Raw genomic sequence first — 57671 nt, 5'->3', positions numbered from 1 at the left:
GCGATATTGCTGGAGTAGCGCAGCAGTTGCGCCAGTTTTCTCAGCTCTTCTTCTTGTGGAGTCACCATCGGGAGCGGCGCATGATACCAGTGCGTGGTGGCGCTTTCAGGCGCAGGTTTTAGCGCCACGTCACCGGGTAAAACCACCACGGAGACGCCACGGTTGAGCACCGCCTTACGCATGGCAATTGCCAGCACCTGTGGGATCTGTTCTGGGCTGGAAACCAGCTCGCAATAGTGGCTACATTCGCGGAACAACTCTTGCGGGTGGGTCTCCTGAAAATAACCGCTGCCTATTTCACTGGAGGGAATATGCGCGGCGATTGCCAGCACCGGGACGTGGTTACGGTGACAATCAAACAGCCCGTTGATCAGGTGCAGGTTGCCTGGCCCGCACGAGCCTGCGCAGACGGCCAGTTCGCCCGTCAACTGCGCTTCAGCGCCCGCAGCGAAGGCTGCAACCTCTTCATGACGGGTTGGCATCCAGTCAATTGTTCCCATACGATTCAGACTGTCACTCAGACCATTTAGCGAGTCACCCGTTACACCCCAAATGCGTTTTACGCCAGCCTGTTCGAGTGTTTTAGCAATAAAAGCGGCAACCGTTTGTTTCATGGTTTTCCTTCTCCTCTAATGTGATACCGGTTACAAGTTTAGATGAAGATAATAGTTATGCTTCTCATTTCCCCCTTATTTCCGGCAGGTTTCATTTAACCTGTATTAAGCGTAGTTTGTTTTGGACATGGTGAAACAAGGAATAAATTCAAATGGTTATAAAACTATTAAATTCAGTTAACCGAGTGCTGACTCACGAAGATTTTGGCAAGTTATTGTTACGCTTTGCCGTCGGTGGGCTGATGCTGTTTCATGGGCTGCATAAACTCTTTGCAGGTATTGATGGCATCAGCGGTATGTTGATCGCGAAAGGTTTCCCTGGCTTTATTGCGTATGGCGTTTTGTTGGGAGAGGTCGTGGCACCGTGCCTGATTATTCTTGGCATCCTGACGCGTCCGGCGGCGTTGGGGCTGGCGTTTACGATGGTTGTGGCATGGCTGATGGTCGGGATGGGCGAAACCTGGACACTGGATAAAACCGGTGCATGGGCGATTGAAAGTCTGGTTTATTTCTTCATCGGCGCGCTGGCCGTGGCGTTTTTGGGGGCGGGGCGTTACTCCGTTGCCGGGAATTCTGCCTGGCGATAGTTACCATCTGAGAGACTATACCGAGGCGGGAAAGCGTAGCATTGCTCCGCCTCGTCGTTCAATCTGTCGCTAATCTATGTCGTCACTGTTCCATAGTTTGTGCCGACGTCTCAGCGCTCGCTGCGTCAATGCCCTTGCCATCGCGGTGCCTATTTCAGCGCTGACCACTAATCCCTGAATAAACGGACGATCGTGCATCAACCACGGCAGCCCGCCAAAAGCGATGCGATTGCGGGCGTTTTCCGGCGCTTGCAGCGTGTAATCTTCGCCGACATCCGGGATCTCATCGCCACAGGCCAGCAGTTGATCGCGTAGCGTTGGGAACGGGATATCTTTGCTCTGCAATGCCCGTTGTCCTCGGGCGTCAATAAACACATCAAATTCGCTGCGCTGACCGTGGTGGGAAATTACCGTCATTTCCTGTTCATTCATACGCTCATAATCTGTGCCAAGCGCGAGGATCTCAATCAGCCCGGCTTCGTGCAGCGCCAGTATTCGGCGAACTGACTCTGACGGGATTGCCGCATAGTTATCAATAAATACCCGCGCCAGTCCGCACCTGAAACGTTTTTCGTCGCGGGTATCAAGATGAGGGACTATCTCCTCGATAACCTCGTGCAGGCGCAGCAAGGTATAGCGCCAGGCGACGGTATGTTGTTTTTGCTTGTTGCGCTCAACTTCTACCAGGTTACGTCTCGCCCAGTCAAAAGGGTCATGTCTGAGCCTGTCGGCGAAATAGACTTCGGGGAACGTGTCGGCGTTAAGCGTCGCAAGCGCCACCTGTTGGCACCAGCCTGGCGCTGCGTCTTGCAGTTGTTGCGCCATAAGCTGAAAGATGCGGTCCAGTAATCCGTTTTGGCCATGGGCAATGGCATCTTCAATCGCTTCTGGCGTCGCGATATTCAGCGATTCATACGGAAGGGGGCAGTAAAAATCCGCTTCAGGCAGTACCCCGCTGCGCGACATCAGGGTCAGTTTCAGGTTTTGACTGTCGGATTTAGGTGTGAATTGCAGTGAATGGTCGGTATTGGTAGTGAAGGTGCCATGCTGACTGGCCACAGCCATCGCGGCGTCGATAGCACTTAACGAGGTGCCCAGAATCCCTACCCGGCAAGCACCAATCTGCGCGTCCATCAGACCGGTCCACGGACTGGGGAAAAATTTGCGTGCCTGAGCATCCGTTTCAGGCCACAGATGACCAGTGGCGATAGCGGCGAAATCCACCTCAACGGGCTGTGAAGCGTGGTTGATCCACAAAGAAACCCCATTCGGGGTCGCTTGCAGGTCGGTGACTTTGCTTGCTTCATGTACGCGAATCGTGAAGCCGGCTTGTTGCGCTTTATCGACAATGGCTAAGAAACGATCGCGATAATAGCCGCCGAGGATCACGCGGGGTAAAAATTTCCGCTCATGCAAAGAGGTGCGTTCAATCTGAAACTGGGCCAGATAGTCATCACTTTGATTTTGTAGCCACGTCAGATAGTTGATATAAATCGGTGGGATCTCAATGCTGGCTATATTTGCCAGCATGTGGTCTGCGTTGTTGTCGCTATTGTAAGGCATGCCAACGCCCGCCTCTTCAGCTTGCTCGTAAAGCTCTATTTCCAGCGGTTCACCGCGCTCAACCAGGGCATGAAACGTATAAATCCCGGTGGGACCGACGCCGACAATAGCCACTTTTTTCATGGGGATCCTTGTAGAAAGTTCGACGTGCTAGTCGGGGATTATGTTTAATCTGCGCAGGGTAAGTGTGGTCGATAATTTGCGGGGAGAGTGAAAACATCAGAATTTTGCAACGCCTGACAGCATAAAAAAGGCCACCCGGTACAGCCAGGCAGCCTTTTGCACATCAGATACCGGCCAATTACGCCAGCACTAAATCACCCTGCGGATGACAGGAACAAGCCAGCACATAACCTTCAGCGATTTCTGCGTCGGTCAGCGTCATGGTGCTGCTGACCGTGTAGTTACCGTCAACCACTTTGGTTTTGCAGCAGCCGCAAACGCCTGCACGGCATGCGGCGACAACCGGAACCTTGTTGCTTTCCAGCGCATCCAGCAGCGTACTGCCCACCGGCGCGTAGAACTCTTTCGCCGGCTGTAGCTTGGTAAACTTCAGACCGCTGGTGGCGGCTTCGGCAACAGGTGTGAAGAACTGCTCTTTAAAGAAGCGCGTCACGCCCAGCGCTTTGACTTCTTTCTCGACCAGATCCATATACGGTGCCGGGCCACAGGTCATCACGGTACGTGAGGTCAGATCCGGTACGCTTTTCAGCAGTTCAGTCGTCAGTCGGCCGGAAACAAAACCTTCTGTGGCATTGTTTTCAGCAACTAATGTCACCGGATATTCGCGCCACTCGTCGGCAAAAATGACATCTTGCGGCGAGCGAACGTTAAAGATTACCTGTACATCCGCTTGTGGGCGGTACTTTGCCAACCAGCGACGCATTGACATGATTGGCGTGACACCACAGCCGGCGGCCAGCATCAGGAACTTGTCTTCCGCTTTATCTTCACAGGTGAACTCACCCATTGCATCCGACAGCCAGATATAGTCGCCGCGCTTCACGTCGCGGGTTAGCCACTGTGAACCTGCGCCATCGTCAATCCGGCGGATGGTCAACGTGATGTACTCGCTAACGCCCGGCGTTGAAGAAATGGTGTAAGCACGCAGCGTATCCGCTGAATTACGTACGCTGACCAGTGCATACTGCCCGGCGCGGTAAGGATAATAATCGTGGCACAGCAACGAAATTGTCCATACATCCGGCGTTTCCTGATGGATGTGGTGAACCTGCATCCGCCATGGGCACTGATGAGTTGGCATTGTCATTCTTTACTCCTTACGCGCTCAGCAGTTGCTTCATGTCTTCTTCAACGGTGGTCACGGAACGCAGACCAAATTTCTCGTTTAGAACTGCCAGCAGATCCGGTGTGAAGAAACCAGGCGCAGTCGGGCCAGTGACGATGTTTTTCACGCCCAGAGACAGCAGGGTCAGCAGAATAACAATCGCTTTCTGTTCGAACCAGGAGAGCACCAGAGACAGCGGCAGATCGTTCACGCCACAGCCCAGTTTCTCAGCCAGGGTTACTGCCAGGATGATGGCAGAGTAAGCATCGTTACACTGACCAGCATCCACCAGACGCGGCAGACCTTCGATATCGCCGAACTCCAGTTTGTTGAAGCGGTATTTACCGCAAGCAAGGGTCAGGATCAGGCAGTCATCCGGCACGCTGGTGGCGAAGTCGGTGAAGTAGTTACGTTCACCACGTGCACCGTCACAACCGCCAACCAGGAAGATGTGACGCAGTTTTTCGCGGCTCACCAGGTCGATCAGGGTATCAGCAGCGCCCAGCAGGGTCTGACGACCGAAACCTACGGTGATCAGGTGCGGGATTTCGCTGTACGGGAAGCCAGCCATCTGCTGTGCCTGAGCGATAACCGGACCGAAGTTGTCGCCTTCGAGGTGGCTGACACCCGGCCAACCGACGATGCTACGGGTCCAGATACGGTCGTCGTACGCGCCAACGGTCGGGTCGATGATGCAGTTAGAGGTCATGACGATCGGACCTGGGAAGCGGGCAAACTCTACCTGCTGGTTCTGCCAACCGCTGCCGTAGTTACCGATCAGGTGCTTGAACTTACGCAGTTCCGGGTAGCCGTGTGCCGGCAGCATTTCACCGTGGGTATAAACGTTAACACCAGTACCTTCGGTCTGCTCCAGCAGGTTGTACAGATCTTTCAGGTCGTGACCGGAGATCAGGATGCACTTACCTTCGGTCGCTTTTACGTTGACCTGAGTCGGGGTTGGGTGACCGTATTTGGTGGTTTCACCGGCGTCCAGAATGCTCATCACTTTGAAGTTCATCTGGCCGATTTCCATTGAACACTCCAGCAGAGCGTTCATATCGGCAGGCCAGGTACCCAGCCATGCCATGATTTTGTGGTACTGAGCGTAGATTTCGTTGTCGTACTGACCGAGAACGTGTGCGTGCTCCATGTAAGCTGCCGCACCTTTCAGGCCGTACAGACACAGCAGACGCAGGCCGAGAATGTTCTCGCCGATGGCTGCTTTGTCTTTGTTCGGGGTAAATTCAGCGGCCTGACGTTGCAGGTCACCCAGATCGTCGCTGACCAGTTGCAGATCGGCCATCGGGTTGGTGACCGCTGCGTTCGCGTCGATGTTCAGGCATTGCGCTTTCAGGGCGTCGCGCATGGCGATAGCTTCACGGGCATAGCCAACAATACGCGGGGAATCGAAGTTAACGTTAGTCAGCGTGGAGAAGAACGCACGCGGCGCAAAGTTATCAACCTCATGGTCGATGATGCCGTATTCACGTGCTTTAACAGCCCATGCAGACAGACCTTGTAGGGAAGCAATCAGCAGATCCTGCAAATCGGAGGTTTCAGCCGTTTTACCGCACATACCCTGCGCGTAAGAGCAGCCGTTTCCTGCCGGAGTACGGATGGTTTGTTCACATTGCACACAAAACATGGTCACACCTTTTAAAGTTATATTTAATATACATGTTTAAGGTTATGCCTGAGCGCGAAGGGATAAAAGGGATTTCTGCTACTACTTGCAGGGAGATTGATTTAGCGCAATTTTGGCGGTAGCTGACTACCGCCAGAGAGGTATTTGTCCCGGCGTCAGGCGGAGAAAAACGCCATCAGCAGAGGCACTAACAGACTCAGAATAAAGCCGTGGACGATGGCTGCCGGGACCATTTCCAGACCGCCGCTGCGTTGTAAAACGGGCAGGGTGAAATCCATTGATGTTGCGCCGCATAATCCCAGCGCGGTAGAGCGGCTGCGGCCCACCATTCCTGGAATCAACATAATGGCGATTAGCTCACGGGCCAGGTCGTTAAAGAAGGCGGCACTACCAATTACGGGCCCGAATGATTCGGTTAACAGAATACCGGATAGGGAATACCAGCCAAAACCTGATGCCATCGCCAGCGCGGTTTTCAGCGGTAGACCGAGGATCAAGGCATTGATAACCCCCGCCAGCATCGAACTGGCGACGACGACGACGGCCACGATCATCCCCCGACGGTTCAGCACAATTTGCTTTAAGGTCATGCCGCTGTTGCGTAGTTGAATCCCCACCAGGAACAGTAAAAAGATTAACGTATATTCGCTGGCTTCGGTGGCATGCTGCAGAATGGGAAGCCCAGTGAGGCCGAGCAGGAAACCGATGACGACGACGCCGCAAAGCTGAAGCGACTCAAGCGCCATTGCAATTCGCGAAGGGAGCTTTTCTTGCTTGTGGTTGTGTCTCCAGGGCAGCGAACGTTCCAGCCAGAACAGCGCCGCAATATTACACAGTATAATGACTGTCACGCTGACCGCAGAATAATGAAGAATGGCTAACAGGTTGCTGGCGAGATTATCCAGAAACGCCAGGCTAATACCCATAAAAAAGAGAATAAGGTAGACGATCCAGCTTAACAGGCGATTGATAAGTTGTAATGCAGTCCTGTGCCGGAGCGGAATAAGGTAGCCCACAATAAGGGGAACCAGAATGATTAACAGCCCTGAAAACATGAAAATCAGATCCTTGCTGAGAAGTAAGACGAAATGCGTCACTATAACCTAAATAATTCAAGTTGCAGGAAGGCGGCAAGGGAGTGAATCCCCGGGAGCGTACATAAGTACGTGACTGGGGGGAGCGAGCGCAGTCAACACATCTGCAACTTGAAGTATAACGGGTATACACACTACTCAATGCAAAGAGGGGAGTAAAGTTGCAAATAAAAGGAAATATAGCGTGGAGAAAAAAGACCTGACAATAGTCAGGTCTTTTTGTTAGCGATTAATCGCGTTTTTCCAGCAGAGTGCGGTAAATAAGACCGCCGAGTACCCCACCGATGATCGGCATAACCCAGAAGAACCACAATTGTTGCAGTGCCCAACCGCCCTGGAAGATGGCGACTGCGGTACTACGTGCCGGGTTTACAGAAGTGTTGGTGACCGGAATACTGATCAAGTGAATCAGTGTTAACGCCAGACCAATTGCGATAGGTGCAAAACCTGCCGGAGCATGTTTATCGGTCGCGCCGTGGATCACTAATAAGAAACCTGCGGTCAGAATAATTTCAATGACGACGGCAGAAAGCATGGAATAACCGCCTGGTGAATGTTCACCAAAGCCGTTCGAAGCAAAACCACTGGCCGTTGCATCAAAACCTGCTTTACCGCTGGCAATAAGATACAGTGCCGCAGCTGCAACAATACCGCCCACAACCTGAGCAATAACGTAACCAATAACGTCTTTTGCCGGGAAGCGACCGCCAGCCCATAAACCGAAGGTTACCGCTGGGTTAAAGTGTCCACCGGAAATATGTCCTACGGCGAAAGCCATGGTCAGTACCGTCAGACCAAACGCCAGGGCCACACCGGCAAATCCAATACCCAACTCCGGGAATGCTGCGGCCAGTATTGCGCTACCGCACCCGCCAAAGACGAGCCAAAACGTACCGAAGAATTCAGCTGCTAATTTCCTGAACATAACCACCTCAATTAAAAGTTCCGGGTTCGAGTTCCTTGCCCGGTAATTCATCGCTAAAAAGGGACGATGATGAAAGAGCGGGTATTTTAGAAAAAAACATCATCCCTTCGCCAGTTAAATTGATGAAAAAATTTGATTTAAGGCAATATGTTGTTATTCCTTTATGAATATTGGATGAATGAAGCATAGTTCAATTAGGAAAAGGTGATGATTGAGTTCTGAAATAATATTCCGAGGAAAACATAAGAAGAATATTCTTATATTTTTCAATTTCTGCTACTAACCTCCTGATCATACCGGGTGTCCTGAGCGCCCGCTTGCCGTTATACTCCTGATAACTTGAAGGAAAAAGTTAGCATTTCCGGAGGCTATATGATTCTCGAACGCGTTGAGATTGTTGGATTTCGTGGTATTAACCGTCTGTCGTTGATGCTGGAGCAGAGCAACGTGCTGATTGGGGAGAACGCGTGGGGTAAATCCAGTCTGCTGGATGCCTTGACTCTGCTGCTGTCGCCGGAGTCAGACCTGTATCATTTTGTCCGCGAGGATTTCTGGTTCCCGCCGGGTGATATACAGGGCCGGGAACACCACCTGCACATTATCCTGACGTTTCGTGAATCCCAACCAGGTCGTCACCGGGTGCGTCGCTATCGTCCTCTGGAAGCTAGCTGGACGCCGTGCCAGGATGGCTATCACCGCATTTTTTATCGCCTGGAAGGCGAGTGTGCGGATGACGGTAGCGTTCTGACCTTGCGCAGTTTTCTTGACGGCGACGGACATCCATTACCTCTCGATGACATTAACGATCAGGCGCGACACCTCGTGCGCCTGATGCCGGTACTGCGTCTGCGTGACGCGCGATTTATGCGACGGATCCGCAACGGTACGGTGCCAGATTCGGCGGATGTCGAAGTCACCGCCCGCCAACTGGATTTTCTGGCGCGTGAGCTGGCTACCCGGCCGCAAAACCTGACCGACGGGCAGATCCGCCAGGGATTATCGGCCATGGTTCAGTTGTTGGAGCACTATTTTTCCGAGCAGGGGGCTGGCCAGTCCCGCTACCGTCTGATGCGCCGTCGCTCCAATAACGAACAACGGAGCTGGCGCTATCTGGACATTATTAACCGCATGATTGATAAACCCGGCGGACGTACGCACCGGGTTATTCTGTTGGGCCTGTTTTCGACCTTGTTGCAGGCCAAAGGCACGCTAAGGCTGGATAAAGACGCCCGACCTTTATTGCTGGTGGAAGATCCAGAAACGCGTTTACATCCCATCATGCTGTCGGTGGCCTGGCACTTGTTGAATTTACTGCCTCTGCAGCGAGTGGCGACCACCAACTCCGGTGAGCTGCTGTCCCTTACGCCTGTTGAACATGTTGTTCGTCTGGTACGTGAATCATCCCGCGTCGCTGCCTGGCGGCTGGGGCCGGGTGGGATCAGTGCAGAAGATGGTCGGCGAATCGCATTTCATATTCGTTTTAATCGTGCGTCATCGTTGTTTGCCCGCTGCTGGTTGCTGGTAGAAGGTGAAACGGAAACCTGGGTGATTAACGAACTGGCCCGCCAGTGCGGACACCACTTTGATGCGGAAGGGATTAAAGTCATTGAATTTGCCCAGTCCGGTCTTAAGCCGCTGGTTAAATTCGCCCGCCGGATGGGAATAGAGTGGCATGTGCTGGTCGATGGAGATGAAGCCGGGAAAAAGTACGCGGCCACGGTACGTAGCTTATTGAATGACGACAGAGAGGAAGAGCGCGAGCATTTGACCATGCTCCCCGCGCTGGATATGGAACACTTTATGTATCGCCAGGGGTTTGCTGACGTCTTTCACCGGGTGGCGCAAATTCCGGAGAACGTGCCTATGAATATGCGCAAAATAATCTCCAAGGCGATTCACCGGTCGTCAAAACCGGATCTGGCGATCGAGGTGGCGATGGAAGCCGGGCGGCGGGGCGTTGATGCGGTGCCAACGCTGCTGCGAAAAATGTTTTCCCGCGTGCTGTGGCTGGCACGCGGCAGAGCGGATTAGTGGCGAAACATCGACGACAGCTGCGAATGGATGCTGTCCAGTAGCTGATAGCGGCGGCGGTATTCTGCGCGTTTTTTGCTCGCAATATCCGCCTCGCTTTTTCGCGCCAGCGTGCGCGGAATATGATAGTACCCGTTGCTGTCGCACTCACCGCCAACCGACTCCCAAAAAGTGTTGTAGTCGGAAAGGATTACCTTGTTTTTATCGTCGTAGCGCGGGCTGCGAAAAATATGCTGTTCATTGCTTACAGCCAGAATTTGTTCGATATTTAATTGTTCCGCAAAACAGCAAATGGCTTCCATCACAATACGTTTTGGGAAAATCCCATGGCATGATTTGGTCGCTTTTTGAATTTCTTCATGTGGCAGTAATCGGCTGCCTCCCTGTAACCCGCCAATAAACAGTGTACTGCTCCCTTCATAATTGCACAGCGTAAACGTCATTTCCGCTAAAGTCTCGCCAGTGCAATTGCGTACCAGAATGGTGCTTTCACCTTCTTTATCCAGTATGATGAATGAAGTCATTATTACGCTAAATACTTCGCTATTTTTTCCCTCAATTTGTGCTAGTTGTAATCCATCTTCACTTAAATAATTCTTAAATTCAGTGGCTGAAAAAAAGCTACGGATAGCATTGTAATGATAACGCACGGCATCCAGTTTCGTTTTGTGGTCAAGATTTTTCGCGAGATAGGCGCGATGCAAACGAACCGGCAATCGTGGCTGGCGTGCAAGTATGCTATCAAGGTCAGGCCATTGCGCCAACTCGGTCATCCATTCACGCGTTAATCGCGGCATAAGCGCTGAGCGCAACAAAAACTTACGACGAAAGCTACGCTGATGCCAAAATTGTCCGGGGCGCCAATGTCCGGTCATCAGGCTACAAAAGAGGCTAAAACTTGTAACTGGTTTTGAAGAATGAAAAGTGCTTTCAGTTAGCTGGCTCATAATATAAATCCGATTGATACCCTTGTACTAATTTCAGCACAGCGGATCTTAACCATTCATCAATAACTCTGTTATTCTTGCGCTTTTCAACGGCGATTTATTTAACGTTGATGTTTAGCACTCCACTCTGGTGGACGTATTGGGGGAATTGGGACATTTATGAAGCTCAAGGGAAAAATCAAAAAACGCTATTTTCTGTTCGCCATCATCCTTATTGTGGCGGTAATTGCACTTTGGCGAACGCTTAATGCGCCTTTACCTCAGTATCAAACATTAATTGTTCGTCCTGGCGATCTGCAGCAAAGCGTGTTGGCTACCGGTAAGCTGGATGCGCTGCGTAAAGTTGACGTCGGGGCGCAGGTCAGCGGGCAGTTAAAAACGCTGTCGGTTGCGATTGGCGATAAAGTAAAAAAGGATCAGTTGCTCGGCGTTATCGATCCTGAACAGGCGCAAAACCAAATCAAAGAGGTTGAAGCAACGCTGATGGAATTGCGCGCCCAGCGTTTACAAGCCGAAGCTGAGTGGAAGCTGGCGCGGGTTACTCTTTCCCGCCAACAACAGCTGGCGAAAACCCAGGCTGTTTCACAGCAGGATCTCGACACGGCGGCCACCGAAATGGCGGTCAAACAGGCGCAAATTGGCACAATTGACGCGCAAATTAAACGTAATCAGGCCTCACTCGATACGGCAAAAACCAACCTTGATTACACCCGCATCGTTGCGCCAATGGCTGGCGAAGTAACGCAAATTACTACGCTGCAAGGGCAAACCGTTATTGCCGCCCAGCAGGCCCCTAATATTCTGACGCTGGCGGATATGAGCACCATGCTGGTAAAAGCGCAGGTTTCTGAGGCTGATGTAATTCACCTGCATCCAGGGCAAAAGGCCTGGTTTACCGTGCTGGGCGATCCGCAAACACGCTATGAAGGTAAACTCAAAGATGTTCTTCCGACGCCAGAGAAAGTGAATGATGCGATTTTCTTCTATGCCCGCTTCGAAGTTCCAAACCCGAAAGGGATCCTGCGTCTGGATATGACCGCGCAGGTCCATATCCAGCTCACGGATGTCAAAAATGTCCTGACCATCCCGCTGTCGGCGCTGGGCGATCCTATTGGCAATAATCGTTATAACGTCAGGCTGCTGCGTAACGGCGAAACCCGCGAACGTGAAGTGGTTATCGGCGCGCGTAATGACACCGATGTGGAGATCGTGAAAGGGCTGGAAGAGGGGGATGAAGTCATTACCGGTGAGGGCAACGCTGGAGCTGCAAAATGACAGCATTGCTTGAGCTGAGCCATATCCGCCGCAGCTATCCGTCAGGTGAAGACCAGGTTGAGGTGTTGAAGGACGTATCCTTGAGCATTCAGGCCGGGGAAATGGTGGCGATTGTCGGGGCGTCGGGTTCGGGTAAATCGACGCTGATGAACATTCTCGGCTGTCTGGATAAGCCAACCAGCGGTACGTATCGCGTTGCCGGACGCGATGTCTCTACGCTGGATAGCGATGCGCTAGCGCAACTCCGTCGTGAGCATTTTGGTTTTATCTTCCAGCGCTATCACCTGCTGTCGCATTTAACCGCCGCACAAAACGTTGAGGTACCCGCGGTCTACGCTGGCACTGAACGTAAGCAGCGCCTGGCGCGTGCGCAGGAATTACTCCAGCGGCTGGGGTTGGGTGACCGGGTTGACTATCAACCTTCCCAGCTTTCCGGTGGTCAGCAGCAGCGGGTCAGTATCGCGCGTGCGCTGATGAACGGGGGGCAGGTTATTCTTGCCGACGAACCCACCGGTGCACTGGATAGCCATTCCGGCGAAGAGGTGATGGCGATTTTGCATCAGCTGCGCGATCGCGGGCATACGGTAATTATCGTTACTCACGACAGCCAGGTCGCCGCGCAGGCCGAACGGGTCATTGAAATTCGTGACGGCGAGATTGTGCGCAATCCACCGCCACAGAAACCCTCTGGCGGACGCGATATCGCGGAGCCAACGGTGAAAACGGCATCCGGCTGGAGCCAATTTGTCAGCGGTTTTCGTGAAGCGCTTACCATGGCCTGGCTGGCAATGGCCGCGAATAAAATGCGAACGCTACTGACCATGCTTGGGATCATCATCGGTATTGCTTCGGTGGTGTCGATTGTGGTGGTAGGCGATGCGGCTAAACAGCTGGTACTGGCAGATATTCGCGCTATTGGTACTAACACCATTGATATCTATCCAGGCAAAGATTTCGGCGACGACGATCCGCAATATCAACAGGCGTTGAAGTATGACGATTTGACGGCGCTAAAGAAGCAGCCCTGGGTCAGTTCAGTAACGCCTGCAGTGTCGAAGAACCTGCGGTTACGCTATGGCAACATCGATGTTGCTGCCAGTGCTAATGGCGTTAGCAGCGACTATTTCAACGTCTACGGCATGACATTTAGCGAAGGGACCACCTTTAACGCCGAGCAACTGGCGGGGCGTGCTCAGGTGGTGGTGCTCGACAGCAATACCCGTCGTCAGTTGTTCCCCAACAAAGCGAAAGTTGTTGGCGAGGTCGTGCTGGTGGGGAATATGCCTGCCACGGTGATTGGTGTTGCAGAAGAGAAACAGTCGATGTTTGGCAGTAGCAAGATCCTGCGTGTCTGGCTGCCTTACAGCACTATGTCCGGGCGCATAATGGGACAGTCGTGGCTGAACTCGATCACCGTGCGGGTGAAGGATGGTTTTGACAGTGCCCAGGCCGAACAGCAACTGACCCGACTGTTGACGTTGCGCCACGGTAAGAAGGATTTCTTCACCTGGAATATGGACGGTATCTTGAAAACCGCCGAAAAGACCACACGTACATTACAACTCTTCCTGACGCTGGTGGCGGTGATTTCGCTGGTGGTCGGTGGGATTGGCGTGATGAATATTATGCTGGTTTCGGTAACCGAACGAACGCGTGAGATTGGCATTCGTATGGCGGTTGGCGCTCGCGCCAGTGACGTGCTGCAACAGTTCTTAATTGAAGCAGTGTTGGTGTGTCTGGTTGGCGGCGCGTTGGGCATTAGCCTGTCGATGCTGATCGCCTTTACGCTACAGCTATTTCTGCCGGGCTGGGAAATTGGATTTTCACCCGTCGCGCTGTTGACGGCTTTCCTGTGTTCGACTGCAACCGGGGTGTTGTTTGGCTGGCTACCGGCGCGGAATGCGGCACGTCTGGATCCGGTAGATGCTCTGGCGCGGGAATAATGCCACAGAGATAAAAATGCCAGCCGCAAGGGCTGGCATTTTGACTGCGGGATGTACACAATGAGACAGAAGAGCTATGCGACAGCTTCTGCTTCAATGACAGGCACGATGACACTGGCATGATTGCCTTTTGGCCCCTGGTGGACATCAAACTGGACAGACTGTCCGGCTTTTAGCGTTCTGTAACCATCCATCTGAATGGTGGAGTAATGGGCGAAAATATCTTCGCCGCCGCCTTCGGGGCAAATGAAACCAAACCCTTTGGCGTTGTTGAACCACTTAACAGTACCCGTTTCCATACTTCGACATCCTTCGTAAATCTTATATAAGTAAGATGGAATGAACCGGTGGCGGAGTGGGGGCTGTTCAAAACCTCGCCAACTCTCGAAACTACAATTTAGAGAAATCAGGCGGGGCGTCAAGCGCCATACAGACGGAATAGGGTAAAAATGCATCAAAATTTGAAGCAGTTAACGCTATTGTCGGTTATGTGACAGATGTCGCGGATGGCACTAATAGATGATAGTTATCTAATACTTGAGGTAGATTGATTGTGCGCATAGGCTGCTTGTCAGCGGCAAGATTTTCTGCCGGAAACCGTAACTGAAGATGACGACTGACAATGGGTAAGACGAACGACTGGCTGGATTTCGATCTGCTGGCGGAAGACAAATTGCGCGACGCGCTAAAACCGCCATCTATGTATAAAGTGATATTAGTCAATGATGATTACACTCCGATGGAGTTTGTTATTGACGTGTTACAAAAATTCTTTTCTTATGATGTAGAACGTGCAACGCAACTGATGCTTGCAGTTCACTATCAAGGTAAAGCTATCTGCGGTGTGTTCACTGCCGAAGTGGCTGAAACCAAAGTAGCGATGGTGAACAAATATGCGAGGGAGAACGAGCATCCGTTGCTGTGTACGCTGGAAAAAGCCTGAATGCAGGCATAAACATTGGGGGAGGTGCCTATGCTCAATCAAGAACTGGAACTCAGTTTAAACATGGCTTTCGCCAGAGCGCGCGAGCACCGACATGAGTTTATGACCGTCGAGCACTTGTTACTGGCGTTGCTCAGTAACCCATCGGCCCGCGAAGCGCTGGAAGCGTGTTCTGTGGATCTGGTGGCGCTCCGTCAGGAACTCGAAGCCTTCATTGAACAGACCACACCTGTATTGCCTGCCAGTGAGGAAGAGCGCGACACGCAGCCAACGTTGAGTTTTCAGCGTGTACTGCAACGCGCGGTCTTTCATGTTCAGTCCTCCGGGCGCAATGAAGTTACCGGCGCAAATGTGCTGGTCGCTATCTTCAGCGAGCAGGAATCTCAGGCGGCTTATCTGCTGCGTAAGCATGAAGTAAGTCGTCTTGATGTGGTGAATTTTATTTCTCATGGCACGCGCAAAGACGAACCCAGCCAGTCTTCTGACTCTGGGAATCAGCCAAATAACGAAGAGCAAGCTGGCGGGGAGGACCGTATGGAAAACTTCACGACTAACCTTAACCAGCTTGCCCGAGTGGGCGGAATTGATCCGCTCATTGGCCGGGACAAAGAGCTGGAGCGCGCCATTCAGGTACTGTGCCGTCGCAGAAAAAACAACCCGCTGCTGGTGGGAGAGTCTGGTGTCGGTAAAACCGCCATTGCCGAAGGTCTCGCCTGGCGTATCGTCCAGGGTGATGTGCCTGAAATTATGGCTGATTGTACTCTTTACTCCCTGGATATCGGCTCGCTGCTGGCAGGCACCAAATATCGCGGTGATTTTGAAAAACGCTTTAAGGCGCTGTTGAAACAGCTGGAACAGGATACTAACAGCATTCTGTTTATCGATGAGATCCACACCATTATTGGTGCGGGTGCGGCATCGGGCGGCCAGGTGGATGCGGCTAACCTTATCAAGCCGTTGCTCTCCAGCGGGAAGATTCGTGTGATAGGGTCCACAACCTATCAGGAATTCAGCAATATCTTTGAAAAAGATCGTGCGTTAGCGCGTCGTTTCCAGAAAATCGATGTCACTGAGCCATCGGTAGAAGAGACCGTGCAGATAATCAACGGTCTGAAGCCGAAATACGAAGCGCACCATGACGTCCGCTATACCGCCAAAGCGGTGCGTGCAGCGGTCGAGCTGGCGGTGAAATACATTAACGATCGTCATCTGCCGGATAAAGCGATTGACGTGATTGATGAGGCGGGCGCGCGTGCGCGTCTGATGCCGGTCAGCAAGCGCAAGAAAACCGTCAACGTGGCGGATATCGAGTCCGTTGTGGCCCGCATTGCGCGGATCCCGGAGAAGAGCGTTTCGCAGAGCGATCGCGACACGCTGAAAAACCTGGGCAACCGTCTGAAAATGCTGGTATTCGGACAAGATAAAGCCATTGAGGCGCTGACTGAAGCGATCAAAATGAGCCGTGCCGGTCTGGGACACGAGCATAAACCGGTCGGTTCGTTCCTGTTTGCCGGACCAACTGGCGTCGGTAAGACCGAAGTCACGGTGCAGTTGTCCAAAGCACTCGGCATTGAACTGCTGCGTTTTGATATGTCCGAATATATGGAACGCCACACCGTCAGCCGCCTGATTGGTGCGCCTCCGGGGTATGTCGGTTTCGACCAGGGCGGTTTGCTGACCGATGCTGTTATTAAGCATCCGCATGCGGTACTGCTGCTGGATGAAATCGAAAAAGCACACCCGGATGTCTTTAACCTGCTGTTGCAGGTGATGGATAACGGCACGCTGACCGACAATAACGGGCGTAAAGCGGATTTCCGCAATGTGGTGCTGGTCATGACCACCAACGCCGGTGTGCGTGAAACTGAGCGTAAATCGATTGGGTTGATTCATCAGGACAATAGTACTGATGCAATGGGCGAAATCAAAAAAGTGTTTACGCCGGAATTCCGTAACCGCCTCGACAACATTATCTGGTTTGATCATCTCTCTACCGAGGTGATTCATCAGGTTGTTGATAAGTTTATCGTCGAGCTTCAGGTTCAGCTGGATCAGAAAGGTGTCTCTCTGGAAGTGAGCCAGGAAGCACGTGACTGGCTGGCAGAGAAAGGCTACGACCGCGCAATGGGCGCACGTCCAATGACGCGTGTTGTCCAGGATAACCTGAAAAAACCATTGGCTAACGAACTGCTGTTCGGTTCGCTGGTGGATGGTGGCCAGGTGACCGTTGCGCTGGATAAAGAGAAAAATGAGCTGACTTATGGTTTCCAGAGTGCGCAAAAGCACAAGCCAGAAGCTGCACATTAATCTTTAATCACCTAATCAGCCGGGTGTAATGCCCGGTTTTTTTTCGCCTGATAAAAGTGATTTGAATTGGGGTATTCAGGGAGTTTAAACGACAGGCAAAAAATAAGCCTGCGTAAGGGAGATTACGCAGGCTAAGGAGGTGGTTCCTGGTACAGCTAGCATTTATGGGTTATGTTTTTCAGCGGAGGGGATAATACCCTTAATGAACGAAACGGTATGTGATCGATTTCTAAGAATCTTCCGAACGCTGAAAAATAACCGTAATTAACTACTTAGCATGCGGGTCGCGCGTGGACTCACCGGTAAAATTACGCATCAACAATGCATAATTCAGATCGATATCCTCCGGTACAGGCATCCACACGGTGTAACCATCGCCCGGCGCAACCGGCATCGATTCGCCTTTCGCGTTTTCCATCTGTTCGAGAGTAAAGTTGATGTTGCCATGTGGGGTCATCAGCTCCAGGCTGTCGCCGACGGTGAATTTGTTTTTCACCAGTACGGCTGCCAGTTCACCTTTACGTTCGCCGGTGAATTCGCCGACAAACTGCTGACGCTCGGAAACAGAGAAACCGTATTCGTAGTTCTGATAGTCGTCATGTGTATGGCGGCGCAGGAACCCTTCGGTGTAACCACGATGTGCCAGACCTTCCAGCGTTTCCAGCAGTTGCGGGTCGAACGGTTTACCGGCTGCGGCATCATCAATGGCTTTACGATAGACCTGCGCGGTACGTGCACAGTAATAGTATGACTTGGTGCGGCCTTCGATCTTCAGGGAATGCACACCCATCTGCGTCAGACGTTCAACGTGGGCAATGGCACGCAAATCCTTCGAATTCATGATGTAAGTGCCATGTTCGTCTTCGAACGCGGTCATATACTCACCCGGACGCTGGGCTTCTTCAATCATAAAGACTTTGTCTGTCGGTGCGCCGATACCCAGCGTAGGCTCAACGTTTTGTACCGGGATAGGCTCGTATTTATGTACGATATTGCCCACCACGTCTTCTTTGCCTTCCTGCACGTTGTATTCCCAGCGGCAGGCATTGGTGCAGGTACCCTGGTTAGGGTCACGTTTGTTGATATAGCCAGAAAGCAGGCAACGGCCGGAGTAGGCCATACACAGCGCACCGTGAACGAAGATCTCAAGCTCCATATCCGGCACCTGGGTGCGGATCTCTTCGATTTCTTCCAGCGACAGCTCGCGGGAGAGGATCACGCGGGTCAGCCCCATCTGCTTCCAGAATTTCACCGTCGCCCAGTTTACGGCGTTAGCCTGTACTGAAAGGTGAATGTCCATGTCAGGGAAGTTTTCGCGCACCAGCATAATCAGACCAGGGTCTGACATGATCAGTGCATCCGGCCCCATTTCCACCACCGGTTTCAGATCACGAATGAAGGTCTTCAGCTTGGCATTGTGTGGGGCAATGTTAACCACCACATAGAATTTTTTACCCAGTTCATGAGCTTCATTAATGCCGAGCTGCAGGTTTTCGTGGTTGAATTCGTTGTTGCGTACGCGCAGTGAGTAACGCGGTTGGCCCGCATACACAGCGTCTGCGCCATAGGCGAAAGCGTAACGCATGTTTTTCAGCGTTCCCGCCGGGGAAAGGAGTTCCGGTTTAAACATAATTTTCTCGTTCTGATGACAGGTCAGACTCGCCTCACTCAATGAGGCGGTTAGGGGAGTGCCCCCATATTAAGGGCGGGCATTGTAGCGCTGCGAGGAAGTCAGGTAAAGAAAAACGCCGGGCGACAGCGTTGCGTTACCCGGCTGAGCGAGTAATTATCAGGTCTTATCTTTTATCGTCTGACTGGCACCATTGGTCTTAACTGAAGCAATACCGGTCTCGCGTGACTGTTCATTCGCATACAGTTGACTGCTACCAATAATCTGGTGGTTTGCAGCTTTCAGGTTGAAATGTAATTTGCCATTAGCCGCTGTTTTTTTCTCATAACGCTCATCCAGAGGGCTGTTAGCCTGGACAGATGCGATCCCTTTTTCTGCAGCGCCTTTTGTAGTGTAAAGCTCACTGGTAAGGATTATTTCCCCGTTCCCAGCTTTAAGAACAAAGCGGTACTGATCATCGCTACTCTTACTTAATTCAAACCAACCAGCCATATGAACTCCTTGATTAAAAGTTTTATATCAAACAGTTATTGACGACAGTATTGTCAGAAACAGTATGAGCGATATTTGGAGAGTTGCTAGTTACCAGGGCTCACGGAGCCCTGAAGGGCAGGAGAGTTTAAGCAATTCGGCAGGCGTCGGCTTCCCAGCGATACCCCACGCCATAGACCGCGCGGATAAACGACTGCTCGGCATCCAGCGACTCCAGCTTGCGTCGCAGGTTCTTAATATGGCTGTCGATGGTGCGGTCGGTAACGACGCGGTAATCGTCATAGAGATGATTGAGCAACTGTTCACGGGAGAACACTTTTCCCGGCTCATGTGACAACGTTTTAAGTAAGCGGAATTCGGCGGGCGTTAAATCGAGCATCTTCCCACGCCAGGAGGCCTGAAAACGGCCTTCATCGACGATAAGCGGGCTTTCTGCATCCATTTGTTGCAGTTCGCGCTGCGGTTTGCATCGGCGCAGGATCGTTTTTACGCGCGCGACAACTTCGCGCGGGCTGTAAGGTTTACAAATATAATCATCAGCACCGATCTCCAGCCCCAGCAGGCGATCAATCTCTTCGATTTTAGCGGTTACCATCATGATGGGGACTTCTGAGAAGCGGCGGATTTCCCGACACAGGGTCAGACCGTCGGTACCGGGCAGCATCAGATCCAACAAGATCAGATCGGGCGGCGTTTGACGCACGTAAGGCAGAACAAGGTCGCCGTGGTTGATCAGCGTAGGGGCATAGCTCGCTGCCCGCAGGTAGTCGATCAGCAGTTGCCCCAGCTTAGGCTCATCTTCCACGATCAGAATACGCGGTGTGTTTTCATCAATGGGTAACTCAGTCATACATCTCTCTGTAAATCGCGTTCCAGCGGTAACTCTACTGTAATGCTAACCCCACCAAAAGGCGAATGGGCGGCACGAATCAGACCATTATGCGCCAGTACGATATTGACGCAAATCGCCAGCCCCAATCCGGAACCTCCGCTGGCGCGGTTGCGCGAGCCTTCGGTGCGATAAAATCGTTCAAACAGCTTCTGTAACTGCTCGTCACTTACGCCAGGAGCGGAATCTGCGAAGGTTAATAACACCATGCGTTCGCGTTGTTCGGCGCTGATATGCAACCCGCCACCGCTATCGGTGTAGCGCAGACTGTTTTCCAGCAGGTTGTTGAACAGCTGCATCAGACGATCCCTGTCACCAAATACCGTCATGCTGTCGGGGAGCGAAAGCTGTATGGTCAATCCACGGCTGGCGAAGCGTTCACGAAATGCGCCGCTTGCCACTTCCAATAGGGGGATGAGGTCCAGCGATGTTTTCTGATAGGCCAGCGCGCCTTCATCTGACATGGAGAGCTGATGAAGGTCGTCAACCAGTTTGGTGAGCGTACCGACTTCAGCCTGCAACGAGGCAACGGAGTCAGGGGTAAACTGGCGTACGCCATCCTGAATGGCCTCCAGTTCACCGCGCAACACCGCCAACGGCGTACGCAGTTCGTGAGAAATATCGGCCATAAAGTCACGACGCATCTGCTGGTTTTTTTCCAACGTACTGGCGAGCTGGTTGAAGTCCTGCGCCAGCTTGCCCAGCTCATCCGTACTGGTTGGCGTAACGCGAGTGGTGAAATCGCCCGCTGCCAGTTTGTGCGTGCCTTCCACCAACCGTTTAACCGGGGCCAGCAGGCTGCGCGCCAGCGTAAACGTCGCCAGCGCGGCCAGGATCGTGGAGAGCGCAACGATAAGCCAACTGGATCGTCTTTGCTGCATGTCGAAATTGATATCCGTATTCCGCGTTAAGCGTTCTACAGGAGAGGCGATCACGGCGCCCACTTCGCTACCGTTAACGCGTATGGGATGGCGCATGCCGTCGCGAGGAACTGGGCCGCGCGGGCCGACCAGCACGCGGGCATTTTGGTCGACAACCCAAAACTGTGTACGCCAGCCGTGTGGCGGCATGCCTGGGCCCGGTTTATCATCGTCGTTATCGTGTTCAAAAGAGCGCAGGATCTGGAAAACAAAACGATCGTTATTGCGTAAGAATCTCCAGTTGCCGTGCTGCTCGTACTGCTCGCTTAATGCGTCGCTGAGCATTTGCAGCCGCTGCTCGTTGCCGTGCTTGATATAGTCAATAAAACCACGTTCGAAGCTAATGCGTACGGCCCAGTGCATGCTGATCAGCAACACAATGCAGGTGGCGAAAATTGCCAGAAACAGTTTGCCGGTGATACCGGGCCGCCAGAACTTCATCAGGTGCTCCTTTTGCGCCGTGAAATCACCGCGTTGGTTTGCGTGTCGTTCGGCACGCGGGCAAAAATAATGGCGGGCAGCGCAATAATGAAGGCGATGCACAGCCAGGTATACATAAAGACGGTATGCGTACTTCCGCTGTCGATGGCGATATGCTGTTGGCCGAACATGCCCAGCAGCAGGCCTGCGATGGTCACACCAATACTCATCGATAGCTGCATGATCATCGACAGCAGGCTGTTACCGCTGCTGGCCAGATCGTCAGGCAGATCTTTTAACGTAAGCGTGTTCATGGATGAAAAACGCGTTGAGTTGACCATTCCCTGTAAAAACAGCACGAAGGGCAGGGCGTAATACCAGCCCAGCAGTGCCGTGGTCATTAGCAACAGACTGACCAGCGAAAGGCCAAGCGTAGTGGTAATCAGCACACGACGGTAACCAAAGCGGTTAACGACCTGCACCACAATGCGCTTCATGCCCATACTGCCCAGCACCATCGGGATCATCATCAGCCCGGCATGAAAAGGTGAAAAACCGAGGCCAATCTGTAAAAACACCGGTGTCATAAACGGCAACATGCCGCTGCCGATGCGTCCGGCAAAACTGCCGAACAGACCTAGCGAGAAGGTTGGTGTGCGAAACAGATTCAGGCTGAATAGCGCACGCGGATTACGATGGGCGTGTTTCAGATACAGCGCAATAGCCAACACCCCGCAGATAACCAACGCCGCCAGCGTGATACTGGAGAGGCCGGTTCCTTTGCTGCCATCGAGCGCCAGCGTCAGTACCGCCATGCCGACCGCCAGCATCGCGAACCCAGAGAGGTCGAAACGTCGGGTTTGCATGGTGTAGTTGGGCATCAGCATTAACGTCGCTATCGCACCGACAATACCAACCGGAATGTTAATCAAAAATATCCAGTGCCAGGAGGCGTATTCAACCAGAATTCCGCCTAACGCCGGGCCCAGCAGCGGGCCGATTTGACCGGGTAAAGTGACAAACGTCATTGCCGCCATATATTGCTCACGCGGGACGATTTTCATCACCGTTAGCCTGCCGACCGGCACCATCATCGCGCCGCCAACGCCTTGTAAGACGCGCGCCATCACCAGCTCGTTGAGCGTGCTGGACCCGGCGCAAAACAGCGAGCCAAGCGTAAATAGGATGATGGCGGTGAAGAAGATATTACGCACGCCAACTTTGTCCGCCAGCCATCCGCTGGCGGGCAGCATCACGGCCACAGTTAAAACATATGACACAATGACCATATGCATGTGTAACGGGCTTTCCCCGAGGCTTGCCGCCATCGAGGGAAGCGCGGTGTTAACGATGGTGGTATCCAGCGACTGCATAAAAAAGCCAAATGCCACAATCCAAAGTTGCCAGCGGGTGCTGTCGGGAAGTTCTGTCATAACTCTGCTACCGGTTTGCTGTTTTTACGCGAAAAACGCAGACGCAGACGGTCGAAAAAGAGATAGACCACGGGCGTGGTGTACAGCGTCAGGAGCTGACTCACGACCAGCCCACCGACAATGGTTATCCCCAAAGGCTGACGCAGTTCAGAGCCATCGCCTGCGGATAACACCAACGGCAACGCGCCAAACAACGCCGCCAGCGTGGTCATCATTATTGGGCGAAAGCGCCACAAGCAGGCCTGGAAAATAGCTTCTTCCGGCTGTAGCTTGCCGTTTCTCTGCGCTTCCAGCGCAAAATCGACCATCATGATGGCGTTTTTCTTCACAATGCCAATTAATAGCATGATCCCTATCAGGGCGATTAGGCTGAACGGGGCATTGAACAGTTCCAGCGCCAGCAACGCCCCGACGCCAGCCGAAGGTAGCGTGGAGAGGATGGTCAGCGGATGGACATAGCTTTCATACAGCATACCCAGCACGATATAGACCGTGGCGATGGCGGCGATAATCAGGATCACCTGCGAATTCATCGTGTCCTGAAATACCTGTGCGGTACCGGCAAAGCTACCGCGAACCGTGGAAGGGACGCCGAGCTGGGTCATGGTTCTGTTGATGGCCTCTGTCGCTTCTGACAGTGAAGAACCTGTCGGCAGGTTAAACGACACGGTTGAGGCGGCAGACAAGCCCTGATGGTTCACAGACAGTGGCGCATTCGCCGGCTGCCATTTGGCAAAGTACGATAACGGGATCGCTTTACCGTCATTGTTGATGACGAACATTTTGTCCAGTGCGCTGATGTCCTGGGTGTAACGTCGATCGACCTCCATCACCACTTTGTACTGGTTCATCGGCTGATAGATGGTAGAGATCTGTCGTTGTCCGAAAGCATTATTCAACAGGCTGTTGGCGGCTGCCACGTCGATCCCCAGACGAGACATGGTGTCGCGATCGTAAATCAGATTCATCTCCGCGCCATTGTCCTGCTGATCGGAGTTGACGTCTGCCAGTTGGGGCAGTGCGGCAAGCGCCTTACGGATCTTCGGTTCCCACTCACGCAGCGCCGCGAGATCGTCGGACAGCAATGTGTATTGATAGCTGGCGTTGGCCTGGCGTCCACCAACGCGAATATCTTGCACCGCCATTAAAAACAGATTCGCACCTGGCTCTTTTGAAAGCGCGACGCGCAGGCGGTCGATCACCTGCTGAGCGGTTTCATGGCGCTCATCACGTGGCTTGAGGGTAATAAACATCATCCCGCTGTTGACCCGCGAACCACCGGTAAAACCGGTGACGTTATTCACCGCCGGGTCGTCGCGGATGATCTTCATAAAGTCCTGCAGTTTGCCGCGCATGGCCTGAAATGAGATGCTCTGGTCGGCCTGGATCCCACCCATCAATACACCCGTATCCTGCTCCGGGAAGAAGGTTTTGGGGATGGAAATATAAAGCCAGATATTCAGCGCAATGGTGCCAAGCAACACCACGCCTACCAGCCGCGTATGGTGCAGCACCCATTTAAGCGAGGTGCCGTAACTCTGTTGCAGCGCCACCAGCACACGACCAAAACCCCGTTTGCGAGACTGTTCGCGCGGGGAGCTAGATTTGAGCATCCAGCCGCACATCATTGGCGTTAATGTCAGCGACACCAGCAGCGAGATACCGATAGCAACCGACAGCGTGACGGCAAATTCGCGCAGCAAGCGCCCAGGCAATCCGCCCATTAATAGCAGTGGCAGGAACACCGCCACCAGCGACAGACTCATGGAAAGCACGGTGAATCCCACTTCGCGCGTACCCTGTAACGCTGCCTGGAGAGGCTTCATTCCTGCTTCCAGGTGGCGGGCAATATTTTCCAGCACCACGATGGCGTCATCGACGACAAATCCCGTGGCAATGGTTAACGCCATCAACGACAGGTTGTTCAGGCTGAATCCACACAGATACATGGCGGCAAAGGTACCGATCAGCGAGACCGGAACAGCTACCGCGGGGATCAGCGTCGCACGCCCGGAGCGCAGGAAAATAAAGACCACCAGGATAACCAGCGCCACGGAGATAATCAGCGTCTGTTCGACTTCTTCCAGCGAGGCGCGAATGGTCGGCGAGCGGTCCTGGGCGATTTGCAGATCGATGGCGGCCGGTACCAGCGTTTGTAGCTCCGGTAATTTGGCGCGAATGCTGTCTACCGTCTGAATGATATTGGCTTCCGGTAGCTTGCGGATCATCAACAGAATGGCCGGTTTGGCATTGGTCATCCCCGCGTTGCGTACGTCCTGCACCGAGTCGGTTACAGACGCAACGTCGCCCAGTCGCACCGCCGCGCCGTTATTGTAGTGGATGATGATCGGCTGGTATTCGGCGGCGGTTTTCAGCTCATCGTTGGTTTGGACCTGCCAGCGGTGAGTATCATTCTCGATAGCACCCTGCGGCTTACGCACGTTGGCGTTGTCAATTGCGCTACGCACGTCATCCAGCGACACACCCTGGTTAAACAGCGCCTGCGGATTAAGCCCTACACGCACGGCAGGCAGTGAGCTGCCACCAACGTCCACGTCGCCCACGCCGTCGATTTGTGCGATGGTCTGCGCCAGCTGGGTTGATGCGAAATCGTACAATTCACCTTGCGAGTACGTGTCCGATGTTAGCGTCAGGATCATGATTGGCGCATCGGAAGGGTTGGCTTTGCGATATGTTGGTCGGCTCGGCATCCCGCTGGGTAGCAGACTTTGCGCGGCGTTAATCGCGGCCTGAACGTCCCGCGCCGCGCCATTGATGTCACGGTCGAATTTGAATTCGAGAATAATACGCGTACTGCCAAGTGAACTGCTTGATGTCATTTCGTTCACGCCCGCAATGCGCCCCAGCGAGCGCTCCAGCGGAGTTGCGACCGAGGACGCCATCGTTTCGGGTGAGGCACCCGGTAACGATGCGCTGACCATGATCACCGGAAAATCCACCTGCGGCAGCGGAGCGACCGGCAGCAGACGAAATCCGAGTATGCCGCACAGGGTGATGGCTACCGAAATGAGAATGGTCGCCACTGGACGATGAATGAAAAGCGCGAAAAATTTCATTTACGCTTCCTCTTCCTGACGCGGGAAGCGGCTTTTCACGTACAACGACAGACGGTCAAACAGCAGATAAATCACCGGGGTGGTAAACAGGGTTAATACCTGACTCACCAGCAGCCCACCGACCATGCCAATACCTAATGGGCGACGTAACTCTGCGCCCACGCCGGTACTCAACATCAGCGGCAACGCGCCGAGCAGTGCCGCCAGTGTAGTCATCAGGATCGGGCGAAAACGCAGCAGACAGGCCTGGAAAATGGCATCGCGTGGTGACATTCCCTGTTCGCGCTCCGCGGCAAGGGCAAAATCGATCATCATGATGGCGTTTTTCTTGACGATACCGATGAGCAAAATTATGCCGATAATCGCGATGACGTCCAGTTCGCTGCCGGCAATCATTAACGCCAGAAGCGCCCCGACACCCGCCGTCGGCAACGTGGAGAGAATAGTAATTGGGTGAATAAAGCTCTCATACAGCACGCCGAGGACGATATACATCGCGACAACCGCAGCCACAATCAACCAGATGGTATTTCCCAGCGCGGCCTGAAAGGCGAGCGTACTGCCCTGGAACTGGGTGGTAATATTTGCGGGCAAGTTAAGCGTTTTTTCGGTATCCAGAATGGCCTGTACCGCATCACCCAGCGACCACTCGTCTGGCACGTTGAACGAGATGGTGGTGACCGGGAACTGATCGAGGTGGTTAATCGACAGTGGGGCAAAACGCTGTTCAATGCTGGCGATCGCGCTGAGCGGTACTATGCCACCGTCGCTACTGGTCAGACGTATTGTATCCAGTGCCGCAAGCCCCGGTGTATTGTTGGTGTCATGTTCTAACACCACGCGATACTGATTTGCCTGGGTGTAGATAGTTGAAATCAGTCGCTGGCCGAAGGCGTTGTACAGGGCGTTGTCGACATCTGACATGCTGATGCCCAAACGGCTGGCGCTGTCGCGATTGACGTTCACATATGCTACCAGCCCTTTGTCCTGCCAGTCGCTACTGACATCGGACAGTTGCGGTAGCTGATTTAGTTTTGCTATCAGTTGTGGAACCCAGGTGCTGAGGGCATCAAGGGATGTCGCTTGCAGCGTGAACTGATATTGCGTCCGGCTGACCTGAGTATCAATCGTCAGGTCCTGAGTGGGCTGAAGATAAAGGTCAACGCCGGGAACTCTGTCAACCGCGTCCTGTAGGCGCGCAATCACTTTCTGCACCCGATCGTCGCGTTCATCCAGCGGCTTAAGGTTGATTTGTAAGCGCGCGCTGTTCAATGCCGTATTAGTGCCGTCCACACCGACAAAAGCGGTCAGGCTTTCTACTGCCGGATCTTTCAGAATGACATCTGAAACCTGACGCTGGCGCTGGGCCATGCTGGCAAATGAGCTGGACTGTGGCGCCTGTAGCGTTCCCTGGATAATGCCGTTATCCTGGATCGGAAAGAAGCCTTTGGGGATAAAGACCCATAGCATAACGCTCAGCGCCAGCGTGCCGAGCGCTACGCTGAGCGTGAGCCACGGATGGTTGAGCACTTTCGCCAGCCAGTGTCCGTACCCGGCAATAACGCGATCAAACATTCGCTCTGAGGCACGGGAGAAGCGGTTTTGCTTACGTAATGAGGCCTGATTCAGCATACGCGCGCACATCATCGGCGTAAGAGTGAGCGAGACAACGGCGGAAATCAGAATCGCTACGGCCAGCGTCACAGCGAACTCACGGAACAATCGACCTACGATATCTCCCATAAACAGCAGTGGGATCAGTACGGCGATCAGTGAAAATGTCAGAGAGATGATGGTAAAACCAATCTCGCCCGCGCCCTTCAGGGCAGCAGTCAGCGGTTTTTCGCCTTTTTCGATATAGCGTGAAATATTCTCGATAACCACGATAGCGTCATCCACCACAAAACCTGTCGCAATGGTTAGCGCCATGAGGGTCAGGTTGTTGATGGAGAAATCGAGGAATACCATCACCGCGAAAGTACCGATTAACGATAACGGTACGGCGACCGCAGGAATAATGGTTGCCGGAATATTGCGCAAAAACAGGTAGATAATCATGACTACCAGCGCAATCGCCAGCATCAACTCAAATTGGGTATCCGCTACGGACGCACGGATATTGGTCGTACGATCGGAAAGTACGCTTACCTTAACCGATTTGGGCAGGCTTTCGGTAAGCTGCGGCAGCATCTGGCGGATACTGTCTGCCGTGGAGATGATGTTCGCGCCAGGTTGGCGCTGAACATTCATCACTATAGCTTGTTGCTTATTGGCCCATGCGCCCAGCCAGCTGTTTTCTGCTCCTTGTTCGACGGTGGCGACATCGCCCAAACGAACCGGCGCACCGTTTTTATAGGCAATAATGAGCTGACGATATTCGTCTGCGGACTGCATCTGGTCGTTGGCTGAAAGGGTAACGGCACGCGTTGGGCCATCAAGACTCCCTTTTGCTGAATTGACGTTGGCACCGGTAATGGCCGTACGGATGGTTTCGCTGGTCAGACCGAGTGCGGCAATGGCCTGAGCGTTAAGTTTCACGCGGACCGCCGGACGTTGCCCTCCGGAAAGTGTTACCAGACCCACGCCGGATACCTGAGAGATTTTCTGCGCGACGCGGGTTTCGACCATATCTTCCACCTGCGTCATCGGCATGGCGCTGGAAGTGACCGCCAGTGTCATGATCGGCGGATCTGCCGGGTTTACCTTGCTGTAGACCGGAGGGTTAGGGAGATCGCTGGGTAATAAATTGGTGGCGGCGTTAATCGCGGCCTGAACTTCCTGCTCGGCAACATCCAACGGGAGCGTCAGTTGAAACTGTAACGTAACGACCGATGCGCCACCGGAACTTTGTGATGACATCTGTTTTAAGCCAGACATCTGCCCGAACTGACGTTCAAGCGGTGCGGTGACCGCCGAGGTCATGACGTCCGGGCTGGCGCCGGGGTAGAGCGTAACGACCTGAATCGTGGGGTAATCCACTTCAGGTAAGGCGGCGATTGGCAGGAAGCGATAGCCGATAATACCGGCAAGCAAAATCGCGACCATCAGCAGAGTGGTGGCGACGGGGCGCAGAATAAACAGGCGCGATGGTCCGCCTGTGCTGTCCGGAGGTAACACCTGCATCAGGAGTTGGCTCCTTTTTTGCCGTATCCGCGTGGCGCTGTTTTCTCATCGGAAACAGAGGCGTCGTGCGCCTCAACGACTTCGACTTTTGCGCCTTCCGTCAGACGATCGATACCGTCGGTCACGACTCGATCGCCCGCAGACAGCCCGGCGGCGATCACCACTTTTTGGCTATCCTGAATACCCGGTTTCACCAGATGTTTGCTCACTTTGTTATCGCTATTCAGTACCCAGACAAAGTGGCCTTCGTTGCCCATCTGCAGGGCGGCAGTTGGGATCACAACGGCATTTTGTTGTGTGTCGACCAGCATGCGGGCGTTAACGAACTGGTTAGGGAATAAGGCATCATCCTGATTGGAAAAACGAGCCTTAACTTTGATTGTTCCGGTGGTGGCATCAATCTGATTGTCGAGACTGAGCAGGACGCCTTCGCTGAGCTTTTGCGAATTGGTTCGGTCCCAGGCTTCGACCTTCAGCTGGCTCCCCGATTTTTGTGCCTGCAACACGGTAGCAATGTCGTTTTCAGGCAAAGTAAATATCAGGTCGATGGGATGCGTTTGCGTAATGACGACAATTCCGGTGGTATCGCCGCTGGAAATTTGGTTACCGACATCGACCTGTTTCAGGCCGACACGACCATCGACAGGCGCGGTTATCCGACTCCAGTCGAGCTGCAACTGAGCGCTGGCGACGCTGGCTTCATCCGCTTTGATTGTGCCTAACGTCTCGTTGACCAGCGCCTGCTGGGCATCCAGTTCCTGGCGGGAGACCAGATTGGTTTTAACCAACTGTTGATAGCGGGCAAGATCGCGACGGGCATTCGCCAGCGTGGCTTTATCTTTTGCCAGTTGTCCCTGCGCCTGAGCCAGAGCAACTTTGAACTGGCTGGGATCTATCTCTGCCAGCAGGTCGCCGGCTTTCACCTGTTGTCCTTCCTCAAAGTGTAAGGCGATGAGTTGACCATCCACCCGACTACGCACCGTGGCGGTATTTGCGGCAGTAACGGTCCCCAGCCCTGTCAGATAGCGTGGCACGGCTTCCTCGGTGGCGGTGGCAGCCTGCACGGGAGCCAACGGTCCGGAGCGCATTCCACGCCGTCCTGACCCCGCCGTGTGCTGCGCGGGTTTGGTCGCGCCCGGTGCGGTTCCCTGGGATGCACTGTGGCTTTGCCAGAACCAGATGGCGGCGACGGCGGCCACGACGATCACGATTGCTATCACCCAGCGGGATTTATTACTGCCTTTCATTGTTATGAGTTTCTCATCCTGAAACGATTCGCGGAATGATACTAGTTTAGCCAGTGAACAAGGGAGAAAAATGGAGGAATTATGAAACACTGTCGGGATTCGTCTGAATGCTGACGCGGCTTTGCGAGGCGTTACGCAACAATCGGTGGTGAAGATAGCGAATGCGCAATTGTGCGATAGAGTGCTGACAAGGCAAAAAGGAGGAAAGCCAGAGATTTCAGCGGGACGCTGGAACGGGAAAGCCCCTCCCGAGGAAGGGGCCAAAATAAGGAAAGGGTTATGATGAAGTACGTCATCATACTGGTGATACTCTTAGTCGTTAGCTTACCGGCTTACTAAGACACCAGGGGGAGGGGAAACCCTCCCTAACCCTCACTCCTGAAAATAAGCCACAGCAAGGATGATGTCAATATGCACACTTTTCACCATGCGAGTGGCTTAGCGGAAAACAACGTCAGCCCAGCGGGCCAGTCCGGCGGTAACTGAACCAAAATCATCGCCACCCGCGATCGGGATCCCCGGAAGCTGCTGGGCGAGGGCTTTTTTAATCAGCGGTGAACGCGCGCTGCCGCCGGTCAAATAAATCACGTCCGGTTTTTCCTGCGCGTTGTCCAGCGCCAGCTGAACCTGCTCCAGAATACGCGCCAGGGGCTGATTGAGCGCTGCTTCCAGTCCGTGTTGACTGATATCGGTTGCCAGCGTGTCGCTGATAAACGGTATCGCCGCCGTTACAATGGTTTGGTCAGAAAGCGCGATTTTGCTCTCTTCTGCGCTGCGCACCAGGCGGTAGCTCAGACGCTCGCGCCAGACTTTAAGCAGCAGAGCGACTTTATCGGCTTCTCTTGCGTCGCGGACAAGATCGTTGAGCAATCGACCGTTGGCGCTGCTGTAGAAATCACTTTGCGCGGGAACGTCGTTGATTGCGACCGCGTTCCACCAGGGGAGAATCGGTAAGGCGATACCTTTTTCAGTCTCACCGCCCATACCCAGCAGCGGCATCAGGTGTTTAAACGCCAGCGCGATATCCAGATCGTTCCCGCCTACGCGGCAGCCACTGTGTCCCAGCAGGCTGTTTTCGCGATCGGCACGCTGATGCCATTGCGGCCCCATCAGCAGCAGTGAACAGTCGGTCGTCCCCCCGCCAATATCTACCACCAGCACGCGTTTTTCTTCCTGCAGCGTCGCTTCGTAATCCAGTCCCGCGGCTACCGGCTCGTACTGGAAGACGACATCCTGAAAACCGGCGCGTTTGGCCGCACGTTCAAGAATACCCTGCGCCTGGGTGTTGGCGTCATCGCCACCTAATCCCTGGAAGTTGATGGGCCGACCAATCACGGCCTGAGTGATAGCTTCCGGCAGCTGGCTTTGCGCCTGGTTGCGAATGTGCAGCATCATTGCACAGACCAGATCTTCAAATAGCGCAACCTGCTGCGGCTTCAGACCGCTGGCGCCCAAAAATGATTTTGGCGATTTAACGAAGTACACCTCTTCCGGGTCTTCAATATACTGACCCAGCGATGCCAGACCGAACTGCACGCTGTTGGCGTTAACGTCGATGTCTTCTTCGCGGTTGTAGCGCATCGCGCGGCGAAGCAGCGCCTGCGTTTCATCGTCCGTAGTTGGGATGTCGTGATGGCGATACAGCCACTCGCTAACCGCTTCGCGCGTTGGTGCGCACAACATTGAGGGTAGCAGCGTGCTGTTATTTTCCATTTTGAGCAGGTGAGGCTGCCCGTCACGCATAACGGCCACTGAACAGTTTGCCGTACCGTAGTCAAAACCAATAAACACCGTAAAAATCCCCATGCCAGTGAAGAAGGGGCGTGACTTTAACGAATAGTTGACGCCCCGACAACTGGAATATGAAAGCAAGGCGTACTGATTGAATACCGTTTATGCTGTAGGTTTGCGTAAAAAGGAAAACTGAATGTTCACGCTGAGCTGGCAACCGCCTTATGACTGGCCCTGGATGCTGGGGTTTCTTGCCGCCCGTGCGGTTGAAGGTGTCGAAACCGTAGGAAAGCTGGATTATGTCAGAAGCCTGTCCGTAGGGGGACATCGTGGTCTGGTGCGCGTTGTCCCGGATCTGCACGCCAACGTGCTACACGTGACATTGAGCACAGGGTTACAGCCGGTAGCTTCCGAGTGCCTGGCAAAAATAACGCGCTTGTTCGATCTTGGCTGTTGCCCGCAGCAAATTATCGCCGCGCTGGGTAGCCTCGGTGCGGCGCGTCCTGGACTGCGCCTGCCGGGATGTGTCGATGCGTTTGAGCAAGGGGTGCGGGCGATTTTAGGGCAGTTAGTCAGCGTATTGATGGCCGCGAAACTGACGGCGAAAGTGGCGCATGCTTACGGGGAAGCGCTGGAGGATGCACCCGAGTATGTGTGTTTTCCTACGCCGGAAGCGCTTGCCAATGCCGATCCGCTGCACCTGAAAGCGTTAGGAATGCCGCTCAAACGCGCTGAAGCGTTGATTCATCTGGCTCGCGCAATGCTTGAGGGAGCGCTCGCGACAACAACCCCTACCGATATCGAACAAGGCGTTAAGCAGCTACAAACGTTTCCCGGGATAGGACGCTGGACCGCCAACTACTTTGCACTGCGCGGCTGGCAGGCGAAGGACGTTTTTCTGCCGGATGATTATCTGATTAAGCAGCGTTTTCCCGGCATGACACCGGCCCAGATCCGACGGTATGCAGAGCGCTGGAAACCCTGGCGCTCCTATGCGCTGTTGCATATCTGGTATACGGATGGCTGGCAGCCGTCAGTTGATGGCGAAATTACTGGTATTCAGTAGCAGATCCAGCGGTTGGGCATCGGCAATAATATCGCCATAAATCATATCAATACCGATGCCAGAAAGCGTATCCATGATGAGTGGCAACTGCACCGGGCCGGCGATAGTTTTTATGTCCAGGCGCTGGGCATGACCCTGGATAATGGACACCCACATTTCGTCGATCAGGTTGCCGGGAGCGCTGGCACTTAGCTCGCTGTCGAGCAACAGGTAATCGACAATGTGATATTTCAGGTTGTCAAAAAGCTCTAAATCGCGACCAACCTGACTTAACACAATTCGACAACCGTACTGACGCAGTCGATGCAGGGCGGATATCGCCTGCGTTGGGTTGGTTTTGATGACGCTTGCCGGAACGGTCAGATGCAGCAATCGCGGCGGTAGTGGACTGTGTTGCAAGTGCTCCAGCAGCTCATCGATAAGTTCTGTGTTGAGCAGGCCGGCGGCGGAAAGGGGCAGGGCAATACTGAGGCCCTTACTGGCTACTGCTTGGGCAGCATTCTGGAAGAACTCGCTAAATACCCGACGGTCAAGCGCCTTGCTTAACGCGGGATCGACCAGCCCGGCGCGGAAGGCTTGCTCCTCAATGGCTTCACCTTCAGCGGTGCCTAAGCGAAGCGAGAGAAGCCAGAAGCTAAACGTCTCCGGTATACGCGGGGAAGCCACACCTCTGGCGATCATCAGCATTGGGTTGTGCATAATGGTGTGTCTTTGCTCATCCAATGTCAGTTGACTACGCGCGGCATGACCCTGGCTTTGCTGCGGTTCATAAACGCAGACGCGTCCACGCCCACTGTTTTTCGCCGCATAACAGGCAATATCGGCCTGAGACATCACATCGGTCGCGACATGGTTTTTCTCATCAATGAGCGTAATCCCTGCGCTGGCGCCAATACGGTGTAAGCGGCCTTCCCACATGAAGTGGTAATCATTAATGGCGCTGATGACGCGACCTGAAATAAAGCGGGCGCTTTCGATATTACAATCCGGTAGCAACAGACCAAACTCGTCGCCGCCCAGGCGCGCCAGCATATCGCTGGATCGCAACATGCTGAGCATAAGCGCTGAGAGTTCACGCAGCAGGGCATCGCCAGCGGCATGACCCGCGCTATCGTTCACCGCTTTAAAACGATCCAAATCGATAAAAACCAGCACATGACGCTGGTGCGTATCGTGTACCGAATGCAGCAATTGTTTTAGATGGTTTTCGAAACTGACCCGGTTTGCCAACTGCGTCAGGTCATCATGCGAGGCGCTGTAGCTAAGCTGGCGGAGCATCTTCCGTGACTCTGTGACGTCCTGAATAACCAACACTGAGCCAATGCTGCCGCCGTCGAGGGTGCTGAGAGACGTGATGCTGTACTGAATGTCATAACTGTTGCCGTTACGGCAATGCAGGACCACTTCCTGTTCGATTGCCGTACGCGACATGTCAGCACTGTAGATATTTTCCATCAGCGGACCGTTCTCGCCAAAAGTAATATGTAGTACCGTCAATAGCGGAATGCCGATGGCACTGTCCTGCTGCCAGCCGCTCATTTTCTCAGCGACCGGATTCATAAAGGTCACGTTCATATCGACATCAATACAAATCACCGCTTCGCCGATTGAATCCAGCGTAATGTGCAGGCGTTCTTTTTCCTGATACAGCGCTTCGTTAAGCTGCTTGACTTCGGTCATATCCATATTGATACCAAGTAAGCGTTCAACTTCGCCGTCTTTATTCAGTACCCGGTTGGCCAACGAACGGATATGGCGTATGCCATCTTTTACCGCGATACGAAACTCAAGCTTAAACGGAGCCCGTGCGGCCAGTGAATCACGAATCACATTTTCGGCGTACTCACGATCTTCGGGTACCAAGCACTCATACCAGACTTGCCAACTGGGCTTGATATGCGCAGGAACTTCGTAGAGATCGAACATCCGTTTATCCCAGCTGATCACGTCAGGCTGGAGTTCCCATTCCCAAATCCCAATCCCCCCGGCTTCATTGGCGAGGGTGATGCGCTCCATCAACCGTTTGTTGATCCATTCGGTATGCTTCAGGTCGTTAATGTCCTCAACCTGCGCAATAAAGTAGAGTGGGGTATTGTCGCTATGACGCACTAACGAAACCGCCAGCAACGCCCAGACGACGTCGCCTGCGCGGGTGTAATAGCGTTTTTCCATGGAATAGCTATTAATCTCTCCGCGTGCCAGCATGTTCAGCTGTTCAATGTCGTTGTTCAAATCTTCCGGCCAGGTCAATTGCTGGAAGGTCAGTGAACGTAACTCCTCCTGGCTATAGCCCAGAAACTGGCACAAGGCTTTATTGGCCTGTAACCATTGTCCCTCGGTACCGACTAAAGCCATGCCAATCGAGGAATATTCCATGGCGTTACGAAAGCGTGACTCGCTTTCTGAAATGTGCTTGCGTTCGGCTCGAAACGCGTACATCACCATGGTCATCATATTAGCGGGCAACAGGATCATCAAAAACGGCAACCAGGGGATGTCCGTCATCATGTTCGGTTTCGGGGTGTAAAGCAGCGAAGGGTCGGCAGCCAGCATCAGCGAAACCATCATCACGGTGCTGAGGAATATTAAAAACGCCTCCATACGCGGCAGACGGACAGCGCTCCACATCAGCAGGACAATAACGCAGGTAAATGGCCATGGAATGTACATCATGGACAGCCAACTGAGCGTTAAGGTCACCAGCAGGGTGATCAGGGTCTCAAGCAATAATCGCGGGTCGCGATGGCGCAACAGGTAATGTGGTTTAAACAGTAAACCTAACGGCACCAACGCCAGTGCGCCAATGGATTCTGACAGTACCCAAATGAGAAAGGTATTTAATGATGTGTCCTTCGGCAGCAACAACCACATCAATATGCCGCCCAACAGTGGCGGAACAACCGCGCTACCAAATGCCAGGCGCGCCCAGTCATTCAAATTTTGTAAGGGATTGTACCAGGGCAGCAGTTTACGCAATAACATTGCGCCAACAACAGCCTCAATAATGTTAATGACCGTATAGGAGAAATTAAGCGACTGTCCGGGGAAAAAAAGTAAAGAGGCGCCGATGCTACCGAATGAGCAAGCCAGCGCGATCCCTGGCCACATCTTTCCCGCGTGACGGTAAAAAGCCACCATCATGATAGAGGTTGGAAACCACAGCGGTGCAAGCTGTGCGCCGTAACGTGACAGTTCCAGCGAAAACAACGTAAAGATGAAAGCCACCAGACCTAAACTGGCCAGGCGCAGTAGAGGATGGGGTAAGGTAACTAAAACATGTTGGGATTGTTTACTCATTACCACTCTACCCAAATAGCCGTTGTCGCCCAGCAGAGATGCCGAACGCATCACATTTAATCTGGGATTATGCTAGTACAAACAATTTACAATTTATACGCCAGCTGCTCATAAATTAACACTCCCAAGCTATTAATTCCTAAGGCAGGTGAATAAATATAGCGGCTGTTCTAAATCTGACCATTTTAATTTGCGACAGGGACAGCATTGGTGCAGCCTGGGGTGGCATCGCGCCGCTGAAATCCCTATAATTGCCGCGTTTGGCGTTTCGGCGCCGCCCTTCCTTACATCCAGGTTAATCAGGTCGCTAAATTTATGACTGATCAGTCCCATCAGTGCGTCATTATCGGCATTGCCGGCGCATCGGCTTCCGGCAAGAGCCTTATTGCCAGTACTCTTTATCGCGAATTGCGTGAACAAGTCGGTGACGAACATATTGGCGTTATTCCCGAAGACAGCTATTACAAAGATCAAAGCCATCTGTCGATGGAAGAACGCGTAAAAACCAACTACGACCATCCGAACGCGATGGACCACAGCCTGCTGTTTCAACATCTGCAAACGCTGAAACGCGGCTCTGCCATTGAGCTGCCGGTTTATAGCTATGTTGAGCACACGCGTACGCAAGACACTATTCATATCGAACCGAAGAAAGTCATCATCCTGGAAGGCATTTTGCTGCTGACGGATGCGCGTTTGCGCGATGAGATGAACTTTTCTATTTTTGTTGATACGCCGCTGGATATTTGTCTGATGCGCCGTATCAAGCGCGATGTGAATGAACGTGGTCGTTCAATGGATTCGGTGATGGCGCAATACCAGAAAACCGTCCGCCCAATGTTCCTGCAATTTATTGAGCCTTCAAAACAATACGCCGACATCATTGTGCCGCGCGGGGGTAAAAACCGCATCGCCATCGATATTCTGAAGGCTAAAATCAGTCAGTTCTTTGAATAAGTTCAGCGAATTGTGTACCGTTCAGTGATAACCTGGTTCACCCTTAACGCACCTGGCATTAAGGGTTTGAAGCACGAAAGGAGAAAGTGCCATGCGTTTATGTGACCGAGATATTGAAGCCTGGTTGGATGAAGGTCGCCTGTCGATCACTCCACGCCCTCCTGTCGAGCGAATCAATGGCGCCACGGTAGATGTGCGTCTTGGCAACAAATTCCGTACGTTCCGCGGTCATACAGCGGCGTATATCGATTTGAGCGGACCGAAAGATGAAGTCAGCGCCGCGCTGGATCGCGTGATGAGTGATGAAATCGTCCTCAAGGACGGCGAGGCATTCTTCTTGCATCCGGGTGAGCTTGCGCTGGCAGTAACATTTGAATCTGTGACGCTGCCTTCCGATCTCGTCGGTTGGTTAGATGGCCGTTCTTCGCTGGCTCGTCTGGGACTGATGGTACACGTCACCGCACACCGTATCGATCCGGGCTGGTCTGGCTGTATCGTACTGGAGTTTTACAACTCCGGAAAATTACCCCTGGCTCTGCGTCCGGGCATGCCGATTGGCGCGTTAAGTTTCGAACCGCTTTCTGGTCCGGCAGCGCGACCATACAACCGTCGTCAGGATGCGAAGTATCGCGACCAGCAGGGCGCTGTTGCCAGCCGGATCGATAAAGACTGAGTGTTTTTCAGTCCATTGGGGATAGCATGAGACGATTTCTGACGACGCTGATGATTCTTCTGGTCGTGCTGGTGGCCGGCTTTTCTGCGTTAGTACTGTTGGTTAATCCGAATGATTTCCGCGCGTATATGGTCAAGCAGGTTGCCGCACGTAGCGGATATCAGCTGCAGTTGGATGGCCCCCTGCGTTGGCACGTATGGCCGCAACTGAGTATCCTCTCAGGGCGAGTGGTGTTAACGGCTGAAGGTGCCAGCGAACCTCTGGTTCGTGCCGACAATATGCGTCTTGACGTTGCGTTATGGCCGCTGTTGAGCCACCAGCTCAGCGTGAAGCAGGTGATGCTCAAAGGCGCAGTGATTCAACTGACCCCGCAAACTGAGGCGGTGCGCGGTAAAGATGCGCCCGTTGCCCCAAAAGACAATATGTTGCCCGATCTGGCAGAAGACAAAGGGTGGTCGTTTGATATCGCCCGTTTGCGGGTTGCCGACAGTGTTCTGGTATTCCAGCATGAAGACGACGAACAAGTTACCGTTCGTGATATTCGTCTGGAGATGGAACAAGATAGCCAGCACCGCGGCACGTTTGATTTTTCCGGGCGTGTGAACCGCGATCAGCGCGATCTCGCGTTATCCTTTAACGGCACGGTCGATGCCTCCGATTATCCGCACAACTTATCTGCGAATATTGCGCAGTTAAGCTGGCAACTGCAGGGGGCCGATCTGCCGCCGCAGGGAATCAACGGTCAGGGACATCTTCAGGCGCAATGGCTGGAAGAGAAAAAACAGCTTTCGTTTAGCCAGATAAATTTGACCGCCAATGACTCTTCGTTCTCCGGGCAAGCGCACGTATCCTTGTTGGAAAAACCGGAATGGGCCGTCGACCTAAAATTTGGTCAGCTCAATCTGGATAACCTGCTCGTACAACATGACGCAGCGGCGACAGCAAAAGGTGACGTTCAGCAAGGTCAGAGTCAGTCAACGCTGGCGCGCCCCGTCATTGCTTCCCAGGTTGATGCCGTTTCGTATCAAGGACTCAAGGGTTTTTCGGCAGACATCGCTTTGCAGGCTGACAAAGTGCTGTGGCGGAAAATGGCGTTTGAGAATGTTTCGGCAAAAATAGACAACCAGTTCGGCTTACTGAACATTGCGCAGTTGCAGGGAAAAAGTGATGGCGGGCTGATCTCACTGCCCGGCACGCTGGATGCCAGAAAGGGAGAACCGCGAGCGGTCTTTCATCCGCGTCTGGAAGGTGTGGAAATTGGCACGATTCTGAAGGCCTTTGATTACCCCATCGCACTCACCGGCAAGCTGTCGCTGGCGGGAGACTTTTCCGGCTCAGATATTGATGCCCAGGCGTTTCGCCATAGCTGGCAAGGGCAGGCCCATGTCGAAATGAACGATACGCGAATGGAAGGGATGAACTTCCAGCAGATGATTCAACAGGCTGTAGAACGCAGCGGTGGGGATGTTAAATCTCAGCAAAACCTCGATAACGTGACCCGGTTGGATCATTTTGTAACCGATATGACGCTGGATAACGGAGAGGTGACGCTGGATAACATGGCAGGGGAGTCCGCGATGTTGGCGCTAACCGGCAAAGGAACGTTAGATCTGGTGAAGCAGAATTGCGACACGCTGTTTAACATTCGCGTGCTGGGCGGTTGGGATGGCGAAAGTAAGTTGATTAGTTTCCTGAAGGCCACCCCAGTTCCTCTCAGGGTCTATGGCCAGTGGCAATCACTAAACTACAGTCTGCAAGTTGATCAGCTTTTGCGTAAGCATCTGCAGGATGAAGCAAAACGTCGTCTGAATGACTGGGCAGATCGCAATAAAGATTCCCGCAACGGCAAAGATGTTAAAAAGTTGCTGGATAAGCTCTGATTCATATTGCCGGATGGTGGCTAATGCCCCATCCGGCTCGTGACTTACACCTCGTAATCCATCTCTTCTTCACCGTGTAGCGGTATCAGCTGGACCTTTTGCACGCGATGATTTTCCACCTGCAGGGTTTTTAGCCGATAGTCACCAACCTGGACTTCCTCCCCGGTTTTTGGAATGCGTTGCAAATACTCCATTAACAGCCCGGCAATAGTGTGATACTCACGTTTTTCATCTAATGGGATGGGCACGTACTGCACCAGGTCTTCCAGCGGCATATGTCCGTTAGCGGTCCACGAACCATCGGCGTTTTTCTGAATATCATGGCGGGCGTCGATTTCCTCTACCTCGTTTGGCAGATTGCCGGCGATGGTTTCCATCACATCACTCAGCGTCACAATCCCTTCGACGGAACCAAATTCATCGGCTACAAACGCGAAATGCGTGCGGGCATTACGGAACTGCTCAAGCGCAGGAAGCAGCGGCAGAGTTTCTGGGAACACCAGCGGCTGGCGAATCAATACGCGCAGGTCGAGCGGCTCGCCGCGCAGAGACTGTTGCAGCAAATCGATGACATGCACCACGCCCAGCAGTTCCTCCTGCTCGTCTTCGCCAGTGACCACCAGACGCGTATGCTGGTTTTTTTCCAGTAAGGCGCGGATTTCTGCTTCGGGCGCATTGAGGTCGATATGTTCAATATCGTGGCGCGAGGTCATGATACTGCTGACGGTACGCTGATTGAAGTTCAGCACACGTTCAATCATCCGCCGCTCCTGAGGCGCAAAAATTTGACCTTCATGATGATCCGCCAGCATCGCCGCGGTTTCGGCATCCAGTTCAGCATCTTCTTTTTGCCCGCTCAGCAGTCGCATTACCGCCTCGGCGGTGCGCTGGCGCAGAGTATGGTTGGCTGAGAGGAAGCGACGACGGTTAAAGATAGCCAACTGGTTCAATGCTTCGATCATGACCGAGAAGCCGATGGCCGCGTACAGGTAACCTTTCGGGATATGGAAACCAAACCCTTCGGCCACCAGACTGAAACCAATCATCAGCAGGAAGCTCAGACACAGAATAACAATAGTTGGATGGCTGTTAACAAAGCGCGTCAGCGACTTGCTGGCCAGCAACATCAGGCTGATGGCAATAATGACTGCCGCCATCATCACCGCCAGGTGATCGACCATGCCAACAGCGGTAATGACGGAATCCAGAGAGAAGATGGCGTCCAGCACCACGATCTGCGCGACCACCCCCCAGAACTTAGCGCCTTTACGCTGGGTGGGGTTATCGCTGTCTTTCCCTTCCAGCCGTTCGTTGAGCTCCATAGTGGCTTTAAACAGCAGGAAGAAACCACCGAACAGCATGATCAGATCGCGGGCGCTGAAGCTGAGATCGCGAATGCTGAACAGCGGCGTGGTCAGCGTTACCAGCCAGGATATTGATGCCAGCAGCAGCAGGCGCATAACCATCGCCAGCAGTAGCCCGGTAATACGCGCCTTATCCCGCTGGGCAGGAGGCAATTTCTCCGCGAGGATGGCAATAAAAACAAGATTATCAATGCCAAGAACAAGTTCGATCACGATTAACGTGACCAGTCCGGCCCAGATTGACGGATCGGCAATCCATTCCATAGTAAATGCTATACCCATAGTTGTATGACAATTGTCACAATTCGATCATGGGTAAAACTGGCGAAAAATGCAATGGCGAGAAGGGATTTCTCTGTCGGTTATATCAGAACAGACGCAGGATAATAGCCTTAATGTAACTACAGGAAATGTTTTTATTAATCTAAAAATATTTAGGAAATATCGCAGGTGGAATATTTTTATATCAACATTGTCAATATCAATAAAATCCTAAAAATATATAAATCCGACGCTTAATATTAATCTTAAAAGCCGGGTATCGGCGGTTTGTTATCTTGCCTGATATTCGCATAGCTGCAACAATTCTTGCGGTAATAATCAAAAGATAAATATTTCCTCATCAATCAGTGACGCCATTCCCGATGCGTTAACGCTGTAAATGTGATGAAAATAAAGGAGAAGATAAAAATTTAAATTAATCAGTGCATTGGTAGCTAGTGAAGCCAGGGGCGGTAGCGTGTCTGGTCGCCTGAAACAAGCCTAAATTATTCTGTCAAGAGACCGCAGATGAATACATTTTTTTTAGGACTGATGCCAGTTAAATTCCATTTCAATTAACGGCAAGGTAAATACGTACAGGCGAAGTCGCTATTTAGATTGCATGTGATAAATACTCTGCCAAAGTGATAAATAATCAATGATGAAATCCAAACTTAAATTGATGCCAGTATTGGTATCGGTGATCTTGATAAACGGTTGTACCGTGCTTCCGGGCAGCAATATGTCTACGATGGGCAAAGATGTGATTAAACAGCAGGACGCTGATTTTGATATCGATCGCATGGTGAATGTTTATCCACTCACGCCACGGCTGGTCGAACAATTACGTCCTCGACCAAATGTTGCACAGCCTAATATGTCGCTGGACCAGGAGATTTCCGGATATCAGTACCGGGTCGGCCCGGGGGATGTCCTGAATGTGACAGTCTGGGACCATCCTGAACTCACCACGCCAGCCGGGCAGTACCGTAGCTCAAGCGATACCGGCAACTGGGTGCAGCCTGATGGCACCATGTTTTACCCCTACATCGGCAAAGTCAGCGTGGTAGGGAAAACGTTGGCAGAGATTCGTAGTGATATTACCGGGCGCTTAGCGAAGTACATTGCTGACCCGCAGGTGGACGTTAATATCGCCGCTTTCCGCTCGCAGAAGGCCTATGTCTCCGGGCAGGTGAACAAATCCGGCCAGCAGGCCATCACCAACGTACCGCTTACCGTTCTCGATGCCATTAACGCCGCTGGCGGTCTCACCGAGGCAGCAGACTGGCGCAACGTTGTGCTGACTCATAAAGGGCAGGAGCAACGTATTTCACTGCAAGCGCTGATGCAAAATGGCGACCTGAGCCAGAACCGTCTGCTCTATCCTGGTGACATTCTGTTTGTTCCGCGTAATGACGATCTGAAAGTCTTCGTAATGGGGGAAGTGAAAAAACAGAGCACCCTCAAAATGGACTTCAGCGGCATGACGCTTACCGAAGCGCTGGGCAATGCCGAAGGTATCGACCTGACCACCTCCAACGCCAGCGGCATTTTCGTTATTCGACCATTGAAAGGCGAGGGCGGGAACAACGGCAAGATCGCCAATATCTATCAGCTTGATATGTCCGATGCGACGTCGCTGGTGATGGCAACATCATTCCGACTCCAGCCATACGATGTGGTGTACGTCACTACCGCGCCGGTTGCTCGCTGGAACCGTTTGATCAATCAGTTGCTGCCGACTATTAGCGGTGTTCGCTATATGACGGACACGGCCAGCGACCTTCACAACTGGTAATCATCATGTTTAACAAAATCTTAGTTGTCTGTGTGGGGAACATTTGTCGTTCCCCGACGGCAGAGCGCTTGTTAAGGCAATTTCATCCGGCGTTAACGGTCTCTTCTGCCGGTCTTGGGGCGTTGGTGGGGAAAGGCGCGGATCCGTGCGCCATTAGCGTGGCGCAGGCGCACAACTTGTCCCTGGATAATCATTGTGCCCGGCAGATCACGGGACGAATGTGCCGGGAGTATGACCTGATCCTGACCATGGAAAAGCGCCATATCTCTGCCCTGTGTGAAATGGTGCCGGAGATGCGCGGCAAAGTGATGCTTTTTGGGCACTGGGACAGCGAGCGCGAAATTCCCGATCCGTATCGTAAAAGCCGTGATTCGTTTGACGCGGTGTACGCATTACTTGAACGGTCTGCCCGCCAATGGGCTCAGGCACTGAACGCAGAGCAGGGAAAACAATGACAGAAAAAGTAAAACAGTCTGCTGCGCCGGTAACGGGCAATGATGAAATCGATATTGGTCGTCTGGTCGCAACGGTGGTGGAAGCCCGCTGGTGGGTTCTTGGCATTACCACGGCTTTTGCATTGTGTGCCGCGGTCTACACGTTGTTCGCCACACCCATCTACAGTGCGGACGCGCTGGTGCAAATTGAGCAAAATACCGGAAATTCACTGGTGCAGGATATTGGCTCGGCGTTGTCGAACAAACCTCCGGCCTCGGAAGCGGAAATTCAGCTCATCCAGTCGCGTTTGGTATTAGGAAAAACGGTAGACGATCTTAACCTCGATATCGCCGTTACCAAAGATACATTCCCTATTTTTGGCGCGGGCTGGGACCGGCTGATGGGGCGTCAGAACGAAACGGTTAATGTGACCACCTTCACGCAGCCAAAGGCAATGAATGAACAGACCTTCACACTCAATGTGCTGAATGACACAAGCTATCAACTGGCGAGTGACGGGGGTTTTAGCGCCCGGGGGCAAGTCGGCAAGGTGTTGGAACATGATGGCGTGACGATGCTGGTTGAGGCGATTCATGCCAGCCCGGAGAGCCAATTTACCGTCAGCAAATTCTCCACGCTGGGCATGATAAACACCCTGCAAAATAACCTGACGGTGACGGAAACGGGCAAAGACACCGGCGTATTGAGCCTGACCTTTACCGGCGAAGACCGCGAGCAAATCCGCCAGATCCTCGACAGTATTACCCGCAACTATCTGCAACAAAATGTGGAACGTAAATCCGAAGAGGCCGCCAAAAGCCTGGCGTTTCTGGCAAAGCAACTGCCTGAGGTGCGTAATCGGCTGGACGTTGCTGAAAACAAGCTGAACGCCTTTCGCCAGGATAAAGACTCCGTGGATTTGCCGCTGGAAGCCAAAGCGGTGCTGGATTCGATGGTGAATATCGATGCGCAGTTGAATGAACTGACCTTCAAAGAAGCGGAGATTTCCAAGCTGTTCACCAAAGCGCATCCGGCGTACCGCACGCTGCTGGAAAAACGCCAGGCGCTGGAAGATGAGAAAAGTAAGCTGAACGGGCGCGTAACGGCGATGCCGAAAACGCAGCAGGAAATTGTTCGTCTGACGCGTGATGTGGAGTCCGGTCAGCAGGTCTATATGCAGTTGCTGAACAAGCAACAGGAACTGAAGATTACCGAGGCCAGTACGGTTGGCGATGTGCGCATTGTCGATCCCGCGATTGCCCAGCCTGGCGTGCTGAAGCCGAAAACGGCGCTGATTATTCTCGGCAGTATCATTCTCGGTTTGATGCTTTCCGTGGTGGGCGTACTGCTGCGTTCTCTGTTTAATCGCGGTATTGAAAGCCCGCAGGCACTGGAAGAGCATGGTATCAGCGTGTATGCCAGTATTCCTCTGTCTGAATGGCAAAAAGCACGTGATAACGTTCAGACCATTAAAGGTGTGAAACGCTACAAGCAAAGCCAGCTGTTGGCCGTGGGTAATCCAACCGATCTCGCCATAGAAGCGGTCCGTAGCCTGCGTACCAGCCTGCACTTTGCCATGATGCAGGCGCGTAACAACGTATTGATGCTGACCGGCGTCAGCCCGTCGATTGGCAAAACGTTTGTCTGCGCCAACCTGGCGGCAGTCATCAGCCAGACCAATAAACGCGTGCTGTTGATCGACTGCGATATGCGCAAAGGCTATACCCACGAACTGCTGGGTACCAATAATGTCAACGGCCTGTCTGAGATCCTGATTGGCAAGGGGGATATCTCATCCAGCGCCAAACCGACATCGATTCCGCATTTTGATCTGATCCCTCGCGGTCAAATCCCTCCCAATCCTTCCGAGCTGCTGATGAGCGAGCGTTTCGGCGAACTGATTGCCTGGGCCAGCTCGCACTATGACCTGGTGCTGATTGACACTCCACCAATTCTGGCGGTGACCGATGCGGCGATTGTTGGCCGTCATGTCGGCACCACGCTGATGGTGGCGCGTTATGCGGTCAACACGCTGAAAGAGGTGGAAACCAGCCTGAGTCGCTTCGAGCAAAATGGCATTCAGGTTAAAGGGGTGATCCTCAACTCGATCTTCCGTCGTGCCAGCGGGTATCAGGATTACGGCTACTACGAATACGAATACACGTCGGATGCGAAATAAATCACCAACCCTGCCGGATGCGGCAAAAACGCCTTATCCGGCCTACAAAAGCGTATCTATCCGGAAACGAAAATGACGACAGAAAACCCGCTAATTTCAATTTATATGCCAACCTGGAACCGCCAGCAGCTGGCCATTCGGGCGATTAAATCGGTGTTGCGCCAGGACTACCCTCACTGGGAGATGATCATTGTGGATGATTGCTCTTCCTCATATGAGCAGTTGCAGCAGTTTGTTGAGGAACTCAACGATCCGCGCGTGTCGTATACACATAATTCCACCAACTCCGGGGCCTGTGCGGTGCGTAATCAGGCCATTATGCAGGCCAACGGGCAATACATTACGGGGATTGATGATGATGATGAATGGACGCCGAACCGCCTGAGCGTGTTCCTGCAGTATCGGCATCAACTGGTCACACGGGCGTTTCTGTATGCCAATGACTATGTCTGTGAGGGCGAAGTGTATTCGCAGCCGACCAGTCTGCCGCTCTATCCGAAGTCCGTTTATTCACGCCGCAGGTTTTATAAGCGCAACATCATTGGTAATCAGGTATTTACCTGGGCATGGCGGTTTAAAGCATGCCTGTTCGATACCACGCTGAAAGCGGCGCAGGATTACGACATCTTCCTGCGCATGGTGGTGGCGTATGGCAAACCGTGGAAGGTCAAAGAGGCGACGCAGATCCTGCATGTGAATCACGGCGAGATGCGTATTACCTCATCGCCGAATAAATTCTCCGGCTACTTTCAGTTTTACCGCAAGCACAAAGGCAAATTTGACCGGGCCAGCAAGAAATATCAGTTGTTTACCCTCTATCAGATCCGCAACAAACGGATGAACTGGCGCACGCTGCTGACGCTGCTTTCTGTTCGCAACAGTAAGCGTCTGGCCGACGGACTGCGAGGACGCTAATTATGCTGGAAGATTTACGCGCGAACGGTTGGAGTCTGCGCCCCTGCTGCATGGTGGCGGCCTATCGGATTGCCCATTTTTGCTCCGTCTGGCGTAAAAAAAATATCATAAACAACCTGTGGGCCGCCCCGGTGCTGGTGATGTACCGCCTTATCACCGAATGCCTGTTTGGCTATGAAATTCAGGCTGCTGCATCAATCGGTCGTCGTTTCACCATCCATCATGGCTATGGGGTGGTTATCAATAAACACGTGGTGGCGGGGGATGATTTTACCCTACGCCACGGCGTCACCATCGGCAATATTGGTGCCAACGACCCATCCTGTCCGGTCATCGGTAACGGCGTTGAGTTGGGGGCCAATGTCACTCTGCTCGGCGACGTTGCTATTGGCGATAACGTGACGATTGGCGCCGGGAGCGTTGTGGTGGATAGCGTCCCGGACAATACGCTGGTCGTGGGTGAGAAGGCACGGGTGAAGGTAATAAAATGAAGATATTACAGTTTAATGTCCGACTCGCAGAAGGTGGGGCGGCAGGTGTGGCGTTAGATTTGCATCTGAGGTCGCTGGAAAAAGGGCTGTCGTCGCGGTTTGTCTATGGCTATGGCAAAGGCGGTAAAAAAAGCGCCAGTCATGCGAATTTCCCGCAGGTTATCAAATATACGCCGCGCCTGACGTCGGCGGCGAACATTGCGCTGTTTCGTTTCGCGAACCGCGACATGTTTGGCAATCTCAACAAGTTATACCGTGAAGTTACCCGCACCTGCGGCCCGCTGGTACTGCATTTTCATGTGTTGCACAGCTACTGGTTGAACCTGGAAGAGGTGGTCTCTTTTTGCCAAAAAGTGAAGGCGCATAAACCGGATATCACTTTCGTCTGGACGCTGCACGATCACTGGAGCGTGACCGGGCGCTGTGCCTTTACTGATGGCTGCGAAGGCTGGAAAACGGGCTGCCAGAAATGCCCAACGCTCAGCAATTATCCGCCGGTAAAAGTCGATAAAGCCCATCAGCAGTTGCCCGGTAAGCGGCAGATGTTCCGTGCCATGCTGGCGCTGGGTTGCCAGTTTATCTCGCCCAGTCAACATGTGGCCGAGGCATTCAACAGCCTGTATGGCGTGGGACGCTGCCGTATTATCAATAATGGCATTGATGTGGCAACTGAAGCCATTCTTGGCGAACTACCCGCGATGCCTGCGGAGAGCGGTCGGCCGAAAATTGCCGTGGTGGCTCATGACCTACGCTATGACGGCAAAACCAGTCAACAACTGGTGCGAGCGATTGCCGCACTTGGGGACAAAATTGAGCTGCATACCTTCGGCAAATTTTCGCCATTTGCGGGAGATAACGTCATCAACCACGGTTTTGAGAGCGATAAGCGCACGTTGATGAGTGCGCTTAACCAGATGGATGGACTGGTGTTCAGCTCCCGTGTCGATAACTACCCGCTGATTCTGTGCGAAGCACTTTCCATCGGCGTACCGGTAATTGCCACACACAGCGATGCCGCGCAGGAAGTGCTGGCTAAATCAGGCGGCAAAACGTTCAGCGAAGCGGACGTATTGCAGCTGGTGCAGCTGAAAAAATCAGACATTGCGCAGGCGGTATTTGACACGTCCCTTACCGCGTTCAGCCAGCGCAGTCGGGTGGCATACAGTGGGCAACAGATGCTGGAGGAATATGTCTCGTTCTATCAGAATCTGTAGCTATCTGGTGCTACCGCTGCTTTATCTGCTGGTTAACGTCAAACTTGCCCAGCTTGGCGAGAGCTTCCCGATAACCATCGTCACGTTCTTGCCCGTTCTGCTGTTGCTGTTTGTCGAGCGCATCAATATCAAAAAATTAATGATCGCACTGGGCGTGGGGGGCGGGCTGACGGCGTTTAACTACCTGTTCGGTCAATCACTGGATGCCAGCAAGTACGTAACGTCAGCGATGCTGTTTGTTTATACCGTGGTGATTATTGGCATGGTGTGGAGTATTCGCTTCAAAACCATTTCACCGCATAACTATATTAAGATTTTGCGTTTTTTCTGGCTGGTGGTGGGGCTGGTGGTGGGGTTAGCTGCGGTTGAAATGGCACAGATAATTCTCAGCGGCGGCAGCAGTTTAATGGAAGTTATTTCGAAATATCTTATTTACAGTAACAGCTATGTTCTGAACTTTATTAAGTTTGGTGGGAAACGTACCACCGCACTCTATTTCGAACCGGCATTCTTCGCTCTGGCGTTAATCTCAATTTGGCTCAGTATCAAACAGTTTGGTATCAAAACACCTAAGTCCGATGCTATGATTCTGGCAGGGATAATATTATCAGGATCTTTTTCAGGGGTAATGACGTTTATTTTGTTTTATCTCCTGGAGTGGGCATTCCAGTACCTGAATAAGGATGCGATAAAAAAGAAGCTACCGCTGGCGATAATCTCATTAAGCGTGTTTTTAGTTGGGGTGATATTTGCTTTTCCGTACATCGCAACGCGGCTTGGTGATTTAGGAACTGAAGGTTCGTCATCGTATTATCGTATCGTAGGACCATTGGTGATGGTCGGTTATTCATTACTGAATGTTGATGGCGTAGTGAGATTTGGCTCACTTTATGAATACGTCGCGTCATTCGGAATTTTTAACGGTGCAGATGTCGGTAAAACAATAGACAATGGTTTGTATCTGCTGATTATTTATTTTTCATGGTTCGCGGTGATATTAGCCCTATGGTACATGGGGAAGGTCATGAAAATGATGATCAATGCGTTTGGCGATAATCAGAATTATCGGGTGCAGCTTTATCTTTTTACACCGTTGTCCCTGTTTTTTACAGGTTCAGTATTTAGTCCGGAATACGCATTTTTAATTGTATGTCCGTTTATATTGCGCAAGGCGCTGAATATCGCGAGGTAACTCACATGCTGCTCAGTATCATTACCGTCGCCTTTCGCAATCTGGAAGGGATCGTCAAAACTCACGCATCGCTGGCACATCTGGCGCAAGCGGGTGATATCAGTTTTGAGTGGATTGTTGTTGATGGCGGCTCCCCGGATGGTACGTCGGCGTTTCTTGAAGGGCTCAGTGGGGAACACCGGTTAAGGTTTGTCAGCGAGCCGGATAACGGCATCTATGATGCGATGAACAAAGGCATCGCGATGGCGCGCGGGCGGTTCGCGCTGTTCCTCAACTCCGGGGATATTCTGCATGCGGATGCGGCACATTTTATCCGCCAGTTAAAAACGCAGAGCGACCAAACCATGGTCATTGGCGATGCGTTGCTGGATTTCGGCAATGGCAACAAAATTAAGCGCCGGGCAAAACCAGGTTGGTATATTTATCACAGCCTGCCCGCCAGCCATCAGGCGATATTCTTTCCGCTCTCAGGACTGAATGTCTGGCATTATGATTTGCAATATAAAATATCGTCTGATTACGCGTTGGCAGCCCAATTATACAAGTCCGGTTACGCTTTTAAAAAGCTGTGCGGGTTGGTATCGGAGTTTTCCATGGGCGGAGTGTCAACGACGAATAATCTGGAATTGTGTCGGGATGCCAAAAAAGTACAGCGCCAGATATTACACATGCCAGGTTTTTGGACCGGATTGTCAGAATATTTACGTCTGCGCACAACTGGTAAAACTAAAACCTTATATGGGAAAACGTAAGGGCATAGTATGCAAGATTTAAGCGGATTTGAAGTGCCTGGAGGTTTTCGCGGCGGTGGCGCTATTAAAGTGCAATTATGGTGGGCGGTGCAAGCAACATTATTTCGCTGGTCTCCACAGGTCATGTATCGCTGGCGTGCATTTTTATTACGAATGTTTGGCGCAAAAATAGGAAAAAACGTAGTCATTCGGCCTTCAGTAAGAATTACTTATCCGTGGAAATTAACCCTGGGAGATTATGCCTGGGTGGGTGACGACGCGGTTTTATATACGTTAGGTGATATTACGATTGGCGCCCACGCGGTTATTTCGCAAAAAAGTTATTTATGCACCGGGAGTCATGATTATGCCAGTCAACATTTTGATATTAACGCCACGCCGATTGTGGTTGGCGCTAAATGCTGGTTGGCGACAGATGTCTTTGTCGCGCCTGGCGTGACGATTGGCGATGGCACCGTCGTTGGAGCACGAAGCAGCGTATTTAAATCGCTGCCAGCAAATGTCATTTGTCGGGGAAATCCCGCAGTAGTCACGCGCGAACGCGTCGAGAAAGTTACTCCCTGAGGGGATCACTGAAGAGGTTATAACATGTCAAAAGTCGCTCTCATTACTGGCGTAACCGGGCAGGATGGTTCTTACCTGGCAGAGCTTCTGCTGGAAAAAGGGTATGAAGTACACGGTATTAAGCGTCGCGCTTCATCATTCAACACCGAACGTGTGGACCACATCTACCAGGATCCGCATTCAGGCAATCCCAAATTTCATCTGCACTATGGCGATTTGACCGACTCCTCCAACCTGACCCGTATTTTACAGGAAGTCCAACCGGATGAAGTCTATAACCTGGGCGCCATGAGCCATGTCGCGGTGTCGTTTGATTCACCGGAATACACCGCAGACGTTGATGCGATCGGCACCTTGCGTTTACTGGAGGCGATCCGCTTCCTTGGTCTGGAGAAAAAGACCCGTTTTTATCAGGCGTCCACCTCTGAGCTGTACGGTCTGGTACAGGAAATCCCGCAGAAAGAGAGCACGCCGTTCTATCCGCGCTCGCCGTATGCCGTTGCCAAGCTGTACGCCTACTGGATAACCGTCAACTACCGCGAGTCTTACGGGATGTATGCCTGTAACGGCATTTTGTTTAACCACGAGTCTCCGCGCCGCGGCGAAACCTTTGTTACTCGCAAAATTACCCGGGCGATCGCCAACATCGCTCAGGGGCTGGAGTCTTGCTTGTACCTGGGCAACATGGATTCACTGCGCGATTGGGGGCATGCCAAAGATTACGTCAGGATGCAGTGGATGATGCTGCAGCAGGATAAGCCGGAAGATTTCGTGATTGCCACCGGCGTGCAGTATTCCGTGCGCCAGTTTGTAGAAATGGCGGCCGCTCAGCTGGGGATTAAATTGCGCTTTGAAGGTGAGGGCGTGAATGAGAAAGGCATCGTGGTTTCTGTGACCGGACACGATGCGCCGGGGGTGAAACCCGGGGATGTCATGATTGCCGTTGATCCGCGCTACTTCCGTCCGGCTGAGGTGGAAACGCTGCTGGGCGATCCGGCCAAAGCCCATGAAAAACTGGGCTGGAAACCGGAAATCACACTGCGCCAGATGATCTCGGAAATGGTTGCCAACGATCTTGATGCGGCGAAGAAACATTCCCTGCTCAAGTCGCACGGTTACGAGGTCGCTATCGCGCTGGAGTACTAAGGATGAAGACACAACGTATTTTTGTTGCGGGCCATCACGGGATGGTGGGGGCCGCCATCGTCAGACAATTGTCGCAGCGAAATAACGTAGAGCTGGTGCTGCGTACCCGCGACCAGCTTAATCTGCTGGACGCCGGTGCGGTGCAGGCGTTCTTCGCCACTGAACACATTGATCAGGTTTATCTGGCGGCGGCAAAAGTAGGGGGGATTGTGGCAAACAATACTTATCCTGCTGATTTTATTTATGAAAACATGATGATTGAGAGCAACATTATTCATGCAGCTCATCTGCATAACGTGAATAAACTGTTGTTTCTCGGGTCATCCTGTATTTATCCCAAGCAAGCCACCCAGCCAATCGCTGAAAGTGAACTGTTGCAGGGGACTCTTGAACCGACCAATGAACCGTATGCGATTGCCAAAATTGCCGGTATCAAGCTGTGCGAATCGTATAACCGGCAGTATGGCCGTGATTATCGCTCGGTGATGCCGACCAATCTGTACGGACCGCATGACAACTTTCATCCGAGTAATTCGCATGTGATCCCGGCTCTGCTGCGCCGCTTTCATGAGGCTCGCGAGCAAAATACGCCGGATGTGGTGGTGTGGGGAAGCGGGACGCCAATGCGTGAATTTCTGCATGTCGACGATATGGCGGCGGCCAGTATCCACGTGATGGAGCTGGCTCAGGAAGTGTTGCAGGAATATACCCAACCAATGCTGTCGCATATCAACGTGGGCACTGGCGTGGACTGCACCATCCGTGAACTGGCCCAGACCATCGCGCAGGTTGTGGGTTACAAGGGGCGCGTGGTGTTTGACGCCAGCAAACCGGACGGCACGCCGCGCAAATTGCTCGACGTTACGCGTCTGCATCAGTTGGGCTGGTATCACGAGATATCTCTGGAAGCGGGGCTTGCCAGTACATATCAGTGGTTCCTTGAAAACCAGCAGCGTTACCGGGGGTAAGCATGTTTTTACGTCATGAGGATTTTGCCACCGTTGTACGTTCAACTCCGCTGATTTCCATCGATTTGATCGTGGAAAACGCCCACGGCGAATTTCTGCTTGGCAAGCGCCTCAATCGTCCGGCGCAGGGGTACTGGTTCGTGCCCGGCGGTCGGGTGCAAAAAGATGAACCGCTGCGCGCGGCCTTTGAGCGGCTGACTGGCGCTGAGCTGGGGTTACGTTTACCGCTGTCCGCTGCAGAGTTTTACGGGGTCTGGCAGCACTTCTATGACGACAACTTTTCCGGGGAAGATTTCTCAACGCATTACATCGTGCTGGGATTTCGTCTGCGGGTGTCGGAAAACGACCTGCAGCTGCCTGACGTTCAACATGACGCGTACCGCTGGCTGGCAATTGAAGAGATTCTGACCAGTGACCACGTGCACGACAACAGCCGGGCTTACTTCTGTGAGAAGAGTCAGGCCGGAGTACCCGGGCTATGAAGATCCTTGTGTATGGCATCAACTATTCGCCGGAGTTGACCGGTATCGGTAAATACACCGGTGAAATGGTGGAGTGGATGGCGCAACAGGGGCATGACGTACGGGTGATCACTGCGCCGCCTTATTATCCGCAGTGGAAGGTCAACGGTCGCTATTCATCCTGGCGCTATCGTCGTGAAGAGGGCGATGCCATCGTCTGGCGTTGTCCGCTGTATGTGCCTGAGCAGCCTTCTACGCTCAAGCGTGTGCTGCATCTAGGCAGTTTCGCTCTGAGCAGTTTCTTTCCGCTGCTGGCGCAGCGTCGCTGGAAGCCGGATCGCATCATTGGGGTAGTGCCGACGCTGTTTTGTACGCCGGGCATGCGCCTGCTGGCGAAGCTGTCCGGGGCGCGCACGCTGCTGCATATTCAGGATTACGAAGTCGATGCCATGCTGGGGCTTGGCATGGCGGGCAAAGGCAAGCGTGGCGCGGTGGCAAAACTGGCCAGCGCCTTTGAGCGCAGTGGGCTGTTGAATATGGATCATATTTCGACCATTTCTCGCTCAATGATGAATAAAGCGCAGGAGAAGGGCGTTGATGCACAGAAGGTCATTTTCTTTCCGAACTGGTCAGAAGTAACACGTTTTCGTGACGTGAACGATGCCGATGCTCTGGCGTTGCGCCAGCAACTGGGCTTGCCTGATGATAAAAAAATCATTCTCTACTCAGGCAATATCGGTGAAAAGCAAGGGCTGGAGAGTGTGATCGACGCAGCGGCCCTGTTGAGCGAACAGCCCTGGCTGTTTGTGATTGTCGGGCAGGGCGGGGGGAAAGCGCGGCTGGAGAGTATGTCTAGTGAACGCGGCCTGAACAATGTGATGTTCTTTCCGCTGCAATCTTATGACGCGCTACCTGCGCTGCTCAAGATGGCGGACTGCCATCTGGTGGTACAAAAGCGCGGTGCGGCGGATGCCGTATTGCCCTCCAAACTGACCAATATCCTCGCCGTTGGCGGTAACGCGGTGATTACCGCCGAACCGGAGACCGAGTTGGGTCAGCTGTGTGACGCTCACCCAGGCATCGCGGTGTGTGTCGAACCTGAATCAATGAATGCGCTGGTTGGCGGGATTCAACAGGCGCTAACCATGCCAAAAGTGAACACGGTGGCACGTGAGTATGCCGAACGCACGTTGGATAAAGAAAACGTGCTGAGCCAATTTATTGCAGATATTCGGGGTACATGATGAGTCAAACCAAACTCTTTCCGGTGGTGATGGCCGGTGGCTCGGGTAGCCGTTTATGGCCTCTGTCCCGCGTGTTGTATCCAAAGCAGTTCCTGTGCCTGAAAGGCGACCTCACCATGCTGCAGACAACGATTTGTCGTCTGAACGGCGTGGAGTGCGAAAGCCCGGTGGTTATCTGTAATGAACAACACCGTTTCATTGTGGCGGAACAGCTACGACAACTGCACAAGCTGACTGAGAATATTATTCTCGAACCCGCCGGGCGCAATACGGCACCGGCGATAGCACTGGCCGCGCTGGCGGCAAAACGTCAAAGTCCGGGGGAAGATCCGCTGCTGTTGGTATTGGCGGCCGATCACATGATTGCCGACGAGGAGGCATTTCGCGAGGCGGTTCGCAATGCAATGCCCTACGCCAGCGCGGGTAAGCTGGTGACGTTTGGCATCGTGCCGGACCAGCCGGAGACCGGCTATGGTTATATACGTCGCGGCGAGGTTTCGCCATCCAATACTGACGCCGTGGCTTTTCAGGTGGCGCAGTTTGTTGAAAAGCCCAATCTGGAAACCGCGCAGGCTTACGTGGCGAGCGGCGACTACTACTGGAACAGCGGCATGTTTCTGTTCCGGGCCGGGCGCTATCTGGAAGAACTGAAAAAATATCGCCCCGACATTCTTGAGGCCTGCGAAAACGCCATGAGTACGGTTGACCCCGATCTTGATTTTATCCGCGTTGATGAACAGGCGTTTCTCGCCTGCCCGGAAGAGTCTGTGGACTATGCGGTAATGGAACGTACGGCCGATGCGGTGGTTATGCCCATGAACGCAGGCTGGAGCGATGTTGGCTCCTGGTCATCATTGTGGGAAATCAGCGCCCATACCGCTGAAGGCAATGTGCATCATGGTGACGTCATTAGCCATAAAACGGAAAACAGCTACGTGTATGCCGAGTCTGGCCTGGTGACGACCGTCGGGGTGAAGGATCTGGTGGTGGTGCAGACCAAAGATGCGGTGCTGATAGCCGATCGCAACGCGGTGCAGGACGTCAAAAAAGTGGTGGAGCAAATTAAAGCTGACGGACGCCATGAACACCATATTCACCGTGAAGTTTATCGTCCATGGGGCAAGTACGACTCTATTGATGCCGGAGACCGTTACCAGGTGAAGCGGATTACCGTTAAACCCGGTGAGGGATTGTCCGTGCAGATGCATCATCACCGGGCTGAACACTGGGTTGTGGTGGCTGGTACCGCGAAGGTGACAATCAATAACGACATTAAACTGCTCGCTGAAAACGAGTCTGTCTATATTCCGCTGGGGGCGACCCATTGTTTGGAGAACCCGGGGAAAATCCCGCTCGATCTGATTGAAGTGCGCTCCGGATCTTACCTCGATGAGGATGATGTGGTGCGGTTTGCGGACAGATACGGGCGCGCTTAACACAACATCATCGTTGCCGGATGGCGGCGTGTACGCCTTATCCGGCCTACAAACGAACGGTTAGTCATTTTTTGAAAAATATCTCCAGTCAGGAGAGGGCTAACTGTTGCCTGAAGAAGGGTAAATCATGACGAAATTAACCTGTTTCAAAGCCTACGATATTCGCGGCAGGCTGGGCGAAGAGCTGAATGAAGATATTGCGTGGCGTATTGGCCGCGCTTATGGCGAGTACCTGAAGCCAAAAACGATTGCCCTTGGCGGCGATGTGCGCCTGACCAGTGAGACGCTGAAGCTGGCGCTGGCGAAAGGACTGCAGGATGCAGGCGTGGATGTGCTGGATATTGGCATGTCGGGTACCGAAGAGATTTATTTTGCCACTTTCCACCTGGGCATTGACGGCGGTATTGAAGTGACCGCCAGCCATAATCCGATGGATTACAATGGCATGAAGCTGGTGCGGGAAGGGGCTCGGCCCATCAGCGGTGATACCGGTCTGCGCGACGTGCAGCGCCTGGCGGAAGCCAATGACTTCCCGGCGGTTGATGAGACAAAACGTGGCCGCTACCAGCGCATTACTACCCGTGATGCCTACATTGACCACCTGCTGGGTTACATCAATCCAGCCAACCTGAAACCGATGAAGCTGGTGCTCAATTCCGGCAACGGCGCGGCAGGTCCGGTGGTTGACGCCATTGAAGCCCGTTTTAAGGCGCTGGGCGTGCCGGTCGAGTTCATCAAAATTCACAACATGCCGGATGGCAACTTCCCCAACGGTATTCCCAATCCTCTGCTGCCGGAATGCCGGGCCGACACGCGCAATGCGGTGATTGAACACGGCGCGGATATGGGGATTGCCTTCGACGGTGATTTTGACCGCTGCTTCCTGTTCGATGAAAAAGGTCAGTTCATTGAAGGCTACTACATTGTCGGCCTGCTGGCGGAAGCGTTTCTGGAGAAGAATCCGGGGGCGAAAATTATCCACGACCCACGCCTGTCCTGGAACACCGTGGATGTGGTGACGGCGGCAGGCGGTAAACCGGTGATGTCTAAAACCGGGCACGCGTTTATCAAAGAGCGGATGCGCCGTGAAGATGCCATTTATGGCGGTGAAATGAGTGCGCACCACTATTTCCGCGATTTTGCCTATTGCGACAGCGGAATGATCCCGTGGCTGCTGGTGGCGGAGCTGCTGTGTCTGAAAGGGCAGTCGCTGGGCGAACTGGTTCGTGACCGGATGGTGGCCTACCCGGCGAG

The 57671-nt window shown here is 52.9% G+C and carries 45 protein-coding genes (1 of these 45 running past the window's edge); 26 read left to right on the top strand and 19 right to left on the bottom strand.

What is annotated here, in order from left to right:
- Positions 1–614, bottom strand: the start of a protein-coding gene (poxB, locus tag OGY71_RS03935; RefSeq protein WP_003834304.1) for a ubiquinone-dependent pyruvate dehydrogenase. The gene continues 1105 nt to the left of window position 1, outside the view; only the first 614 of its 1719 coding nucleotides appear in the window; it begins with the start codon at positions 612–614; its stop codon lies off the left edge, out of view.
- A gap of 152 nt (positions 615–766) precedes the next feature.
- Here poxB and OGY71_RS03930 point away from each other — a divergent pair, with 152 nt between their 5' ends.
- Complete coding sequence (locus OGY71_RS03930) at positions 767–1201, top strand: DoxX family protein (RefSeq protein WP_003834302.1); 435 nt, start codon at positions 767–769, stop codon at positions 1199–1201.
- Between the two features lie 69 nt (positions 1202–1270).
- Here OGY71_RS03930 and OGY71_RS03925 read toward each other — a convergent pair whose 3' ends face one another.
- The 5 genes from OGY71_RS03925 to aqpZ form a co-directional block, all read right to left on the bottom strand.
- Positions 1271–2887 carry an FAD-NAD(P)-binding protein gene (locus OGY71_RS03925; RefSeq protein WP_286586987.1) on the bottom strand — a complete coding sequence of 539 codons (1617 nt, stop codon included), beginning with the start codon at positions 2885–2887 and terminating at the stop codon, positions 1271–1273.
- A gap of 178 nt (positions 2888–3065) precedes the next feature.
- The gene (gene hcr / locus OGY71_RS03920) at positions 3066–4034 is read right to left on the bottom strand and encodes an NADH oxidoreductase (RefSeq protein ID WP_003834299.1); all 969 of its coding nucleotides are present in this window, start codon (positions 4032–4034) and stop codon (positions 3066–3068) included.
- A 10-nt stretch (positions 4035–4044) separates the two neighbouring features.
- On the bottom strand, positions 4045–5697 hold the full coding sequence (hcp, locus tag OGY71_RS03915) for a hydroxylamine reductase (protein WP_008785224.1): 1653 nt from the start codon (positions 5695–5697) through the stop codon (positions 4045–4047).
- Positions 5698–5852: 155 nt separating this feature from the next.
- Positions 5853–6752: a LysO family transporter gene (locus OGY71_RS03910; protein WP_016150624.1), complete on the bottom strand. Its 900-nt coding sequence runs from the start codon at positions 6750–6752 to the stop codon at positions 5853–5855.
- A gap of 268 nt (positions 6753–7020) precedes the next feature.
- Positions 7021–7716, bottom strand: a complete 696-nt coding sequence (aqpZ, locus tag OGY71_RS03905; protein ID WP_003834293.1) for an aquaporin Z — start codon at positions 7714–7716, stop codon at positions 7021–7023.
- A gap of 372 nt (positions 7717–8088) precedes the next feature.
- Between aqpZ and OGY71_RS03900 the strand changes: the two genes are divergently transcribed.
- Positions 8089–9747, top strand: a complete 1659-nt coding sequence (locus OGY71_RS03900; RefSeq protein ID WP_003834292.1) for an ATP-dependent endonuclease — start codon at positions 8089–8091, stop codon at positions 9745–9747.
- On the opposite strand, the gene OGY71_RS03895 is transcribed toward OGY71_RS03900, so the two are convergent.
- A complete protein-coding gene (locus OGY71_RS03895) occupies positions 9744–10694 on the bottom strand; it encodes a VirK/YbjX family protein (protein WP_003834290.1) in 951 nt (316 codons plus the stop codon). The genes OGY71_RS03900 and OGY71_RS03895 overlap by 4 nt on opposite strands.
- A 159-nt stretch (positions 10695–10853) precedes the next feature.
- Here OGY71_RS03895 and macA point away from each other — a divergent pair, with 159 nt between their 5' ends.
- Both macA and macB read left to right on the top strand, forming a co-directional pair.
- The gene (gene macA, locus OGY71_RS03890) at positions 10854–11969 is read left to right on the top strand and encodes a macrolide transporter subunit MacA (protein WP_286612892.1); all 1116 of its coding nucleotides are present in this window, start codon (positions 10854–10856) and stop codon (positions 11967–11969) included.
- Positions 11966–13912, top strand: coding sequence for a macrolide ABC transporter ATP-binding protein/permease MacB (macB, locus tag OGY71_RS03885; protein WP_286612890.1), 1947 nt, complete (start codon positions 11966–11968; stop codon positions 13910–13912). The genes macA and macB overlap by 4 nt, the downstream gene beginning before the upstream one ends.
- A gap of 74 nt (positions 13913–13986) precedes the next feature.
- Here macB and cspD read toward each other — a convergent pair whose 3' ends face one another.
- Positions 13987–14211: a cold shock-like protein CspD gene (cspD, locus tag OGY71_RS03880; RefSeq protein ID WP_003036813.1), complete on the bottom strand. Its 225-nt coding sequence runs from the start codon at positions 14209–14211 to the stop codon at positions 13987–13989.
- Between the two features lie 323 nt (positions 14212–14534).
- On the opposite strand from cspD, the gene clpS reads away from it, so the two are divergent.
- Positions 14535–14855: an ATP-dependent Clp protease adapter ClpS gene (gene clpS / locus OGY71_RS03875; RefSeq protein WP_003036810.1), complete on the top strand. Its 321-nt coding sequence runs from the start codon at positions 14535–14537 to the stop codon at positions 14853–14855.
- A gap of 30 nt (positions 14856–14885) precedes the next feature.
- Positions 14886–17162, top strand: coding sequence for an ATP-dependent Clp protease ATP-binding subunit ClpA (gene clpA / locus OGY71_RS03870; protein WP_003036804.1), 2277 nt, complete (start codon positions 14886–14888; stop codon positions 17160–17162).
- Positions 17163–17430: 268 nt separating this feature from the next.
- On the opposite strand, the gene trhP is transcribed toward clpA, so the two are convergent.
- The 8 genes from trhP to OGY71_RS03830 form a co-directional block, all read right to left on the bottom strand.
- Positions 17431–18792 (bottom strand): prephenate-dependent tRNA uridine(34) hydroxylase TrhP, encoded by a 1362-nt coding sequence (trhP, locus tag OGY71_RS03865; protein WP_286612888.1) that lies wholly within the window; start codon positions 18790–18792, stop codon positions 17431–17433.
- 159 nt (positions 18793–18951) lie between these two features.
- The gene (locus tag OGY71_RS03860) at positions 18952–19284 is read right to left on the bottom strand and encodes a YegP family protein (RefSeq protein WP_003834279.1); all 333 of its coding nucleotides are present in this window, start codon (positions 19282–19284) and stop codon (positions 18952–18954) included.
- A 127-nt stretch (positions 19285–19411) separates the two neighbouring features.
- Positions 19412–20134 carry an envelope stress response regulator BaeR gene (gene baeR / locus OGY71_RS03855; RefSeq protein ID WP_003834278.1) on the bottom strand — a complete coding sequence of 241 codons (723 nt, stop codon included), beginning with the start codon at positions 20132–20134 and terminating at the stop codon, positions 19412–19414.
- Entirely contained in the window at positions 20131–21534 is a 1404-nt protein-coding gene (gene baeS, locus OGY71_RS03850; RefSeq protein ID WP_286586988.1) for an envelope stress sensor histidine kinase BaeS, read from the bottom strand. Before baeS ends, baeR begins: the two co-directional genes overlap by 4 nt.
- A complete protein-coding gene (locus tag OGY71_RS03845) occupies positions 21534–22946 on the bottom strand; it encodes an MFS transporter (RefSeq protein ID WP_003834276.1) in 1413 nt (470 codons plus the stop codon). Before OGY71_RS03845 ends, baeS begins: the two co-directional genes overlap by 1 nt.
- Positions 22943–26023, bottom strand: coding sequence for a multidrug efflux RND transporter permease subunit MdtC (mdtC, locus tag OGY71_RS03840; RefSeq protein ID WP_286612885.1), 3081 nt, complete (start codon positions 26021–26023; stop codon positions 22943–22945). The genes OGY71_RS03845 and mdtC overlap by 4 nt, the downstream gene beginning before the upstream one ends.
- The gene (locus tag OGY71_RS03835) at positions 26024–29146 is read right to left on the bottom strand and encodes an MdtB/MuxB family multidrug efflux RND transporter permease subunit (protein ID WP_003834274.1); all 3123 of its coding nucleotides are present in this window, start codon (positions 29144–29146) and stop codon (positions 26024–26026) included. It abuts the gene before it with no gap.
- Positions 29146–30393 (bottom strand): MdtA/MuxA family multidrug efflux RND transporter periplasmic adaptor subunit, encoded by a 1248-nt coding sequence (locus OGY71_RS03830; protein WP_197385704.1) that lies wholly within the window; start codon positions 30391–30393, stop codon positions 29146–29148. The genes OGY71_RS03835 and OGY71_RS03830 overlap by 1 nt, the downstream gene beginning before the upstream one ends.
- A 279-nt stretch (positions 30394–30672) precedes the next feature.
- Here OGY71_RS03830 and OGY71_RS23165 point away from each other — a divergent pair, with 279 nt between their 5' ends.
- Positions 30673–30732, top strand: coding sequence for a type I toxin-antitoxin system Ibs family toxin (locus OGY71_RS23165; RefSeq protein WP_141110480.1), 60 nt, complete (start codon positions 30673–30675; stop codon positions 30730–30732).
- A gap of 99 nt (positions 30733–30831) precedes the next feature.
- Here the strand turns inward: OGY71_RS23165 and yegD are convergent, their stop codons facing one another.
- On the bottom strand, positions 30832–32184 hold the full coding sequence (gene yegD / locus OGY71_RS03825) for a molecular chaperone (RefSeq protein WP_020996657.1): 1353 nt from the start codon (positions 32182–32184) through the stop codon (positions 30832–30834).
- Between the two features lie 136 nt (positions 32185–32320).
- Between yegD and alkA the strand changes: the two genes are divergently transcribed.
- Positions 32321–33190 (top strand): DNA-3-methyladenine glycosylase 2, encoded by an 870-nt coding sequence (gene alkA / locus OGY71_RS03820; RefSeq protein WP_063940491.1) that lies wholly within the window; start codon positions 32321–32323, stop codon positions 33188–33190.
- Here alkA and OGY71_RS03815 read toward each other — a convergent pair.
- Positions 33158–36487, bottom strand: coding sequence for a diguanylate cyclase (locus OGY71_RS03815; protein ID WP_286612883.1), 3330 nt, complete (start codon positions 36485–36487; stop codon positions 33158–33160). The genes alkA and OGY71_RS03815 overlap by 33 nt on opposite strands.
- A gap of 315 nt (positions 36488–36802) precedes the next feature.
- Here OGY71_RS03815 and udk point away from each other — a divergent pair, with 315 nt between their 5' ends.
- The 3 genes from udk to asmA all read left to right on the top strand — a co-directional run bounded on the left by udk (position 36803) and on the right by asmA (position 39997).
- Positions 36803–37444, top strand: a complete 642-nt coding sequence (udk, locus tag OGY71_RS03810) for a uridine kinase (RefSeq protein ID WP_003036776.1) — start codon at positions 36803–36805, stop codon at positions 37442–37444.
- A 91-nt stretch (positions 37445–37535) separates the two neighbouring features.
- Positions 37536–38117 (top strand): dCTP deaminase, encoded by a 582-nt coding sequence (dcd, locus tag OGY71_RS03805; RefSeq protein ID WP_003834269.1) that lies wholly within the window; start codon positions 37536–37538, stop codon positions 38115–38117.
- Positions 38118–38143: 26 nt separating this feature from the next.
- A complete protein-coding gene (gene asmA / locus OGY71_RS03800) occupies positions 38144–39997 on the top strand; it encodes an outer membrane assembly protein AsmA (protein ID WP_286612881.1) in 1854 nt (617 codons plus the stop codon).
- A 44-nt stretch (positions 39998–40041) separates the two neighbouring features.
- Here the strand turns inward: asmA and OGY71_RS03795 are convergent, their stop codons facing one another.
- On the bottom strand, positions 40042–41625 hold the full coding sequence (locus OGY71_RS03795; RefSeq protein ID WP_032934495.1) for a TerC family protein: 1584 nt from the start codon (positions 41623–41625) through the stop codon (positions 40042–40044).
- A 655-nt stretch (positions 41626–42280) separates the two neighbouring features.
- On the opposite strand from OGY71_RS03795, the gene OGY71_RS03790 reads away from it, so the two are divergent.
- The 15 genes from OGY71_RS03790 to cpsG form a co-directional block, all read left to right on the top strand.
- Positions 42281–43420 carry a polysaccharide export protein gene (locus tag OGY71_RS03790; RefSeq protein WP_003834266.1) on the top strand — a complete coding sequence of 380 codons (1140 nt, stop codon included), beginning with the start codon at positions 42281–42283 and terminating at the stop codon, positions 43418–43420.
- 5 nt (positions 43421–43425) lie between these two features.
- Positions 43426–43875 carry a low molecular weight protein-tyrosine-phosphatase Wzb gene (wzb, locus tag OGY71_RS03785; protein ID WP_003834265.1) on the top strand — a complete coding sequence of 150 codons (450 nt, stop codon included), beginning with the start codon at positions 43426–43428 and terminating at the stop codon, positions 43873–43875.
- Positions 43872–46034: a tyrosine-protein kinase Wzc gene (gene wzc, locus OGY71_RS03780; protein ID WP_286612879.1), complete on the top strand. Its 2163-nt coding sequence runs from the start codon at positions 43872–43874 to the stop codon at positions 46032–46034. Before wzb ends, wzc begins: the two co-directional genes overlap by 4 nt.
- Before the next feature lie 72 nt (positions 46035–46106).
- Complete coding sequence (wcaA, locus tag OGY71_RS03775) at positions 46107–46949, top strand: colanic acid biosynthesis glycosyltransferase WcaA (RefSeq protein ID WP_000206145.1); 843 nt, start codon at positions 46107–46109, stop codon at positions 46947–46949.
- Positions 46950–46951: 2 nt separating this feature from the next.
- Entirely contained in the window at positions 46952–47440 is a 489-nt protein-coding gene (wcaB, locus tag OGY71_RS03770) for a colanic acid biosynthesis acetyltransferase WcaB (protein WP_193134197.1), read from the top strand.
- The gene (gene wcaC / locus OGY71_RS03765) at positions 47437–48654 is read left to right on the top strand and encodes a colanic acid biosynthesis glycosyltransferase WcaC (protein WP_286612877.1); all 1218 of its coding nucleotides are present in this window, start codon (positions 47437–47439) and stop codon (positions 48652–48654) included. The genes wcaB and wcaC overlap by 4 nt, the downstream gene beginning before the upstream one ends.
- Positions 48629–49846 carry a colanic acid polymerase WcaD gene (gene wcaD / locus OGY71_RS03760; protein WP_020996654.1) on the top strand — a complete coding sequence of 406 codons (1218 nt, stop codon included), beginning with the start codon at positions 48629–48631 and terminating at the stop codon, positions 49844–49846. Before wcaC ends, wcaD begins: the two co-directional genes overlap by 26 nt.
- A 5-nt stretch (positions 49847–49851) precedes the next feature.
- Positions 49852–50598, top strand: a complete 747-nt coding sequence (wcaE, locus tag OGY71_RS03755; protein WP_286612875.1) for a colanic acid biosynthesis glycosyltransferase WcaE — start codon at positions 49852–49854, stop codon at positions 50596–50598.
- Between the two features lie 9 nt (positions 50599–50607).
- Entirely contained in the window at positions 50608–51162 is a 555-nt protein-coding gene (wcaF, locus tag OGY71_RS03750; RefSeq protein ID WP_003834258.1) for a colanic acid biosynthesis acetyltransferase WcaF, read from the top strand.
- Positions 51163–51186: 24 nt separating this feature from the next.
- On the top strand, positions 51187–52308 hold the full coding sequence (gene gmd, locus OGY71_RS03745) for a GDP-mannose 4,6-dehydratase (protein WP_003036748.1): 1122 nt from the start codon (positions 51187–51189) through the stop codon (positions 52306–52308).
- A 2-nt stretch (positions 52309–52310) separates the two neighbouring features.
- A complete protein-coding gene (fcl, locus tag OGY71_RS03740) occupies positions 52311–53276 on the top strand; it encodes a GDP-L-fucose synthase (RefSeq protein WP_003834257.1) in 966 nt (321 codons plus the stop codon).
- A 2-nt stretch (positions 53277–53278) separates the two neighbouring features.
- Positions 53279–53758: a GDP-mannose mannosyl hydrolase gene (locus tag OGY71_RS03735; RefSeq protein WP_003834256.1), complete on the top strand. Its 480-nt coding sequence runs from the start codon at positions 53279–53281 to the stop codon at positions 53756–53758.
- On the top strand, positions 53755–54981 hold the full coding sequence (wcaI, locus tag OGY71_RS03730) for a colanic acid biosynthesis fucosyltransferase WcaI (protein ID WP_003834255.1): 1227 nt from the start codon (positions 53755–53757) through the stop codon (positions 54979–54981). Before OGY71_RS03735 ends, wcaI begins: the two co-directional genes overlap by 4 nt.
- The gene (gene cpsB, locus OGY71_RS03725; RefSeq protein WP_240389231.1) at positions 54981–56417 is read left to right on the top strand and encodes a mannose-1-phosphate guanyltransferase; all 1437 of its coding nucleotides are present in this window, start codon (positions 54981–54983) and stop codon (positions 56415–56417) included. The genes wcaI and cpsB overlap by 1 nt, the downstream gene beginning before the upstream one ends.
- A gap of 127 nt (positions 56418–56544) precedes the next feature.
- Positions 56545–57671 (top strand): colanic acid biosynthesis phosphomannomutase CpsG (gene cpsG, locus OGY71_RS03720; RefSeq protein ID WP_286612873.1); only part of this gene is annotated, 1127 nt, incomplete at its 3' end.

This window comes from Citrobacter sp. Cpo109 (assembly GCF_030332565.1).
GTDB lineage: Bacteria > Pseudomonadota > Gammaproteobacteria > Enterobacterales > Enterobacteriaceae > Citrobacter > Citrobacter portucalensis.
The sequence above is the reverse complement of the archived record's forward strand: the minus strand, read 5'-3'. Positions and strand labels throughout refer to the sequence as shown.

What these genes read in the sequence shown, in the direction of transcription:
- OGY71_RS03930 (WP_003834302.1), top strand. Translation starts at nt 767, where the DNA reads ATGGTTATAAAACTATTAAATTCAGTTAACCGAGTGCTGACTCACGAA.
- OGY71_RS03925 (WP_286586987.1), bottom strand. Translation starts at nt 2,887, where the DNA reads ATGAAAAAAGTGGCTATTGTCGGCGTCGGTCCCACCGGGATTTATACG.
- hcr (WP_003834299.1), bottom strand. Translation starts at nt 4,034, where the DNA reads ATGACAATGCCAACTCATCAGTGCCCATGGCGGATGCAGGTTCACCAC.
- hcp (WP_008785224.1), bottom strand. Translation starts at nt 5,697, where the DNA reads ATGTTTTGTGTGCAATGTGAACAAACCATCCGTACTCCGGCAGGAAAC.
- OGY71_RS03910 (WP_016150624.1), bottom strand. Translation starts at nt 6,752, where the DNA reads ATGTTTTCAGGGCTGTTAATCATTCTGGTTCCCCTTATTGTGGGCTAC.
- aqpZ (WP_003834293.1), bottom strand. Translation starts at nt 7,716, where the DNA reads ATGTTCAGGAAATTAGCAGCTGAATTCTTCGGTACGTTTTGGCTCGTC.
- OGY71_RS03900 (WP_003834292.1), top strand. Translation starts at nt 8,089, where the DNA reads ATGATTCTCGAACGCGTTGAGATTGTTGGATTTCGTGGTATTAACCGT.
- OGY71_RS03895 (WP_003834290.1), bottom strand. Translation starts at nt 10,694, where the DNA reads ATGAGCCAGCTAACTGAAAGCACTTTTCATTCTTCAAAACCAGTTACA.
- macA (WP_286612892.1), top strand. Translation starts at nt 10,854, where the DNA reads ATGAAGCTCAAGGGAAAAATCAAAAAACGCTATTTTCTGTTCGCCATC.
- macB (WP_286612890.1), top strand. Translation starts at nt 11,966, where the DNA reads ATGACAGCATTGCTTGAGCTGAGCCATATCCGCCGCAGCTATCCGTCA.
- cspD (WP_003036813.1), bottom strand. Translation starts at nt 14,211, where the DNA reads ATGGAAACGGGTACTGTTAAGTGGTTCAACAACGCCAAAGGGTTTGGT.
- clpS (WP_003036810.1), top strand. Translation starts at nt 14,535, where the DNA reads ATGGGTAAGACGAACGACTGGCTGGATTTCGATCTGCTGGCGGAAGAC.
- clpA (WP_003036804.1), top strand. Translation starts at nt 14,886, where the DNA reads ATGCTCAATCAAGAACTGGAACTCAGTTTAAACATGGCTTTCGCCAGA.
- trhP (WP_286612888.1), bottom strand. Translation starts at nt 18,792, where the DNA reads ATGTTTAAACCGGAACTCCTTTCCCCGGCGGGAACGCTGAAAAACATG.
- OGY71_RS03860 (WP_003834279.1), bottom strand. Translation starts at nt 19,284, where the DNA reads ATGGCTGGTTGGTTTGAATTAAGTAAGAGTAGCGATGATCAGTACCGC.
- baeR (WP_003834278.1), bottom strand. Translation starts at nt 20,134, where the DNA reads ATGACTGAGTTACCCATTGATGAAAACACACCGCGTATTCTGATCGTG.
- baeS (WP_286586988.1), bottom strand. Translation starts at nt 21,534, where the DNA reads ATGAAGTTCTGGCGGCCCGGTATCACCGGCAAACTGTTTCTGGCAATT.
- OGY71_RS03845 (WP_003834276.1), bottom strand. Translation starts at nt 22,946, where the DNA reads ATGACAGAACTTCCCGACAGCACCCGCTGGCAACTTTGGATTGTGGCA.
- mdtC (WP_286612885.1), bottom strand. Translation starts at nt 26,023, where the DNA reads ATGAAATTTTTCGCGCTTTTCATTCATCGTCCAGTGGCGACCATTCTC.
- OGY71_RS03835 (WP_003834274.1), bottom strand. Translation starts at nt 29,146, where the DNA reads ATGCAGGTGTTACCTCCGGACAGCACAGGCGGACCATCGCGCCTGTTT.
- OGY71_RS03830 (WP_197385704.1), bottom strand. Translation starts at nt 30,393, where the DNA reads ATGAAAGGCAGTAATAAATCCCGCTGGGTGATAGCAATCGTGATCGTC.
- alkA (WP_063940491.1), top strand. Translation starts at nt 32,321, where the DNA reads ATGTTCACGCTGAGCTGGCAACCGCCTTATGACTGGCCCTGGATGCTG.
- OGY71_RS03815 (WP_286612883.1), bottom strand. Translation starts at nt 36,487, where the DNA reads ATGAGTAAACAATCCCAACATGTTTTAGTTACCTTACCCCATCCTCTA.
- udk (WP_003036776.1), top strand. Translation starts at nt 36,803, where the DNA reads ATGACTGATCAGTCCCATCAGTGCGTCATTATCGGCATTGCCGGCGCA.
- dcd (WP_003834269.1), top strand. Translation starts at nt 37,536, where the DNA reads ATGCGTTTATGTGACCGAGATATTGAAGCCTGGTTGGATGAAGGTCGC.
- asmA (WP_286612881.1), top strand. Translation starts at nt 38,144, where the DNA reads ATGAGACGATTTCTGACGACGCTGATGATTCTTCTGGTCGTGCTGGTG.
- OGY71_RS03795 (WP_032934495.1), bottom strand. Translation starts at nt 41,625, where the DNA reads ATGGAATGGATTGCCGATCCGTCAATCTGGGCCGGACTGGTCACGTTA.
- OGY71_RS03790 (WP_003834266.1), top strand. Translation starts at nt 42,281, where the DNA reads ATGATGAAATCCAAACTTAAATTGATGCCAGTATTGGTATCGGTGATC.
- wzb (WP_003834265.1), top strand. Translation starts at nt 43,426, where the DNA reads ATGTTTAACAAAATCTTAGTTGTCTGTGTGGGGAACATTTGTCGTTCC.
- wzc (WP_286612879.1), top strand. Translation starts at nt 43,872, where the DNA reads ATGACAGAAAAAGTAAAACAGTCTGCTGCGCCGGTAACGGGCAATGAT.
- wcaA (WP_000206145.1), top strand. Translation starts at nt 46,107, where the DNA reads ATGACGACAGAAAACCCGCTAATTTCAATTTATATGCCAACCTGGAAC.
- wcaB (WP_193134197.1), top strand. Translation starts at nt 46,952, where the DNA reads ATGCTGGAAGATTTACGCGCGAACGGTTGGAGTCTGCGCCCCTGCTGC.
- wcaC (WP_286612877.1), top strand. Translation starts at nt 47,437, where the DNA reads ATGAAGATATTACAGTTTAATGTCCGACTCGCAGAAGGTGGGGCGGCA.
- wcaD (WP_020996654.1), top strand. Translation starts at nt 48,629, where the DNA reads ATGTCTCGTTCTATCAGAATCTGTAGCTATCTGGTGCTACCGCTGCTT.
- wcaE (WP_286612875.1), top strand. Translation starts at nt 49,852, where the DNA reads ATGCTGCTCAGTATCATTACCGTCGCCTTTCGCAATCTGGAAGGGATC.
- wcaF (WP_003834258.1), top strand. Translation starts at nt 50,608, where the DNA reads ATGCAAGATTTAAGCGGATTTGAAGTGCCTGGAGGTTTTCGCGGCGGT.
- gmd (WP_003036748.1), top strand. Translation starts at nt 51,187, where the DNA reads ATGTCAAAAGTCGCTCTCATTACTGGCGTAACCGGGCAGGATGGTTCT.
- fcl (WP_003834257.1), top strand. Translation starts at nt 52,311, where the DNA reads ATGAAGACACAACGTATTTTTGTTGCGGGCCATCACGGGATGGTGGGG.
- OGY71_RS03735 (WP_003834256.1), top strand. Translation starts at nt 53,279, where the DNA reads ATGTTTTTACGTCATGAGGATTTTGCCACCGTTGTACGTTCAACTCCG.
- wcaI (WP_003834255.1), top strand. Translation starts at nt 53,755, where the DNA reads ATGAAGATCCTTGTGTATGGCATCAACTATTCGCCGGAGTTGACCGGT.
- cpsB (WP_240389231.1), top strand. Translation starts at nt 54,981, where the DNA reads ATGAGTCAAACCAAACTCTTTCCGGTGGTGATGGCCGGTGGCTCGGGT.